General features: G+C 64.1%; 51 protein-coding genes, 1 tRNA gene and 1 pseudogene. 18 read left to right on the top strand and 35 right to left on the bottom strand.

Annotation, left to right across the window (positions count from 1 at the left end):
* Positions 1-359: 359 nt before the first annotated feature.
* The 3 genes from rpe to NKH95_RS28555 all read right to left on the bottom strand — a co-directional run bounded on the left by rpe (position 360) and on the right by NKH95_RS28555 (position 6993).
* Entirely contained in the window at positions 360-1037 is a 678-nt protein-coding gene (gene rpe / locus NKH95_RS28565) for a ribulose-phosphate 3-epimerase (protein ID WP_023810869.1), read from the bottom strand.
* A gap of 216 nt (positions 1038-1253) precedes the next feature.
* Positions 1254-4997: a DUF7929 domain-containing protein gene (locus NKH95_RS28560; protein WP_352893960.1), complete on the bottom strand. Its 3744-nt coding sequence runs from the start codon at positions 4995-4997 to the stop codon at positions 1254-1256.
* Positions 4998-5007: 10 nt separating this feature from the next.
* Positions 5008-6993 (bottom strand): hypothetical protein, encoded by a 1986-nt coding sequence (locus NKH95_RS28555; RefSeq protein WP_502895373.1) that lies wholly within the window; start codon positions 6991-6993, stop codon positions 5008-5010.
* A 489-nt stretch (positions 6994-7482) separates the two neighbouring features.
* Between NKH95_RS28555 and dnaK the strand changes: the two genes are divergently transcribed.
* The 9 genes from dnaK to NKH95_RS28510 all read left to right on the top strand — a co-directional run bounded on the left by dnaK (position 7483) and on the right by NKH95_RS28510 (position 15273).
* Entirely contained in the window at positions 7483-9399 is a 1917-nt protein-coding gene (dnaK, locus tag NKH95_RS28550; RefSeq protein WP_023810872.1) for a molecular chaperone DnaK, read from the top strand.
* Between the two features lie 212 nt (positions 9400-9611).
* Positions 9612-10742 carry a molecular chaperone DnaJ gene (gene dnaJ / locus NKH95_RS28545; RefSeq protein ID WP_023810873.1) on the top strand — a complete coding sequence of 377 codons (1131 nt, stop codon included), beginning with the start codon at positions 9612-9614 and terminating at the stop codon, positions 10740-10742.
* A gap of 166 nt (positions 10743-10908) precedes the next feature.
* Complete coding sequence (gene pmtA / locus NKH95_RS28540; RefSeq protein WP_128305147.1) at positions 10909-11514, top strand: phospholipid N-methyltransferase PmtA; 606 nt, start codon at positions 10909-10911, stop codon at positions 11512-11514.
* Between the two features lie 316 nt (positions 11515-11830).
* Positions 11831-12427: an NADPH-dependent FMN reductase gene (locus NKH95_RS28535; RefSeq protein WP_023814188.1), complete on the top strand. Its 597-nt coding sequence runs from the start codon at positions 11831-11833 to the stop codon at positions 12425-12427.
* 11 nt (positions 12428-12438) lie between these two features.
* On the top strand, positions 12439-13152 hold the full coding sequence (gene pyrF / locus NKH95_RS28530; RefSeq protein WP_352893973.1) for an orotidine-5'-phosphate decarboxylase: 714 nt from the start codon (positions 12439-12441) through the stop codon (positions 13150-13152).
* A gap of 32 nt (positions 13153-13184) precedes the next feature.
* The gene (locus tag NKH95_RS28525) at positions 13185-13472 is read left to right on the top strand and encodes a DUF1330 domain-containing protein (protein WP_023762651.1); all 288 of its coding nucleotides are present in this window, start codon (positions 13185-13187) and stop codon (positions 13470-13472) included.
* Positions 13473-14054: 582 nt separating this feature from the next.
* Positions 14055-14375: an ArsR/SmtB family transcription factor gene (locus NKH95_RS28520; RefSeq protein ID WP_056592605.1), complete on the top strand. Its 321-nt coding sequence runs from the start codon at positions 14055-14057 to the stop codon at positions 14373-14375.
* Positions 14372-14854, top strand: coding sequence for an SRPBCC family protein (locus NKH95_RS28515; RefSeq protein WP_128305149.1), 483 nt, complete (start codon positions 14372-14374; stop codon positions 14852-14854). Before NKH95_RS28520 ends, NKH95_RS28515 begins: the two co-directional genes overlap by 4 nt.
* A gap of 2 nt (positions 14855-14856) precedes the next feature.
* A complete protein-coding gene (locus NKH95_RS28510) occupies positions 14857-15273 on the top strand; it encodes a GFA family protein (protein WP_128305150.1) in 417 nt (138 codons plus the stop codon).
* Between the two features lie 36 nt (positions 15274-15309).
* Here NKH95_RS28510 and NKH95_RS28505 read toward each other — a convergent pair whose 3' ends face one another.
* From NKH95_RS28505 to NKH95_RS28480, 6 genes are all read right to left on the bottom strand, one after another.
* Entirely contained in the window at positions 15310-16377 is a 1068-nt protein-coding gene (locus NKH95_RS28505; protein WP_352893958.1) for a D-alanine--D-alanine ligase family protein, read from the bottom strand.
* Between the two features lie 126 nt (positions 16378-16503).
* A complete protein-coding gene (locus NKH95_RS28500; RefSeq protein WP_352673151.1) occupies positions 16504-17385 on the bottom strand; it encodes an SMP-30/gluconolactonase/LRE family protein in 882 nt (293 codons plus the stop codon).
* Positions 17382-18023, bottom strand: coding sequence for a 2-dehydro-3-deoxy-6-phosphogalactonate aldolase (locus tag NKH95_RS28495; RefSeq protein WP_352442623.1), 642 nt, complete (start codon positions 18021-18023; stop codon positions 17382-17384). The genes NKH95_RS28500 and NKH95_RS28495 overlap by 4 nt, the downstream gene beginning before the upstream one ends.
* Entirely contained in the window at positions 18020-18979 is a 960-nt protein-coding gene (locus NKH95_RS28490; RefSeq protein ID WP_352442624.1) for a 2-dehydro-3-deoxygalactonokinase, read from the bottom strand. The genes NKH95_RS28495 and NKH95_RS28490 overlap by 4 nt, the downstream gene beginning before the upstream one ends.
* Complete coding sequence (locus tag NKH95_RS28485; protein ID WP_023814196.1) at positions 18976-19743, bottom strand: SDR family NAD(P)-dependent oxidoreductase; 768 nt, start codon at positions 19741-19743, stop codon at positions 18976-18978. Before NKH95_RS28485 ends, NKH95_RS28490 begins: the two co-directional genes overlap by 4 nt.
* A gap of 165 nt (positions 19744-19908) precedes the next feature.
* Positions 19909-21258 (bottom strand): putative bifunctional diguanylate cyclase/phosphodiesterase, encoded by a 1350-nt coding sequence (locus tag NKH95_RS28480; protein ID WP_352893956.1) that lies wholly within the window; start codon positions 21256-21258, stop codon positions 19909-19911.
* 230 nt (positions 21259-21488) lie between these two features.
* Here NKH95_RS28480 and gshB point away from each other — a divergent pair, with 230 nt between their 5' ends.
* From gshB to NKH95_RS28460, 4 genes are all read left to right on the top strand, one after another.
* Positions 21489-22433 (top strand): glutathione synthase, encoded by a 945-nt coding sequence (gene gshB / locus NKH95_RS28475; protein WP_352442625.1) that lies wholly within the window; start codon positions 21489-21491, stop codon positions 22431-22433.
* A gap of 234 nt (positions 22434-22667) precedes the next feature.
* On the top strand, positions 22668-23258 hold the full coding sequence (locus NKH95_RS28470) for an NAD(P)H-dependent oxidoreductase (protein ID WP_128305158.1): 591 nt from the start codon (positions 22668-22670) through the stop codon (positions 23256-23258).
* Positions 23259-23501: 243 nt separating this feature from the next.
* Complete coding sequence (locus tag NKH95_RS28465) at positions 23502-25034, top strand: YifB family Mg chelatase-like AAA ATPase (RefSeq protein WP_352892722.1); 1533 nt, start codon at positions 23502-23504, stop codon at positions 25032-25034.
* A gap of 276 nt (positions 25035-25310) precedes the next feature.
* Positions 25311-25850, top strand: coding sequence for a J domain-containing protein (locus NKH95_RS28460; protein WP_352797307.1), 540 nt, complete (start codon positions 25311-25313; stop codon positions 25848-25850).
* 117 nt (positions 25851-25967) lie between these two features.
* Here the strand turns inward: NKH95_RS28460 and NKH95_RS28455 are convergent, their stop codons facing one another.
* The 7 genes from NKH95_RS28455 to NKH95_RS28425 all read right to left on the bottom strand — a co-directional run bounded on the left by NKH95_RS28455 (position 25968) and on the right by NKH95_RS28425 (position 34819).
* Positions 25968-28136 (bottom strand): malate synthase G, encoded by a 2169-nt coding sequence (locus NKH95_RS28455; protein WP_352797310.1) that lies wholly within the window; start codon positions 28134-28136, stop codon positions 25968-25970.
* 98 nt (positions 28137-28234) lie between these two features.
* A complete protein-coding gene (locus tag NKH95_RS28450) occupies positions 28235-30277 on the bottom strand; it encodes a hydantoinase/oxoprolinase N-terminal domain-containing protein (RefSeq protein ID WP_352893953.1) in 2043 nt (680 codons plus the stop codon).
* Between the two features lie 309 nt (positions 30278-30586).
* Positions 30587-31213 (bottom strand): CDGSH iron-sulfur domain-containing protein, encoded by a 627-nt coding sequence (locus tag NKH95_RS28445; RefSeq protein ID WP_352442629.1) that lies wholly within the window; start codon positions 31211-31213, stop codon positions 30587-30589.
* Positions 31214-31328: 115 nt separating this feature from the next.
* Positions 31329-31700 carry a hypothetical protein gene (locus NKH95_RS28440; protein ID WP_023814184.1) on the bottom strand — a complete coding sequence of 124 codons (372 nt, stop codon included), beginning with the start codon at positions 31698-31700 and terminating at the stop codon, positions 31329-31331.
* 124 nt (positions 31701-31824) lie between these two features.
* Entirely contained in the window at positions 31825-32181 is a 357-nt protein-coding gene (locus NKH95_RS28435; protein ID WP_352893950.1) for a hypothetical protein, read from the bottom strand.
* Between the two features lie 49 nt (positions 32182-32230).
* On the bottom strand, positions 32231-33718 hold the full coding sequence (locus NKH95_RS28430) for a pyridoxal phosphate-dependent decarboxylase family protein (protein WP_352868589.1): 1488 nt from the start codon (positions 33716-33718) through the stop codon (positions 32231-32233).
* Between the two features lie 12 nt (positions 33719-33730).
* Positions 33731-34819: a PLP-dependent cysteine synthase family protein gene (locus tag NKH95_RS28425; RefSeq protein WP_352554382.1), complete on the bottom strand. Its 1089-nt coding sequence runs from the start codon at positions 34817-34819 to the stop codon at positions 33731-33733.
* Between the two features lie 254 nt (positions 34820-35073).
* Between NKH95_RS28425 and NKH95_RS28420 the strand changes: the two genes are divergently transcribed.
* The 3 genes from NKH95_RS28420 to NKH95_RS28410 all read left to right on the top strand — a co-directional run bounded on the left by NKH95_RS28420 (position 35074) and on the right by NKH95_RS28410 (position 37834).
* On the top strand, positions 35074-37059 hold the full coding sequence (locus NKH95_RS28420) for a BTAD domain-containing putative transcriptional regulator (protein ID WP_352893971.1): 1986 nt from the start codon (positions 35074-35076) through the stop codon (positions 37057-37059).
* A gap of 127 nt (positions 37060-37186) precedes the next feature.
* A complete protein-coding gene (locus NKH95_RS28415; protein WP_013528612.1) occupies positions 37187-37369 on the top strand; it encodes a hypothetical protein in 183 nt (60 codons plus the stop codon).
* Between the two features lie 90 nt (positions 37370-37459).
* The gene (locus NKH95_RS28410) at positions 37460-37834 is read left to right on the top strand and encodes a YkvA family protein (RefSeq protein ID WP_128305271.1); all 375 of its coding nucleotides are present in this window, start codon (positions 37460-37462) and stop codon (positions 37832-37834) included.
* An 84-nt stretch (positions 37835-37918) separates the two neighbouring features.
* On the opposite strand, the gene NKH95_RS28405 is transcribed toward NKH95_RS28410, so the two are convergent.
* The 12 genes from NKH95_RS28405 to NKH95_RS28350 form a co-directional block, all read right to left on the bottom strand.
* Complete coding sequence (locus NKH95_RS28405; protein ID WP_164893051.1) at positions 37919-38227, bottom strand: UBP-type zinc finger domain-containing protein; 309 nt, start codon at positions 38225-38227, stop codon at positions 37919-37921.
* Positions 38217-39908: an FAD-dependent oxidoreductase gene (locus NKH95_RS28400; protein ID WP_352893947.1), complete on the bottom strand. Its 1692-nt coding sequence runs from the start codon at positions 39906-39908 to the stop codon at positions 38217-38219. Before NKH95_RS28400 ends, NKH95_RS28405 begins: the two co-directional genes overlap by 11 nt.
* A gap of 143 nt (positions 39909-40051) precedes the next feature.
* Positions 40052-41389 (bottom strand): hypothetical protein, encoded by a 1338-nt coding sequence (locus NKH95_RS28395; protein ID WP_352893945.1) that lies wholly within the window; start codon positions 41387-41389, stop codon positions 40052-40054.
* A 139-nt stretch (positions 41390-41528) separates the two neighbouring features.
* Positions 41529-41613 (bottom strand) — tRNA-Leu (locus NKH95_RS28390).
* Positions 41614-41686: 73 nt separating this feature from the next.
* On the bottom strand, positions 41687-42307 hold the full coding sequence (locus NKH95_RS28385; RefSeq protein ID WP_127268270.1) for a 2,3-bisphosphoglycerate-dependent phosphoglycerate mutase: 621 nt from the start codon (positions 42305-42307) through the stop codon (positions 41687-41689).
* A 42-nt stretch (positions 42308-42349) separates the two neighbouring features.
* Entirely contained in the window at positions 42350-43171 is an 822-nt protein-coding gene (gene dapB / locus NKH95_RS28380) for a 4-hydroxy-tetrahydrodipicolinate reductase (protein WP_352893943.1), read from the bottom strand.
* Positions 43168-45027, bottom strand: a complete 1860-nt coding sequence (locus tag NKH95_RS28375; protein WP_352442639.1) for an ABC transporter ATP-binding protein — start codon at positions 45025-45027, stop codon at positions 43168-43170. Before NKH95_RS28375 ends, dapB begins: the two co-directional genes overlap by 4 nt.
* A 138-nt stretch (positions 45028-45165) precedes the next feature.
* Positions 45166-46191, bottom strand: coding sequence for a glucokinase (locus NKH95_RS28370; RefSeq protein ID WP_128305278.1), 1026 nt, complete (start codon positions 46189-46191; stop codon positions 45166-45168).
* Positions 46192-46377: 186 nt separating this feature from the next.
* Positions 46378-47466 (bottom strand): penicillin-insensitive murein endopeptidase, encoded by a 1089-nt coding sequence (gene mepA / locus NKH95_RS28365; RefSeq protein ID WP_352613496.1) that lies wholly within the window; start codon positions 47464-47466, stop codon positions 46378-46380.
* 65 nt (positions 47467-47531) lie between these two features.
* Positions 47532-48431, bottom strand: a complete 900-nt coding sequence (locus tag NKH95_RS28360) for an SDR family oxidoreductase (protein ID WP_128305280.1) — start codon at positions 48429-48431, stop codon at positions 47532-47534.
* The gene (gene queG, locus NKH95_RS28355) at positions 48428-49582 is read right to left on the bottom strand and encodes a tRNA epoxyqueuosine(34) reductase QueG (RefSeq protein ID WP_128305281.1); all 1155 of its coding nucleotides are present in this window, start codon (positions 49580-49582) and stop codon (positions 48428-48430) included. Before queG ends, NKH95_RS28360 begins: the two co-directional genes overlap by 4 nt.
* The gene (locus tag NKH95_RS28350; protein ID WP_013528622.1) at positions 49563-50255 is read right to left on the bottom strand and encodes a glutathione S-transferase family protein; all 693 of its coding nucleotides are present in this window, start codon (positions 50253-50255) and stop codon (positions 49563-49565) included. Before NKH95_RS28350 ends, queG begins: the two co-directional genes overlap by 20 nt.
* Before the next feature lie 160 nt (positions 50256-50415).
* Between NKH95_RS28350 and NKH95_RS28345 the strand changes: the two genes are divergently transcribed.
* The gene (locus NKH95_RS28345; RefSeq protein WP_027040262.1) at positions 50416-51222 is read left to right on the top strand and encodes an undecaprenyl-diphosphate phosphatase; all 807 of its coding nucleotides are present in this window, start codon (positions 50416-50418) and stop codon (positions 51220-51222) included.
* Positions 51223-51498: 276 nt separating this feature from the next.
* Here NKH95_RS28345 and NKH95_RS28340 read toward each other — a convergent pair whose 3' ends face one another.
* Positions 51499-51876: a YraN family protein gene (locus tag NKH95_RS28340; RefSeq protein WP_128305282.1), complete on the bottom strand. Its 378-nt coding sequence runs from the start codon at positions 51874-51876 to the stop codon at positions 51499-51501.
* Positions 51869-52798: a 16S rRNA (cytidine(1402)-2'-O)-methyltransferase gene (gene rsmI / locus NKH95_RS28335; RefSeq protein ID WP_128305283.1), complete on the bottom strand. Its 930-nt coding sequence runs from the start codon at positions 52796-52798 to the stop codon at positions 51869-51871. Before rsmI ends, NKH95_RS28340 begins: the two co-directional genes overlap by 8 nt.
* A 134-nt stretch (positions 52799-52932) precedes the next feature.
* Between rsmI and NKH95_RS28330 the strand changes: the two genes are divergently transcribed.
* Positions 52933-53124, top strand: a complete 192-nt coding sequence (locus NKH95_RS28330; protein WP_128305284.1) for a hypothetical protein — start codon at positions 52933-52935, stop codon at positions 53122-53124.
* Between the two features lie 73 nt (positions 53125-53197).
* On the opposite strand, the gene NKH95_RS28325 is transcribed toward NKH95_RS28330, so the two are convergent.
* The 5 genes and pseudogenes from NKH95_RS28325 to NKH95_RS28305 all read right to left on the bottom strand — a co-directional run bounded on the left by NKH95_RS28325 (position 53198) and on the right by NKH95_RS28305 (position 56207).
* A complete protein-coding gene (locus NKH95_RS28325; protein WP_127297006.1) occupies positions 53198-53635 on the bottom strand; it encodes an EamA family transporter in 438 nt (145 codons plus the stop codon).
* Positions 53636-53660: 25 nt separating this feature from the next.
* Positions 53661-53985 (bottom strand): annotated as a pseudogene (locus NKH95_RS28320) (low molecular weight protein tyrosine phosphatase family protein).
* A 4-nt stretch (positions 53986-53989) separates the two neighbouring features.
* Positions 53990-55153, bottom strand: a complete 1164-nt coding sequence (hemW, locus tag NKH95_RS28315; RefSeq protein WP_352893938.1) for a radical SAM family heme chaperone HemW — start codon at positions 55151-55153, stop codon at positions 53990-53992.
* Positions 55150-55797, bottom strand: a complete 648-nt coding sequence (gene rdgB, locus NKH95_RS28310; RefSeq protein ID WP_352893936.1) for an RdgB/HAM1 family non-canonical purine NTP pyrophosphatase — start codon at positions 55795-55797, stop codon at positions 55150-55152. The genes hemW and rdgB overlap by 4 nt, the downstream gene beginning before the upstream one ends.
* A complete protein-coding gene (locus tag NKH95_RS28305; protein WP_352893934.1) occupies positions 55797-56207 on the bottom strand; it encodes a VOC family protein in 411 nt (136 codons plus the stop codon). Before NKH95_RS28305 ends, rdgB begins: the two co-directional genes overlap by 1 nt.
* Positions 56208-56440: the final 233 nt, after the last annotated feature.

The following is a 56440-nucleotide window of genomic DNA, read 5'->3' as shown; positions in this document are numbered from 1 at the left end:
TTCGCCGTCTCGTACTTGTACCATACAGCGCGAGCATTCGCCTGCTCAAGCAGAAGATCACGCTATTGTACTTTAGCACGAAGGAATATGCGGCATTCCGGAGCTCAATGCTGTAATTCCGCGCATTTTCACAACCTGTGGAAACTTAACATGTTTTGTATGCACGCAGGAGAATCTGTCTTTCTGTTCTTTTGTATGCGCGCGAGATCAACTGTCTGCTTTGGGCATAGGCCGGCGGACCTTGAGACCGAATCAGGCAACCGCTCAGCCCGATGCCGTTGCGCATCAGATTTTCACAAGCCCCGCCCGGGACCAGAACCTTAGCCGGCATGTCGGGCCGACCGCGGGAACACCGCTGGTCAGCCGGCTGCGTTGTCGGCTGCCGTCCTGATCGCCTGGATGTTCTGACGATAAGCCTCGACGCTGCCGCCTTTGAAGATGGCGGCGCCCGCCACCAGCACGTCGGCGCCGGCAGCGGTGACCAGCGGCGCGGTCTCGGCTGAAACACCGCCGTCGATCTCGATGCGGATCGGCCGGCCGCCGATCAGGGCCTTGACCCGCTTCACCTTGTCGACGACCGCCGGGATGAAGGCCTGGCCGCCGAAGCCCGGATTGACGGTCATGATCAGGATCAGGTCGAGCCGGTCGAGCACGTATTCGACCACGCTTTCCGGCGTCGCCGGATTGAGCGACACACCGGCCTTCTTGCCAAGGTTCCTGATGGTCTGCAGCGAGCGGTCGAGATGCGGGCCGGCCTCGGCATGGACGGTCAAACCGTCGCAGCCGGCCTCGGCGAAAGCGGCCAGATAGGGGTCGGCCGGGGCAATCATCAGATGGCAGTCGAAGAAGGCCTTGGTGCGGTTGCGGATCGCCTTGATCACCGGCGGGCCAAAGGTGATGTTGGGCACGAAATGCCCGTCCATCACATCGAGATGGATCCAGTCGGCGCCTGCCGCCGCCACCGCTTCGACCTCATCGCCGAGTTTGGAAAAATCCGACGCCAGCACCGATGGTGCAATCAGGGTCTTTCTGCTCATGGGTGCGGCCTTTCCGAGTGTCCTTCTCGTTCGGCCACCCTATCGACTGCCTAATGCGCCACAGCCGACTTGTCGAGGGTGCAGGCGCGGGCACCGCGCAGGCTGACGTGCCAGCATCCCCGATCACGTGCGGCCAATTCCCGCTTGCCCCCACAGCTACGAAGAAAAACCCGCCGAATTGCTCCGGCGGGTTTCTGGTTTCGTGTCGAGCAGTGGTTATTGCTGCTGGAGTTTCAGGATTCTGTCTGGAACCGGATCCTGTTGCTGTTCGACCTGCGGCCTGCGCCGTGGCAATACCTGCTGCAGCAGCAGGCCGGGGTTGAGCTCCAGCGACGGTTGTCCGCGGACGGGCCGGCAGTTCGGATAGCGCCCGATCGTGCCTTCCGGGCAGCGCCGCCTGATGATCGGCTGGCATTGGCCATTGATCATCTGCGAGCCCGGTGCGCATTCCACCTCCTGTCTGGGCTTGCGGCATGCGCCGTTGATCACCTGCGTCCCACGCGGACAGACACACTCGCCACGCTTGTTGTGGACCTGGCCGCGTATGTCGCATTGCTCTTGCGCCGGCTGCTTGCGCCGGCAGGCATTGCCCCGCACCTCGGTACCCCTCGGGCAGACACAATTGCCGTTGGTGTCGTGGACCTGACCACGGATGGTGCACTGGTCAGGCTTTGGCCGGATCGGACGACAGGCGCCGTTGCGCACCTCGGTCCCTCTCGGGCAGACGCAGTCTCCATCCGCGTCGTGAACCTGACCACGGATCGTGCACTGCTCAGGCTTTGGCTGGATCGGGCGGCAGGCATTGCCCCTGATCTCGGTTCCCCTGGGGCAGACACAATCGCCATCCGCATTGTGGACCTGGCCACGGATGGTGCACTGCTCGGGCTTGTCGGTCCTGACACATCTGCCGTTCTCGAGCCCGGTTCCGCGTGGGCAGACGCAACGGCCGTCCTCGGTGCGGATCTGGCCTTCGAGCAGCACACAGCGCTTCGGCTGTTCCGGCTTCGGCACGATACCACCGCCCGGCGAGCACTGGCCGTTGCGGTAGGTGGTGCCTTCCGGGCAAACGCAGCGGCCGGCATCGTTCATGACGAAGCCTTGCGAGCATTCCTTCTTCGTCTCCTGGCCAATGGTGAAGGGATGGCAGGCATAGGCCTTGCCGCGATCGCCCTCGATGTTGGCCTGGTCGTCGGAAAGCACGTCGCCACCGCCTTGCACCCGTGTGTCGGGAGAGAGCACGCCGACGCAGTTCTGGCCGCTGACATTGCCCTGCAGATTGGCCAGGCGACCGTCGTCGGGAATGACCACGGTGACATGGTGCACCCGGCTTTCGCCGGCGCCGAGCGACAAATTGGCAATGCAGGATAGTGGCAAGATTGCCGGTTCCGGCGAACAGCCAAAGGGCGGATCGATCGACGTGATCTCAACGCCTTCCAGCCTGCCGAGACCCTCCACGCCGATCGCATCGCCAATGCGGACCGGCCCGGAGAAGGGGGTCGTTCCGTCATTGGTGATGGTGATCTCGAACGAACAGGGTTGGCCGAGCCTGCATTCACGGTCGCCGGTCTTTTCGACACGGATGGTCGAAGAACCGCCGCCCTTGGCGCAGGCCTGGCCAAAGGGATAGACGACGTCGTCGCCCGGTGCCGGCCCATAGGAGCCGCGCGCGCAGTTTTCGAACGCGCCATTGGCCGAGACCGTCACGTCGAAGTGGCGGCTGGTTCCAGGTACCATGACGGCACCGGGAATCTGGCACGACAGCGCGTTGGCCGGAACCGGTCCACACGCCCATTCCGCACCGTCAGGGGTGACGGTTTGGATCTGGACAGGCGCGCCGCCGGCAACCAGCGTGGCGGCATCGTTGACCCGCACCGGGCCGGTGGGGGCAGCGGTGCCAAGGCTGATGACGGTGATGCGGCAAGAGATGACCGCAGCGCCGGCGAGCGAGCCGTTGCACACCTTGGTGATGCGCAAGGTCGGCTTGCCGCCATTGGGATGACGGAAGCGTTCCTTTGCGCAGGCCTTGTTGTTGGTGAGATCGTTTTCACCGGGGATGGGCTTCACCGTCGCGCAATTCTCGACAGTGTCCGACTGGTAGCCGGCCGGCATGACCGCCTTGACGACGATCGGCGTCGAGCCGCCCGGAGGCAGCGAGATGCCCGCATTGTCGCAGCGGAACAGCCCGGGGCCGGTTGGTGCGCAGGTCCATGGCGGGCTCGGGCCGAAGGTCGAGGAGGCTGGCGCGCCGCCGGGATAATTGTCGATGACCGTCAGCGGTCCATTGTAGGTGGCGCTGCCGTTGTTGATGATGTCGATCACGAAGTAGCAGATGCCGTCGGCCGTGCAGACCGGGATACGGGCACGCTTCTTCAGGATCAGGTCGACCTTCTTTTCGACCGGCGGCCGGCAGTCGCGGTCGCGATCGCCACGCCGGCAGACCGGGATCGAGGCACAGCCGCGGTCGTTCGACTGGCTGCCGAACAGTGGCTTGTCGCTGGCCCCGTAATTATAGGTGGCGCAGTTGCGCAAGACGCTGCCTTGCCAGCCTCCGGCCGGCTTGAAGCCGAGCTTGAGGTCGACGGAGGCCCCCGGATTGAGCGTGGTCACCGGATGGGTGCAAATCATAGGGGTGGTGCCGGGTACGCAGACCCAGGGCGGATTGGGCCCTGAATCGAGTGTCGAGCCGGCCGGCAGCGTCACCTCGTCGAGCACGATCTTGCCGTGGTAGGCACCGGTGCCGACATTGGTGACCCTGATGGTGAAGTCGCAGCCGCCGCCCATCGTGCAACGCGTCACGTCGGCGCGTTTCTCAACCTTGAGGTCCGGCTCCTTGTCCTTGGGCGGGCACCTCTGGTCACGCGGGATGACGATGTCGATGGTCTGCGTGCAGCACAGGCCCCAGCCTTCCTTCGGACCGGCATAGGTTTCGATGCCGGTGACGATGAGGTGGATGACGTCGCCGGGCGATGCGCCGACGATCTTCCAGTTGAGCACACCGCCGCCCGCCGGCACCAGTTGGGTGTCGGGGATGACGGTGACGCCTGATGTGGTCGTCGAAACCTGCACCCATTTGCCGCCCATCTCCGGGCCGACCGGCATGTGGTAGATGAAGGCACCGCCGCCGGGCACGCAGTCGACGGTGCCGCGCTCCACCTTGAAGCATTCCTTGCCGGGAGGTGGCGGCGGCGGGTTGCACTTGGTGACGTCGATCTTGATCGAGGTCTTCACGCCGGTCTTGAAGTCGCCGTCGTCGGGCTTGCTCGGATCCTGCGACGGGATGATGGTCCCGGTGCCCGGTCTGGCGGTCACCTTGATCATCCCGTGGTTGTCGACGATCGTCGGCGCGGGAAATGCCGCATGATCGATCTTGGCCGTGATCTTGAAGTTGATGACGCGCTCGTTGGGAGCGCCGGCGCCGTCGAGATCGGAAGTGGAGATGCGGAAGTCTGAAACAACAGCGGTATCGTTGGGACCCGCCGAGGTGCTGATCGTCGCGCCCGGCAGTGGTCCGCCGGATGAATCCGTGCCGTCGCCGGACACATTGACGTTGACGATCTCAAGGCCGTGCGGAAGCTGGTCCTTGAAGTCGACCCGGACCTTCTTCAGCCTGGCCTCAAGGCTTGGGTCGGCAAGGCCCTGCGGATCGCCGCGCAGGCCGAAGCTCAGCGAATAGACGACGTAGTCGCAGCCTCGTTGAGTGCCTTTCTTGGTGAAGAAGGGTACGACCCGGTCGGGCCTCGGAGTGATGACGCGCGAACTGTCGAGATCGAGCTTCAGCTCCGGGGTGATCGGGGCAGCGCCTTCCGCAAAGCCTTGCACCGGGGTTAGCATGGCGACCGCGATACCGGCCGCCATCAGCCAGCGCGCGCCGCGCCTGGCGTATGACAGGGGTTTCATGATCGTCTCCACGACGGTTTCTTGAGTGTTGGTTGCGAATGGGGAGAGTGCGAGATTTTTCATCTTCCCCTCCTCAACGTTCGCAGCTGACGGCTGGGGTTCGGAGCGGCAAGATCATCTTGCAGCAAGGGTAGTAGCCACCCTTGTCCTTGTCGGACTTCCTGTAGAAGCAAAGTCCAACATCCACTCTGTCGCCCGGATAGTGGCCGGTAATGTCGATCGTGTAAGGCTGGCCGGGCGCATGCGACTGGAATGACGTCACCCCGACGCCTGGCGTCCTGGACTTTGTCTCATTCGAAGGTTGGGCCTTTATCGAATCGCCGCCGAAGCCGGCACGGTCATGGAGATAGAGATCGGCCTGGAGGCCGCGAGGCGTACAGTAATACCTGATATCCTCGACATCGATGCACGGAGGCAGATTGCCGGGCGGTGGGAAGTCCGGCGGGTAGAAGGGGGGCAGGTAGCCGCCCGGGATTTCTTCATAATAGCCGGCGCGGCCTTCACAAGGATGCCAGACGGCAACGTCGCCGACATGACCCTCGACCTCCGGGTCTTCGAAATAGCCGTCGAAGTCGACGAACCAGGAGCCGAAGGGCGGCACATTGGCCGGCTTGACCAGCTCTTTCGGCGTGATCTGCACGCCGTGCACGGCGAGCGGCCCGCCGGCGGCGAGCTGTTCGGCGAGAGCCGGATTGTCGCGCAATTTGTCGCCGGTGTTGACCAGCGTCTGCGTGCAGACCGATGTGTCGAGAGTGCCGTCGGAATCATAACCATACTGCAGGTCGAGACCGCCGGCCGACTGCCTGTTGCCCTGAGGGAAACCGACCGCATATTCCTGCGGCACTTCGACCCAGACCGATTCCGTCTCCGGATCGTCCGGGTTCTCTCGGAAGTAGCGGATGACCTCGCCCTTGCCGGAATCGGCGAACTGGCTGTAATCGTAGCGGTTCTCGACCGGGCCGCGCTGGGCCAGGTACATGAAGCCGGTGTTGTCGAAAGCGATGTCGGTGACGGCGTAGTCCTTGTCGGCCTTGACCGTCAGTTCCCAACGCGGGTCGCCGGCAAAGGTGCCGTTGCGGGCAATGCCCACCGACCAGATTTCAGACTTTTCACCGACCGAATAATAAAGCCGGCCGCCATGATAGGAGACGGCCCAGATGCGGCGCTCGTCCTGCGTGTAGCCCCAGCTGTCGGGGTCTTCGCTGTCGAAAGCCGCACCCTGTATGTCCATCACCGAACCATCGTCGGCGATCGGAGCTAGCCCATGCGCCGGGCGCCCGGCAACGCCGTGGTCGAAGCTGTCGATCAGCGTACCGGTGGCATCGATGCGATGGACCAGGCCGGTATCGAGGTCGGAGGCGAAGAACTGGCGATGAGCGGCGTCGAAGGTGAGATTGCCGATACCGGGACCGCTGTTGGTGTCGATGTCGGCGAACTTGGAGACCTGGCCGGTGATGCCGTCGATTTTCCAGATGGTGCCCGGCCCGCCACCGTTTTCGGTGCCGAACTGGCCGTCCATGAAGGTGGCGCCGGCCGCGCCGCGGCGCTGCCGCTCGGGGCGGCCGTCATCATCGGCGTCCGGGGTGACGATGCGGATGCCGTGCAGCGAGGCGGCGCCGGCATAGAGATTGGGAATGCCCGATGGAACGCCGTCGCGCACGCCGTCATCATAGGTGACGCCGAACACCTGGCCGATCTGCTCCGCCGTCACCTCGAGGGGCGGCGGCGTGTTGACCAGTTGCCCGGAGGCTGGGCCGCCCAGATGCGAGACGTCGAACACGCGCAAGGTGGCTCGCGTGGTGTCGATGAAGGTTTCGTCGACCGGATCGACGCCGGGCGGCAGGCCCCCTTTTTCGGAATCAGGGGGGTCGAAATTGGGAATGACGGTGCCGGAGAATCCAGTCACCGCCATCGAACCGGGATAGATGATCCGGGTTTCCTGCGCCTGGGCGGCGCCCAGCCACAGGCCGAGTGCCAGCGCCAGCAACCCGCCTGGATGCACAGCGCGGCGCAAGCCGCCATCAAGAGACGACACGAACGAGCCGCGGATGCGAGACATGACACTACCCCCCGTAGTCGACGGGAGAACGTCGGGTCTGGCCGCGCAAATCAGGGCAAGGCGCGGCGGTCCGGCTCGTTCTTCCCTGATCGAATTGTCTGCTTTCCTCAAAATCACGATACGCCTGCTCTTACGCAGGGTCAACGGAACCAGCGGGAAGCCCAGCGCATCGACCTCGTCCCGAAGGCAGTGGTCGCGCCGAGCTCCTGTTGTTCCCGGAGACCGCAGAGCCTCTGGGTTATTGGTCATGGGGGCTTCCTTTCCGGGCCGCACCATGCGGCACCTGGAGATCAGTCGCGGGCGGAGGTGGAAAGGTTCATGGAAGCCTTGCGCAGAATGCTTGCGCGCGATGCCGCCTGTTCTTATATACGCGCCAAGCCGTTCGGCGCCGGAATGCCGGTTGCCGGAACGGGATTTCTTGTGAACAGGGGCTTTCGTCGGAACGCCTGTACGGGTCCTGAGAGCCTGCTTAGCGGAGAGACTAGAAAAATGGCAAAAGTAATCGGTATCGATCTCGGCACCACCAACTCCTGCATCGCCATCATGGATGGCAAGGAGCCGAAGGTAATCGAGAATGCGGAAGGCGCGCGCACGACGCCTTCCATCGTCGCCATCTCGGGCGACGACGAACGTCTTGTCGGCCAGCCGGCCAAGCGCCAGGCGGTCACCAATCCTGAAAACACCATCTTCGCGGTCAAGCGCCTGATCGGCCGCCGCTATGACGATCCGGTGACGGAGAAGGACAAGAAGCTTGTCCCCTACAAGATCGTCAAGGGCGACAATGGCGATGCCTGGGTCGAGGCCGGCGGCAGGAAGCAGTCGCCCTCGCAGATTTCGGCCATGATCCTGCAGAAGATGAAGGAAACGGCGGAAGCCTATCTCGGCGAGAAGGTCGAGAAGGCGGTCATCACCGTTCCGGCCTACTTCAACGACGCCCAGCGCCAGGCAACCAAGGATGCCGGCAAGATCGCCGGCCTCGAAGTGCTGCGCATCATCAACGAGCCGACCGCGGCAGCGCTTGCCTATGGCCTCGACAAGAAGGAAGGCAAGACCATTGCCGTCTATGACCTTGGCGGCGGCACGTTCGACATTTCGGTGCTCGAAATCGGCGACGGCGTGTTCGAGGTGAAGTCGACCAATGGCGACACCTTCCTCGGCGGCGAGGATTTCGACATGCGCCTGGTCGAATACCTGGCGGCCGAGTTCAAGAAGGAACAGGGCATCGACCTGAAGAACGACAAGCTCGCCCTGCAGCGCCTCAAGGAGGCGGCTGAAAAGGCCAAGATCGAGCTGTCGTCGACGACCCAGACCGAAATCAACCTGCCTTTCATCACCGCCGACGCGACCGGGCCGAAGCACCTGACGCTGAAGCTGACGCGCGCCAAGTTCGAGCAGCTGGTCGACGACCTGGTCCAGCGCACGATTGCCCCTTGCAAGGCGGCGCTCAAGGATGCCGGCCTGAAGGCCGGCGAGATCGACGAAGTCGTCCTGGTCGGCGGCATGACCCGCATGCCCAAGATCCAGGAGATCGTGAAGCAGTTCTTCGGCAAGGAGCCGCACAAGGGCGTCAATCCGGATGAGGTCGTCGCTCTCGGCGCCGCCATCCAGGCCGGCGTGCTGCAGGGCGACGTCAAGGACGTGCTGTTGCTCGACGTGACGCCGCTGTCGCTCGGCATCGAGACGCTGGGTGGCGTGTTCACCCGCCTGATCGAGCGCAACACGACGATCCCGACCAAGAAGAGCCAGGTGTTCTCGACGGCCGAGGATAGTCAATCGGCCGTGACCATCCGGGTCTTCCAGGGTGAGCGTGAAATGGCCGCCGACAACAAGGCGCTCGGCCAGTTCGACCTGGTCGGCATTCCGCCGGCGCCGCGCGGCGTGCCGCAGATCGAGGTCACCTTCGATATCGACGCCAACGGCATCGTCAACGTTTCGGCCAAGGACAAGGGCACCGGCAAGGAGCACCAGATCCGCATCCAGGCATCGGGCGGTCTTTCGGACGCCGACATCGAGAAGATGGTCAAGGACGCCGAGGCCAATGCCGAGACCGACAAGAAGCGGCGTGCGCTGGTCGAGGCCCGCAACCAGGCCGAAGCGCTGCTGCATTCCTCGGAGAAGTCGCTGAAGGAATATGGCGACAAGGTTTCGGAAGGCGAGCGCACGGCGATTTCCGACGCGATCGCGGCGCTTAAGACCGCGACCGAAGGCGACGACCCGGCCGACATCGAAGCCAAGAGCCAGGCGCTTGCCGAGGCTTCGATGAAGCTTGGCCAGGCCATGTACGAGGCTTCGCAGAAGGAAGCGGCGGAAGCCGACGCCAAGGCGGACGCCGCCAAGGACAGTGACGTTGTCGACGCCGATTTCGAGGAAATCGACGAGGACGACGACAAGAAGAAGTCGGCCTGAACCGTTTGACGGCAAGATAAAGCGAAAAGCCCGGCGAAGGCCGGGCTTTTTTGCAACCCCTTGCAGAAAAACAGCGGGCCTTGCTGAAAAAATGCAGGCAAAGCCGCGTCGACACTGGCATCCCCCTTCCATCGCACCTAAATCGAAGCGTCAGTGCCGGCAAGAGACGCAACAATGCTTCAAGACGTTGAGCATCCGGACAGCGGGAAAAAATGAAAGCTGATTTCTACGAGACGCTGGGCGTCCAAAAAGGCGCCGACGAGAAGGAGCTCAAGAGCGCTTTCCGCAAGCTCGCCATGCAGTTCCATCCCGACCGCAACCCCGGCGATCATTCCTGCGAGCACAAGTTCAAGGAAATCAACGAAGCCTACGAGACGCTGAAGGACCCGCAGAAGCGCGCGGCCTATGACCGCTTCGGCCACGCCGCCTTCGAACAGGGCGGAATGAATGGCGGCGCGCAAGGTTTCGGCGCCGGCGGTTTCGCCGATATCTTCGAGGACATTTTCGGCGACATGATGGGCGGGCGCCAGCGCCGCTCGTCGGGCGGCCGCGAGCGCGGCGCCGACCTGCGTTATAACATGGAAATCACCCTGGAAGAGGCTTTTGCCGGCAAGACCGCGCAGATCCGGGTGCCGGCGTCGATCTCCTGCTCTGAATGTTCGGGCAGCGGCGCCAAGCCCGGCACCCAGCCTGTTACCTGCTCGATGTGCAACGGCCACGGCAAGGTGCGCGCCACGCAAGGGTTCTTTTCGATCGAGCGGACCTGCCCGCAATGCCAGGGGCGCGGCCAGACGATCAAGGATCCGTGCCCGAAATGCGCCGGCCAGGGCCGCGTCACCGAGGAGCGTTCGCTGTCGGTCAACATCCCGGCCGGCATCGAGGACGGCACCCGCATCCGTCTTGCCAATGAGGGCGAAGCCGGCCTGCGCGGCGGGCCATCGGGCGATCTCTATATTTTCCTGGCGGTCAAACCGCACGAGTTCTTCCAACGCGACGGCGCCGACCTGTATTGCAAGGTGCCGATCTCGATGACCACAGCCGCCCTTGGCGGCTCCTTCGAGGTGACGACGCTGGACGGGACGCAGACCAAGGTCAAGGTGACCGAAGGCACGCAGAACGGGCGCCAGTTCCGCCTCAAAGGCAAGGGCATGCCTGTGCTGCGCCAGCCCAATATCGGCGACCTCTACATCCAGACCGCGGTCGAGACGCCGCAGAACCTCACCCGCCGCCAGCGCGAACTGCTGGAGGAGTTCGAACAGCTCTCCTCGCAGGACAATTCGCCACAATCGAGCGGCTTTTTCGCCCGCATGAAGGATTTCTTCGAGTCGTTCGGCGAACGTTGATGCACTTTGGCCCGCCCAAGCCGATTTGCAACGCGTAAATCCTTGAATCTCGTCACCCCTTGAGACGCGACGAAAATTATCTTATCCACGACATGCGTCCGGCCGCGCCTTGCCTAGCACCGCTCAGGTGCTAAGTAACTTGCGGGGAGCGCTGAGGAGAGCTTGCATGACACGTGGCCCTGGACTGCGGAAGGCGCTTGTCGAAAAGTTCGACGACGAACTCAAATTCTTCAAGGGCTGGATCGACAAGCCGAAGGCGGTTGGTTCGATCGTGCCGACCAGTTCGGTCACCGCGCGCAAGATGGCGTCGATCGTCAATCCTAAATCCGGCCTGCCGGTGCTCGAGGTCGGTCCCGGTACCGGCGTCATCACCCGCGCCATCCTCGCCCAGGGCGTGCGGCCCGAGAACCTCTACGCGGTCGAGTATTCCACGGATTTCGTCCGTCACCTGCGGCGACTCTATCCCGGCGTCAACGTCATCGAGGGCGACGCCTTCAACCTCAACGCCACGCTTGGCGACAAGAGCGGGATGATCTTCGATTCCGTCGTTTCCGGCGTGCCGCTGCTCAACTTCCCGGTCGCCCAGCGCATTGCCTATATCGAAAGCCTGCTTGACCGCATCCCGGCCGGACGGCCGATCGTGCAGCTGACCTACGGCCCGATGTCGCCGATCCCGGCCGGCCGTGGCAATTATACGGTCAAGCATTTCGATTTCATCCTCCGCAACATCCCGCCGACCCAGCTGTGGATCTACCGCCGCGAAGCGCATTAATTTCTCGGCGCAGGGTTGTTCGCGGATCGCCAGTGCTCACCGCATACCTTGGCGATGGCGGGAACGTCCCTCGCTTCGTCATCCACGGGCGGAGCAAGGAGCGCAGCGACGCAGCGCAGACCCGAGGATCCATGCCGCGACTTCCGAGCGCCGCTACGGCGCAGAATTCTGTTCCGCTGCACTCCTGGATAGCTGTCACGGAATGGATTCCAGGGTCTCCACGACGGAGCTTCGCTCCTGCTTCGCCCAAGGATGACGAAGTTGGCGTTGATTTGCTCGATCCTTGGCTGTACCTGTCCGGGAACAAGGGTGGCCAATGGCAGTGATCCCGAAAATCCTCGTCTTCGCCGGCTCGGTTCGCAGCGGCGCCTATAGCGGCAGGACCGCCGACGTGGCGCAGAAGGAACTCGCCATGCAGGGCGCCGAGGTGACCCGCATCTCGCTTGCCGACTACCCCCTGCCGATCATGGACGAGGATTTGGAAAAGGAAAAAGGCGTTCCTGAAAACGCCCAGAAACTTGGCCGTCTGGTGATCGCCCATGACGGGCTGCTGATCGCCACGCCCGAATATAATGGCTCCATTCCGCCGCTGCTCAAGAACACGATCGACTGGGTGAGCCGGGTGCGCAGGGATGGCGGCCGGCCGGTGAGGCCGCTGGCCGGCAAGGTCGCCGGCCTCTGTTCGTCCTCCAGCGGGCACTTTGCCGGCATCCGCTGCATCAACCATCTGCGCGCGGTGCTGGTGCGCTGCCAGATGGAGGTGGTGACGCCGGAATGCTCGGTGCCCGACGGCGGCGGCGCCTTCGACGAGGATGGAAACTTCCGTGACGAAAGACTGCACAAATCGATGGAGCACCTATGCCGCACCCTGATCGAAACCTCGCGCATGCTGTCCACCCGGATCGAGGCGTGATCGCAACGACGATGCAGGCACAATCCATACAGGCACGATCCATGCAGGAAAGACTGATAGTCGGCCTCGATGTCCCGACCGTGAGGCAGGCCGAGCAGGCGGTGCGCGAACTCGACAGCGTCGTCTCCTTCTACAAGATCGGCTACCAGCTTGCCTTCGCCGGCGGGCTCGATTTCGCCAGGGAACTGGCCAGCGGCGGCACCAAGGTTTTCCTCGACATGAAGCTGCTCGACATCGACCACACGGTGGCCAAGGGCGTCGAGAACATCGTCAAGATGGGCATGACCATGCTGACCATCCACGCCTACCCGAAGGCTATGCAGGCCGCCGTAGAGGCGGCCAGAGGCAGCGATCTTTGCCTGCTTGCGGTCAGCGTGCTGACCTCGATGGACGAGCAGGACATGATCGACGTCGGCTATGAGTACGACCCGCATACGCTGGTGCTGCGGCGCTCGGAACAGGCGCTGCATGCCGGCATGGGGGGCATCGTCTGCTCGGCCGCGGAAGCCGAAGCGGTGCGCCGCATCGTCGGCCCCGACATGGCGGTGGTGACGCCCGGCATCCGGCCGGCGGGCAGCGATCATGGCGACCAGAAGCGCGTGGTGACGCCGGGCCAGGCGATCCGCAACGGCGCCAGCCACCTCGTCGTCGGCAGGCCTATCATTGCTGCGGCCAACAAACGGGAAGCGGCCGAAGCCATCCTCGACGAGATGCGCTCGGCCTGAGATTTCCAAGAACAAGTTCGGAGACCAAGAAAATGCCCAAGGGATACTGGATCGCCCGTGTCGATGTGCGCGACGCGGAAGGCTACAAGGACTACGTCGCCGCCGCCAAGCCTGCCTTCGAGCGCTTCGGCGCGAAGTTTCTGGCGCGCGGCGGAGAGCATGAAAAGGCCGAAGGCCCCGGCCGGGCACGCAATGTCATCATAGAGTTCGAATCGCTCGCCGCCGCGCATGATTGCTACCATTCGCCGGAATACCAGCGCGCCGTCGCCATCCGTCAGAAGGTCGCCGACGGCGAGATCGTTCTGGTCGAGGGCGCCTAAAATCCGCCTCGAGCAGTTTTGACGAATCGCGGGTGTGACGGACGGCATACCTTGGCGATTGCCGCAAACGCCCAGCGCCTTCGTCATCCACGGGCGAAGCAAGGAGCGTAGCGACGCAGCGCAGACCCGAGGATCCATGCCGCGACTTCAAAGCGTTGCAGCGGTGTAGAATTCTGCTCCGCTGCATTCTTCGGCCAAGGTCGCGGCATGGATCCCAGAGTCTCCGCGACGGAGCTTCGCTCCTGCTTCGCCCTAGGATGACGAAGTTGGGAGGCTTCGGCCAATCTCGAACGCTTAGGATGGTCCACCAACGAACGATGAAATCTCGGCCGTCGATAGGCATCCTGTCAAATCCCTGCTGCAGCGCTAGTAGCAGGACTTCAGACGAAATCCTGCAGGTTTACGTCCGCAGTTTGGCGCCGCTAAGCAGGGCTCCGACATCAGGTACATGGCCGGGGCGGCCCATCGCGCAATCAACGTCCGAGTCCGAATAGCCGCATCCAGTCTTGCGATGCGGGGCGAACTGTAGGTTGACATGCAGGTATTTACCTGCATATTATGCCTTACAACAGAGTGAGGCAGATGGACGCCGACAAGGTTTTCAAAGCGCTGGGCGACCCGACACGCAGAAGGCTGCTTGACCTTCTGTGCGAGCAGAACGGGCAGACGCTCGGTCAGCTTTGCGAAAACCTGGACATGGCCAGGCAATCCGCCACCCAGCACCTCGATCTGCTGGAGGCGGCCAATCTGGTGAGCACGGTCAAGCGCGGCCGCGAAAAGCTGCATTTCATCAATCCCGTGCCCTTGCACGAAGTCTACGAGCGCTGGGTACGGAAATTCGAACGGCAGCGGCTCAGCCTGCTGCACGACCTGAAGCAAGAACTCGAAGGAGAAGACCAATGACCAGGGAAACGACCAGCTTTGTCTACGTGACCTATATCCGCTCGACGCCGCAGAAGGTGTTCGAGGCCATAATCAAGCCCGATGTCGCAAAGCGCTACTGGGGTCACGAGAACGTCTCCGAATGGACGCCGGGCTCGAAATGGGAGCATATCCGCGCCAATGACGAACGGACCGTCGAACTCGTCGGCAATGTCGTCGAGGTTTCGCCGCCGACCCGCCTCGTCATCACCTGGGCGAACGCTTCGCAGGCCGACGATCCGTCAAAAACGAGCCGGGTGACGTTCGCCATCGAGGAATACGACACCATGGTGCGGCTGACCGTCAGCCATGACGAACTCGAAGCCGGTAGCGGCATGGCGAAAGGCGTCAGCCAGGGCTGGCCGGCGGTGCTGTCGAGCATGAAATCCTTCCTCGAAACCGGCAGCGGCATCGACATTTTCGCCAAGCCGAAATCAGCCCTGATCGCCGCGGGAGAATAACGATGACCAAACGCTATACCGGCGGCTGCGCATGCGGCGCGATCCGTTACGAAACCAATGACGAGCCGATCTTCCAGAACCACTGCCAGTGCAGCGATTGCCAGAAGCGCTCAGGCACCGGCCACGGATCCTACCTGACCTTCGGCCAGCGCACCGATATGGCAATTACCGGGGAGGTGAGCACCTGGCGCGTGGCGGGCGCCAGCGGCAATGAAAAAATCCACACCTTCTGTCCAACCTGCGGAACGCCGGTCTTTTTGATATCCGTCGCCATGCCGGAATTCATAGCGGTCCACGCGGCCAGCCTCGACGATCCGGAACAGTTCAGCCCGCAGATGGTGACCTACACGAGCCACGGCCATGCCTGGGACAAGATGGATCCGTCCTTGCAGGCGGCCGAGCGAATGCCTGGCGGGTAGCGTCTGCTGGTTAGCCCGCCGACACAAGGCGCACAGCTATCGGTCGACACCGGTCAGCCGGCTGGCCGCAGTTTCGGCCATGGCGTCGGCCAGATCGAGGCCCCATTGCTGGCGGCAATAGGCGCGAAAATCGAAGCAGGGCAGGCCGGGGCAAACCTCGAACTCGATGAGGTGGACGGTGTCGTCGGCCTCGACCCTGAGATCGATGGAAAACACATCGCGCAGGCCGAGCCCGCTCATCAGCCGCCCGGCGATCGCACGTATCGTGGCGTCGGCGGCCGGCTGGCTGTCGGCAACCGCAACGAGCTCCGGTTCGGCGTAATGTCCCTCCGCCTTCGCTGCCTCGCCGGTGTCGCCGTAGAGCGCCAGGCTGTCCGCCATGGTCTGGAAATCGGCGCCTGAATCGACAAAAGCCACGCCAAGCGCTTCGACCCCGGCGCCTGGCACCAGGCCGAGGAAACTGGCGCGCACGTTGCGGCCGGCGACATAGGGCTGGACGACGACATCGCCGCGATAGGCCGAAAAGACGCGCCGGCTGAGTTCCAAAGCGTGGGCGAGATCGCAACAGCGCGAATCCGGCCAGATGCCGATCTTGGCGCCGAGCCGGTTGGGCTTGACGAACCAGCCGGCGGGCGAGGCCGGCGGCTCGACCAGCCATTGGCCGTCGCGCGCAAGCCCGGCCTGCGGCACCGGCAGGCCGAGTGCGCCGAGCACGGCGCCGGAGCGGAACTTGTCCTGGCAGAGCGCGAACAGCGCATCATCTGCGCCGATCGTCTTGAAACCGCCCAATCGCGCCAGAGCGGGCGCCGCGCCGCCGCGAAAATAGGCGATGCCGTCGGTCAGCGTCCAGACCAGCGTTGTGCTGGGATGCTCGCCGGCGAGCACGCCGGTGGCCTCGTCCAGCGCCACCGGCCTGAACGACAGGCCGCGTGCCTGGCAGGCACGGCCAAGCACGTCGAATTCGGGGGCGAGGTCGGTCGACTGCGCCAGATAGGACGCGATTTCGCCGGCGCGCTGCGGTGCATGACCGTCGGCGACCAGACGGTCCAGGCAGGCCTTTTCCGGCTCATGGACGAGGATCAGTTTCGGCTTGCGGCTGGGCATGAGATGACGATCCCCGGCAGTAGGATTGCCTACCATCGCATGGTCAAGGCGTCAGGCTCTCGTGAAACCGACATGGCGCGGGCGGTTGCGTGACAACGCACCGTCCAACCGCAGAATCCAGTTCGCTCAGGCGATCAGCACGCGCGGCTCGAAGCGGCCGTTGACGGGAATGTCGAGCAGAAAGGTCATGCCGCCCTGCAGATCCAGCAGACGCTGCTTCTCATCCTTGCCCGACCAGGCGGAGGTGACCGCCAGCCGGTCGGCCTTGGCGCCGACAAAGGCCGGGCAGGACGGTTGCGTCACCGGCATGGCGACCGTGCGGACGAGCTTGCCGTCGGGTCCGTAGGCTTCGATGACGCTGCCGCCCCAGACGGCGTTCCACAGGATGCCGTCGCGGTCGAGCACGGATCCGTCAATATAGCCCTTGGCCGAGCGGTGATCGACGAACAGCTTTGGCTCACCGGCAGGCAGGCCGGTCGCCGGGTCGCAGGCGACGCGCATCAGCAGCCCGGTCGAGGTGTCGGTGTAGTAGGCGATTGCGCCATCCTCGGTAAAACAGATCGAATTGGAGACGGTGATGTCCGAAAACAGCCGGCGCAGTTCGCCTCTGAAAAACCAGTAGATCGAACCCGCACCCTTTTCCTCGCCCTTGCCCATGGTGCCCATCCACAAGGCGCCGCAGGGGTGGACCCGGGAATCGTTGGAGCGCGTAACCGGATTGCCGGCCTCGACAGGCGTGTGCAGCGTCAGTTTGCCGGTCGCGACGTCGCGCACATAAAGGCCGGTCTCGGCGGCGATAAGCTGGCGCTTGTCGTCGATGACGGCGATGGCGCTCGCCATCTGGCCAAGCTCATGGACGGTGGTCGCGCCGCCGGACAGCCGCTTTTCCAGGAGCTGGCTGTTGACGATGTCGAACCAATACAGCGTATCGGTGGCGGGATCGTAGCTCGGCCCTTCGCCGAGCTGGCAGACGTGGTCGGAAAAAACCGAAACGATCGCTTCGCTCATCCTGCTTCTCCGAACGCCGCATCCCAGGCTGTCACCGCCGCCTCGGCCCGCGCGGCCACCTCGTCGACGCTCATGCCCGGCTTGAACAGGCTGGATCCCAGTCCAAAGGCGGTAACGCCGGCCGCCTTGTAGCCGGCAAAATCTTTTTCGGAGACGCCGCCGACGGCACCGACCAGCGTCTGCGCCGGCAACACAGCGCGCATCGCTGAAATGCCGCCGGCACCCAGCACGCTCGCCGGGAAAAATTTCAGGGCTGAGGCGCCGAGCTTGATCGCCAGCAAGGCTTCGGTCGGCGTGAACACGCCGGGCATCGTCACCATGCCGTAATGCATGGCGCGCGCCATGACCTCGGCATCGATGTTGGGACTGACCAGCAGCCGCCCGCCCGCCTTGTGCAGACCATCGACATCGGCTGGCGTCAGCACTGTGCCGGCGCCGACCAGCGCCGTTTTCGGCAGCACTTGGACGATGCGGGCGATCGACGAGAACGGTTGCGGTGAGTTCAGCGGCACTTCGATCGCCTCGATGCCGGCGTCGAACAGCGCCTGGCCCATGGCCATCGCCTCGGTGGGCTTGAGCCCGCGAAGGATGGCGACCAGCCCGCGCTTGAGTTTTGGAAACGGTGCGGTCTGGCTCATCGGGCTGCTCCAATTCTAGCGATCATGCCGTTCTCACGCGCCGCCTCGACGAGACCTGCACGCACAGCCTCGTCGGCGTCGACGGCCCGAACCTCGAGGCCGGCAAGGCCAAGTGCCTCGCTGTACAGCGTTTCCAGCGCGCCGGACGCAATCAGCACCACGGGTTCGGCGCCGGCGCCATGCCGGCGGCTGGCGGAGGCGATCTCGCCGCCGATCAGAAGGCCGGACAGGCAGGCGGCGGCATCGTCGGCTTTCAAATCCTGCAGCAGGCCGGCGGCGCGGATGGAAAACAGCCGCGAGGTGACATCGCCACCATCGGCCAATGCGGTTTCGCACCAGCGGCGGAAGAACGGATTGTCCGATGTGACCGGCTTGGGTTGCTCGCCGAGCGAATGGCGCAGGATCGAATGCGCGGCAAGCACCGAAAACAGCTCGCCGGTCGGCCAGGTGCCGAAGCCGGTGACAGTACCGTCCTCGACCAGCACCCATTTCGAATGGGTGCCGGGCATGCAGACCAGCTGGCGCCCCTTGGGCGGCAGGCCGGCGCCGGCAAGCTGGGTTTCCTCGCCGCGCATGACGTCGGGCGCATCGGCCAGCCGCTGGGCAAGGCCCGGAACGATGCGGATGTCGCGGCTCTGGCCGGGCACGCTGGCAGCACCAGCAAGGATGGCGCTAAGCGGCGCCGGCACGGTGACATAGGGCGCTTCGAGCCAGCCCTGGCGGGATCCGGCCATGCCGCAGATGATGACGGGCAACGCTTGCGGCGCTCCCATGGCTGCCAGATGTCCTTCGAGAATGGTCGAAAAGCCCTTCTGCTGCGCCGTGATCAGGCCATCATCGCCACGGCGTTCGGCAAGCACCTTGCCTTGCCCGTCGATCAGCCAGACCCGCATGCGGGTCGTGCCCCAGTCGACGGCGGCGACCGCCGGTGCGTTGCCGGCAAACCCTTGGCTCACAGGAAACCTCCATCGACGACCAGCATCTGCGCGGTCAGCATGCGCGACGCGTCCGAAGCGAGGAACAGCACGGTGCCGACGATGTCGTCGGGCTGCATCACCTGCTTGATACATTGCTTGGCGACATGGGCGGCAAGCCCCTGTTCGGTCACCCAGAGCTCCTTCTGCCGCTCGGTGATCACCCAGCCAGGCGCAATGGCGTTGACGCGGATGCCGTCGACACCGAGCTTGCCGGCCAGCCCCTTGGTCAGGCCGAGGATACCGGCCTTGGCGGCCGTGTAGGATGGCATGTCAGGGTGGTTGATGAGATAGGATGTCGAGGTGAAGTTGATGATCGAACCGCCGCCGGCCCGCTTCATGCCCGGCGCCACCGCTTGCGCGGTGAAGAAATGCGGCCGCAGATTGATGGCTTGGTTGTTGTCCCAGAACTCGACCGTCACATCCTCGACGGCGTGGCGTTCATCCCAGGCGGCATTGTTGACCAGCACGGTGACATCGCCATGCGCCTCGGCGGCCTTCGCGGCGGACGCACGCAGAGCCTCGACGTCGCGCAAATCGGTCTTGAGATAGAGCGGCCGCTTGCCGAACGCCTTCTCGATGCGGTCGGCGAGGGCCGTGCTTGGGCCGTCGGCGATGTCGATGAAGGCGACATTGGCGCCCTGGCGCACAAACCCCTCGGTCAGTGCAGCACCTATTCCGGAGCCGCCGCCGGTGATCAGCACCGAGGCTCCTTCGAGGTCGGCAAAATGCGCCGATGGCATCATCGTTCCTGTCTCCCAGCGTGATCGGCGCGCATCCTAGCCACGCAAGGCGCGCGGGCAAGGGCGAACCGCCGGATTTCAGGGCTTATGTCAGACAAAACGACAATACGCCGCGCTGGACACCCGAGGTGAAGTCACCAGGATCGCAAACCGCTTCGAGATCGCCGGTCAGATCGCCTTGGCGCGCAGGGCCCCGCGGAAGGAATCACGGAGATAGCCGAGCGTGGCGTCGGCATCGACGGGCTTGCCGAACAGATAGCCTTGCCCGCCGGCACAGCCGAACTGGACGAGGCGGTCGGCCTGCGCTTCCTGCTCGATGCCTTCGGCGACGACGTCCATGCCAAGCCCCTCGCACATTGCGAGAATGGCGCGGATGATGTGTTCCGACGGCCTGTCGTCGAGAATGGAAGAGACGAAGGCACGGTCGATCTTGAGCTTGTCGAAATGGAATTCGCGCAAGCGGCCGAGCGAAGACTGGCCGGTGCCGAAATCGTCGAGCGAAACGCGGATGCCGACGCGGCGCAGATACTCGACGATCTGCGCCGCCGAGGCCGGATCGTTCATCAGGCCGGTCTCGGTGATCTCGATCTCCAGCCGGCGCGGATCGAAGCCGGTGCGATCGAGGATCGCCAGTATGTGCAGGCCGGTGTTCTGGTCGACGAGCTGCGATGGCGACAAGTTGAACGACAGGAACAGATCCTTCGGCCAGCTTCTGGCGGCCTCGGTCGCCTTGCGCAGCACCAGCTGCGACAACGGGCCGATGATGCCACGCTCCTCGGCGATGGGAATGAAGACGGTCGGCGGCACCGAGCCGAGGTCGCGATCTGTCCAGCGCGCCAGCGTCTCGAAGCCGATGGTGCGGCGCGTGTTGAGGTCGACGATGGGCTGGAAATGCGGCTCGACCTCGCCGGCCGAGACAGCCCGGCGCAGCGCCTGTTCGATGCGGGTGACGCGCTTGGCCGCCTCTTCCATCTCACGGGTGTAGACGACGACGCGGCCACGGCCGGAACGCTTGGCGTGATAGAGCGCCGTCTCGGCCTTGTTGATGAGGATCTCGGTGGTCTCGTCGCCCGAATAGAACAGCGAGCAGCCGACCGAGGCCGAAAGCCTGGCGGTGCGTTCGCCGACATCATAGGGCGCCGACAGGATCTCGATCAGCATGCGGGACTTTTCGGCCGCTGCATCCTCGCTGAACACCAGGGGATAGAGAAAGGCGAATTCGTCGGCGCCGATGCGGCAGACCGTGGAATGGCCGTCCATCGAGGCGCGCAGCCGCATCGCGACCTGGATCAGGATGTCGTCGCCGGCCTTGTGGCCGAACAGATCGTTGATCGGCTTGAAGCCGTCGAGGTCGAGAATGCCGACGGTAAAGGGCGCGGGATCGTCGGCACGATCGGCGATCAGCCGATCGACCTTGTCGAAGAAGCGGCGATGGTTGCCAAGCCCGGTCAACGGATCGGTGAATGCCAGATCCGTGCTCTCCCTGTTTGCCTGACCGGTGCCAAACGAAGTTTGCATCGGTGTCCCTGTTTTGTGACGTCGGAATTTATTTTCAGACTGGCAGCAAACCCTTTAGGAAACGTATCGCGAAATCGATTTTCCACGGGCAACCGCGACTGTTTCGAAGGATCGAGGAAAGCAGCGCATTCGGCTGTCGGGTGCCAATCCTAGGAATGTCGCGATTGGCAGACGGGCAGTGAGCCTGTACAGGCAAGACAGTCGTCCATCCGAGCCTCCGGAGACCCGCAATGAAGCTGAAAATCGCCGTCCAGATGGACCACATCTCCACCGTGTCGATCGCCGGTGACACCTCATTCGCGCTGTCGCTGGAAGCGCAGCGGCGCGGCCATGAGCTGTTCCACTACACGCCGGATCGGCTGTCGCTGCGCGACGGCAAGGTGTTTGCCCGCATCGAGGAGATGCAGGTGCGCGACGAGAAGGGCAGCCACTATTCGCTGGGCGAGAAGGTGCGCACCGATCTGTCGGAAATGGATGTCGTCCTGCTGCGCCAGGATCCGCCCTTCGACATGAACTACATCACCACCACGCACATTCTCGAACGCATCCATCCGAAGACGCTCGTGGTCAACGACCCGGCATGGGTGCGCAACAGCCCCGAAAAGATCTTCGTCACCGAATTTGCCGACCTGATGCCGGACACGCTGATCACCAAGGATCCACTCGAAGTTGCCGCCTTCCGCAAGGAATTCGGCGACATCATCATCAAGCCGCTGTACGGCAATGGCGGCGCCGGTATCTTCCACATGCTGGAGGCCGACCGCAACCTTGCCTCGCTGCTGGAAATGTTCGGCCAGATGTTCCGCGAACCCTATATCGTGCAGCGCTATCTCAAGGACGTGCGCAAGGGGGACAAGCGCATCATCCTGATCGACGGCGAGCCGGTCGGCGCTATCAACCGGGTGCCGGCCGAACACGATTCCCGCTCCAACATGCATGTCGGCGGCCGCGCCGAAAAGACCGAACTGACGGAGCGCGAACGCGAGATCTGCGCCCGCATCGGGCCCTCGCTGAAAGAGCGCGGCTTCATCCTGGTCGGTATCGACGTCATCGGCGACTACATGACCGAGATCAACGTGACCTCGCCGACCGGCGTGCGCGAGGTCAAGCGCTTCGGCGGCGCCGACATCGCCAGCCTGTTCTGGGACGCGGTCGAGGACAAGCGGCGGACGTAACCGTTTTCACTTTGTCTTAACCATGTTCCGGTTTCTGCAACCGGCCACAACCCAGCCGCGACCGGCGCGGCTGCATATTCTTGTAATGTTCCTCATTTGATCAGGCGATTGTATAAGCCCGCTGCGGATCGACACCGGCGATGGGCTTCCCTCCCCGCCACTGACCTTGCTGTTTCCACTTGGTTGCGCGACGGCTAATATGTGCGTGTAATTCGAAGCCTGAAGGCCCGCGCCATGAAAATCAATGTCGTCTACGCGCATCCACTAGCCGACAGTTACCAGGCGGCGCTCCACAAACGGGTCGTTCAGACCCTCAAAGCCAGGGGTGACGAGGTCGTTGATTTCGATCTCCATCAGATGAAGTTCGATCCTGTGATGCATGCCGAAGAAAGACATGGCCACTTTGACCCTGCCCAGGCACCCAGCGACTTGCAGGTTTACATCGACGCGTTGAGATGGGCGGAGGCATGCGTTTTCTGCTTTCCGACATGGTGGTCAGGCATGCCCGCAATCTTGAAGGGTTATTTTGATCGAGTTTGGCGACCGGGGGTGGCTTACGAGTTGCCGGCAGACGGTGGCGTGATCAAGCCGGCGCTATTGAACATCCGGCGGATGGGCGTTGTTACCACATGCGGGTCGCCGTGGTGGTATACTGAACTGTACATGCAAAACCCGGGAAGGAAGGTGCTGCTGCGCGGTCTCAAGACTATGTGCGGCCGCAACGTGAGGCACCTCTACCTGACGAGATATTCCGTCGAAAACATCTCTGATGACCAGAGGGAAATGTTCGCCCGCAAGGTGGAGCGCCTGTTCGACAAATTCTAGCCATCTATGCTCGGGTATGTCATCTTTGATGCCAGCGAGCCTTTGACGGAGCGGGCGCTCAAGCTTCCGATCAAAGCCTAGCTTATGGACGGCGCTCCTTGCCGGCAGAATTCCTCACCGTGGTGAAGCTATATGTTCTCGTAATGTTCTTGCTTAACTCCGAAATCTGTGGTTGTCTTCTTTGACTTCGCTCACACCCTGATCGCCAGGGCATGGGCGAACTACTGTCCGGGGGTACAAAAAATGGTGGCGCGGGTTCGCACGGTCGCTTTCCAAGGCATCGAGGCCGTGCCGGTCGACGTGCAGGTGATGATCGCGCCCGGCAAGGTCAACATGCACATCGTCGGCCTGGGCGACAAGGCGGTGGCCGAAAGCCGCGAGCGGGTGCAGGCCGCACTGCATGCTTCCGGCCTGTCGATGCCGTCGAAGAAGGTGACTGTCAATCTGGCGCCGGCCGACCTGCCGAAGGAAGGCAGCCACTACGACCTGCCGATCGCACTCGGCCTAATGGCCGCGCTGGGCGCCATTCCGGGCGACATGCTGGCCGGCTATGTCGTGCTTGGAGAATTGTCGCTCGACGGCACGATTGCCGCGGTCGCCGGCTCCTTGCCGGCGGCGATCGCCGCCAATGCCGAGGGCAAGGGCCTGATCTGCCCATTCGCATGCGGGCCGGAAGCGGCCTGGGCTGGAAAGGATATCGACATTCTGGCACCGCGCAGCCTGATTGCCATCGCCAATCATTTTCGTGGCACGCAGGTGCTGTCGCGCCCCGAGGCCGGCATCCACGCCGCGGCGCTGGATTTGCCCGACCTCGCCGACATCAAGGGCCAGGAGACCGCCAAGCGGGCGCTGGAAGTCGCCGCCGCCGGTGGTCATAATCTGCTTATGATCGGACCGCCTGGATCCGGCAAATCGATGCTGGCGCAGCGGCTGCCGTCGATCCTGCCGCCGCTGGCGCCGAAGGAATTGCTCGAAGTCTCGATGATCGCCTCGGTGGCGGGGGAACTCGGCGAAGGCAAGCTGACCGACCGGCGGCCGTTCCGCGCGCCGCACCACTCGGCCTCGATGGCGGCGATGGTCGGCGGCGGCATCCGCGCGCGGCCGGGCGAGGTGTCGCTGGCCCATCACGGCGTGCTGTTCCTCGACGAGTTTCCCGAGTTCACGCCGCAGACGCTCGATGCGCTGCGCCAGCCGCTGGAGACCGGCGACTGCATGATCGCGCGGGCCAACCATCGCGTCACCTATCCGGCGCGTATCCAGCTGGTGGCGGCGATGAACCCGTGCCGCTGCGGCATGGCCGGCGAGCCGGGCTATCGCTGCCTGCGCGGCGAGCGTTGCCGCACCGACTATCAGGCGCGCATTTCGGGCCCGCTGCTCGATCGCATCGATCTCAGGATCGAAGTGCCGGCGGTCTCGGCCAGCGACTTGATCCGGCCCGACCGGGCGGAGAAAAGCGCCGATGTGGCGATGCGCGTGGCACGCGCCCGCACCATCCAGCGCGAACGCTTCGAGCGGCTCGGCGCCACCCGCGCCACCACCAACGCGCATTGCTCACCGTCGATCATCGAGGAAATCGCCATGCCTGACGTCGCCGGCCTGTCGCTGCTCAAGGACGCCAGCGAAAAGCTCGCCTTTTCGGCGCGGGCCTATCACCGTGTGCTGAAGGTGGCACGGACGCTTGCCGATCTCGACGCCAGCGAAACCGTCGGCCGAATCCATCTGGCCGAAGCGATCTCCTACCGCATGAGCTCGGAGCGGATGGCGCAGGCGGCGTAGGTCACTCGCCGCCCGACAAGCCGACCTCGCCACATTGCCTTCCGCGATCACGCCATAACACCGCCTCCGCGAATCGATCATCTCCACGGTGCGGCGGACCTGATTGTCCGCTTGGCCGGCGCCCTCACCACCCAACGGCCCCACCGACCGGACGCCGGCCATTTTCTTCCTCTTCCAGAAAGCGTGGATGTCATCGGCGTCGGACCAAGGTCTTGGCCTCCGCATTGACATTCCTTATTTAGACAATGCGAATATGGTGTGGTCGGGGAGCCCGCTATGTTCATTGACTACTACGAAGTTTTGGAAGTTAGCCCGAACGCCAATTCGGAAACGTTGGAGCGCATATTTCGCTATTTTGCGATGCGCTATCATCCAGACAATCGCGAAACCGGCGATGAAGCCCGTTTCAGTGAAATCGTGGAAGCCCACAATACGCTCAAGGATCCGGTCAAACGCGCACAATACGACATCGCGTACAGAGACCATGCCGGCCTTCGCCACGAGCTGGCCGAGGAAGCCAGCAGCACCAAAGGCATCGAGCGGGATGTCGTGATCCAGGCCAGGCTGCTGTCGCTGCTTTACGCGAAGCGCCGGCACGACGTCAGCAATCCCGGGATCGGAGATGTGGAGCTCGAACGCTTGTCAGGCTGTCCGCGAGAGCATCTCGAATTTCATCTCTGGTATTTGAAAGCGAAGGGCTGGATAGCAAGAGTGGAAAACGGGACGATCGCGATTACGGTGGAAGGCGTCGATCGGGTCAACTCCGAACACCGTCGCGATCCCACCATCCGGCTCCTGGACCATACGGCTTCCTGACGCCTTGTCTGTGGCCGGAAGCAAATAGCATCCGCCGCACCAGTCGCGGACGCGCCTTCAACGCCGCTGGCGATTTCACCACCGTCGAGCGAAATACGACAAAACCGATCCGTTGCCTCAGGCTTGCTGCGCCTTCAGTTCCAGCCGCCGCGCGTGCAGCACCGGCTCGGTGTAGCCGTTGGGCTGGACGCGGCCCTTGAAGACCAGGTCACAAGCGGCCTGGAAGGCGATCGACTTGGTGAAATCGGCGGCCATGGGCTGGTAGAGTGGGTCGCCCGCGTTCTGGCGGTCGACGATGTCAGCCATGCGCTTCATCGTCGCCATCACCTGGTCCTCGCTGCACACGCCGTGGTGCAGCCAATTGGCGATGTGCTGTGAGGAAATACGCAGCGTGGCGCGGTCTTCCATCAGGCCGACATCGTTGATGTCAGGCACTTTCGAGCACCCGACGCCCTGGTCGATCCAGCGCACGACATAGCCAAGAATGCCCTGCGCGTTGTTGTCGAGTTCCTTCTGGATGTCTTCGGGCGACCAGTTCGGCCGCACCGCAACGGGCACCGACAGGATGTCGTCGAGCCTGGCCTTCGGCCGGTTCTTCAGCGCCGCCTGCACGGCGTGGACATCGACCTTGTGATAGTGCGTGGCATGCAGCGTCGCCGCCGTCGGCGACGGCACCCAGGCGGTGTTGGCACCGGCCTTGGGGTGGGCGATCTTCTCGGCCAGCATCGCCGCCATCAAATCCGGCATCGCCCACATGCCCTTACCGATCTGGGCGTGGCCGGCCAAGCCGCATTCCAGCCCGGTGTCGACATTCCACGCCTCGTAAGCGGAAATCCAGGCGGCCTGCTTCATGTCGCCCTTGCGGATCATCGGGCCGGCTTCCATCGAGGTGTGTATCTCGTCGCCGGTGCGGTCGAGGAAGCCGGTGTTGATGAACACGACGCGCTCTTTTGCGGCGCGGATCGCCTCCTTGAGGTTGACGGTGGTGCGCCGCTCCTCGTCCATGATGCCCATCTTGATGGTATTCCTGGCCATACCGAGCAGGGCCTCGACGCGGTCGAATATCTCGACGGCGAAAGCGACCTCCTCCGGCCCATGCATCTTGGGCTTCACGACATACATCGAGCCGGCGCGGGAATTGGCGCGGCGGCCGTTCGGCCCTACATCGTGCAGCGCGATCAGCGCCGTCATCGCCGCATCCATGATGCCTTCCGGAACCTCGTTGCCGTCGCGATCCAGTATCGCCGGGTTGGTCATGAGGTGGCCGACATTCCTGACCAGCATCAGCGAGCGGCCGGGCACGGTCAGCGTGCCGCCGGCGGGCGCGGTGTAGGAGCGGTCAGGATTGAGCTTGCGGACAAAACTCTTGCCGCCCTTGGTGATCTCTTCCGTCAGATCGCCCTTCATCAGGCCGAGCCAGTTGCGGTAGACGACGACCTTGTCTGGCGCATCCACCGCCGCGACCGAATCCTCGCAGTCTTGGATGGTGGTCAGCGCCGATTCCAGGATGACATCGGCGATGCCAGCCGGATCGGTGCGGCCGATCTGGTTGTTGCGGTCGATCACGATCTCGATGTGCAGGCCGTTGCGCACAAGCAGCACGGTATCGGGATTGGCGGCATCGCCACGATAGCCGACGAATTGCCTGGGGTCGGCCAGCGTCGTCGAGCCGGCGCCGGCGCTTAGCCGCAGGGCGCCTTGCGCCAATGACAGACCGTTGACCCCGGCCCATTTGCCCGAGGTGAGCGGGGCAGCCTCGTCGAGGAAGGTCTTCGTCCAGGCAACGACCTTGGCGCCGCGCGCCGGATTGAAGGCTTTGCCCTTTTCGGCGCCATCCGTTTCGGGGATGGCATCGGTGCCGTAGAGCGCATCGTAGAGCGAACCCCAGCGCGCATTGGCGGCGTTGAGCGCATAGCGCGCATTCATCACCGGCACGACCAGCTGCGGTCCGGCAACATCAGCGATTTCGGGGTCGACATTGTCGGTCGACACGCTGAAGGGCGGGCCCTCCAGAACGATATAGCCGATCTCTTTCAGGAAGCCCTTGTAGGCCTCCATGTCGACCGGCGCGCCGTGATCGCGATACCAGCCATCTACCTGTTCCTGGATGGCGTCACGCGCTGCCAGCAGCGCCCGGTTCTTCGGCGCCAAATCATGGATGATGGCCGAAAAACCGTTCCAGAAGGCGTCCGCTTCGATCTCCGTGCCCGGCAGCGCTTCCCTGGCCACGAACTCATGCAGCTCGCGGGCAATCCGCAATCCGGCGATCTCGATGCGGTCGGTCATCAGGCTACTCCAGATGAAAGGCTTTGCGGGCCTTTGGCATGTCAGGTTTGCCGGGTCAATTCAGCTTAGGGTGAAGGTGGCGTATTTCGCTGCCCCGCTCAAACCGCAATGCGCGGCCTTCCCGAGGCCACGGCCACGACATGCGCCTCGATGAACATGCGCTGGGCTTCGACGGTCGAGACCCGGAATTCGGTGGCGACGTCGATCTCGGCGCTGTCGGTGCCGGCATCCCTGGCGCGCTCCGCGACGATGGCGCGGACATCGGCCTCGGCCGCCGCGATCGCCGTCGCCTCGTCGAGGAAATCGCGCACGGTCTCGCCCGAGGCGAGACGAAACAGCCCTTCCATGGGCTGGCTGACCCGCGCCTCGGCCGATACCCTGACCTGGCCGACGACGGCGCCGAGCGCGTTGGCGACATCGGTATCCCTGGGCACCACGCAGTCATTGCCGATCAGCGGCGGCAGCCCGGCATAGTGCAGCGGCGCCGAGGCGCCGAGGCCGATGACCGGGCGGTCGAGCGCAACGCTCAGGCGGGCGATGCCGGGATGCGCGTCGACCGCGCGCTGCACCAGGGCGTGCGCCACCGTCGACGCGCCATCGAGCCCATCCTCGGCAAAGGCGGTCTCGAGGATATATTCGGCCGACCAGCGCGTCAGCGTCACCAGCACCCGTTCCGAAATCGCTTCCGGCGAAGCGGCGATGTTCTGGCCACGGCCGTCACGCTTGCGGGCGAACAGTTCGGCGCCGAGGCGCGCGGCGATGGGATCCCAGTTCGCCTGCTTGCCCAGCACATGGGCGGCGTCCGACGGGGTGAAGCCGGCGACATGCACCAGCCCGCGCGACACCAGCCGGTTCAGCGTCGCGTTCTGCGCGTTGGAACTCAAAAGCCTGTCGACGGCGAGCGGCACGGCACCGATCAGCTCGTAGAGCCTGGCTTCGGCGCCGGTCAGGCCGGCGGCGAGCCGGTCCGGCACGCCGGTGCGCACCGCGAAGCGGCCGTCCATGCGGCCGGGATTGGGCGCCCGCAGCTGGCGTTCGAGTTCGGAGGTGACAGCTGTACCGTGCGCCATGCCGGCCAGCGCCAACGGCACCAGGCGGCGCGGCCCGAGCAGGATCTTCGGGTTGAGCGCGCCATCTTCCAGCGCCACTTCGGAATCGCCGCCGAGGCCGAAGGTGCGCATGGCGACGGCCTCGACCATGGTGCGGAAGCCGCCGACGGTGGCGCCTTCCGGGTCGAGCCTGGGACGGCCGCCATCGAGCACGGCGACGTCGGTGGTGGTGCCGCCGATGTCCGACACCATGGCATTGTCGAGCCCGGTCATGTGGCGGGCGCCGACCAGGCTGGCGGCCGGGCCGGACAGGATGGTCTCGATCGGCCGCTGGCGGGCAAACGCTGCCGAAACCAGCGCACCGTCGCCGCGCACCACCATCAGCGGGGCTGCAATGTTGCGCGCCTGGAGAAAGCCTTCGGTTGCCGCCACCAGCCGGTCGATCATTGAGATCAGCCTGGCGTTGAGCAGAGTGGTGAGTGCCCGGCGCGGGCCGCCGAGCTTGGCCGACAGCTCGTGGCTCGATGTGACCGGCAGGCCTGTCTTTTCGCGGATCAACTCGCGGGCGGCGATCTCATGCGCCGGATTGCGGGTGGCAAAATAGGCGCAGACGGCAAAGCCGGACACCGAGGCGCCGAGTTCCGGCAACGCCGCCTCCAGTCCAGACAGATCGAGCTTGGCGGCATTGCCGTGCACATCGTGGCCGCCCGGACAAAAAACCACCGGATCGGTGCCGAGCGCGGCCTTCAGCCCGTCGCGGGCGAGGTCGCCCTCGGAAAAGCCGATCATCACCAGCGCGACGCGGCCGCCCTGGCCCTCGACAAGCGCGTTGGTGGCAAGCGTCGTCGACATCGACACCAGCTTGATATCAGCCGGATCGGTTCCCGCTTTCTGCAGCACCGCGTCGACGGCGCCGGAAATACCCACGGCAAGATCATGCCTGGTGGTCAGCGCCTTGGCCTTGGCCACCACCTTGCCTTTGTTCGGCCCCTCTTGCGGGCCTTCCGTCTCAGACCACAACACGGCGTCGGTATAGGTGCCGCCGGTGTCGATCCCGAGGAACAGCGGCTTTGGCTTGGTCTTGGCTGTCATCTTTTTGGCGGCGGTCCGGGTGGCAATTTATTTGTCCCTGCCCTTAGCCGATACGGAACGGACGATAAAGCCGCGAGCGCTGGGCCACGGTAGGTAGGTTGGTGGTGGTGAACAAGCGAGGTCGGCGGGACAGCACCCCCCTCTGCCCTGCCAGGCATCTCCCCCGCAAGGGGGGAGATCGGATGTCATCCCCGCTTTCGCCATCTTCAATGCCGAAAAGGGCGCCGCCGGCGGAAACTGCCAATCTCCCCCCTTGCGGGGGAGATGTCCGGCAGGACAGAGGGGGTGCTGTCCCGCCGGCCAAAACAGCTACCCCACAAACCCCACCTTCTTGTGCGTACCATCGCAGAACGGCTTGTTGGCGGAATGGCCGCAGCGGCAGAGGAAGGCGCGTTGGGTACGGTCGACCGTATGGCCGGTTCCGGTGACGATCTCGAGATTGCCCTCGAGCTTGAGCGGGCCATTGGTGGTCGGCGTCACTTTCAGCGGACCATTCCTCGCTTCGAGCGCCAGCGTGTCCTTCAGCGGTGGCTCGCCGGTGGCGGCAAAACCTGACTTGTTGTGGCTACCGTCGCAGAACGGCTTGTTTTCCGAGGCGCCGCAGCGGCAGAGCGTGGCACGATAAGAAGTCTCGCCGTCGAGCACGATCCCGGCGTGTACCGCCAGCGGGCCGTTTTCGCGCAGCCGCACGGTGTTGACCACCGGCGGCTGCTCCTGCGGCCCGCCATCCTTCCTGATGTAGGTGATGGCGCCCGAGGGGCAGCTTTCGGCGATGGCAACGATCTTCTCGACGCTGGCCGCCTCGGGATGGATCCATTGGCCCGGCGCGTTGGGCACGAAGACATTCGGATCGCCGAGCACGCAGTTGCGCGAATGGATGCAACGCTTGCCGGAAAACCCGACGTCGATCTTGTCGCTTTCGACCATGCCGGCCATAGCTGAGCTCCTTTTGCCTGAAGCGCGTCGCGTCTGAACAGTTCGAGGCGGCGCGCGCTGGGTATTTGCACAGGCCATGGCTTCCGGCCCGAAGACCGTCAAGCTGGCAAACCGGTCAGGGGACCAGCTCGATCTCCTCGGTCTCGCCGCCGTTGCAGGTGTAGCAGCAATCTTCGCATTTTTCCGTGTTGCCTGGACCGACGCCCCAATAGGTGCCCTCATCGCCATCGACCCAGGCGCCGTAGCAGATCGATTCGCCCGCGTTGCAGGATATCGGCAGCTGCTTGGTCTCGCCGTCGTCGAGGACGTAGTCCTTGTCCTCGCCCGGCCAGACATAGTCGCGATCCTGGCTGTAGAGCTCGACGCGCATGGCGTTCGGGTGGCTGTTCTTGATGGCGAAGGTGACATCGTCGGCTTGCGCCGCCGACGCAACCAGCATGACGAAGGACAGCGCGGCCAGCATGCGGCGCGCATAGGCATGAAACATGATAACCCCCGAACAAGCGGCCCACCCGGCCGCGGGGCGACCATTGCATGCAGCGCTGAATCGCGGAAGTGGACCGGACGGGCCGATCCCCGACTTAATTTGGGTCCAACGAAACTTCCGCGCTCTACGGCACCAGATCGATCGTCTCGGTGGAATGTTCCACGCAGATGAAGCAGCAGGTGTCGCAGGGCTGGTCATTGTCCGGCCCGACGCCGGCGGAGATGCTGTCATTGCCGTCGGCCCAGGCGCCGTAGCAGATATGTTCGCCCTGATTGCAGGACAGCGGCACGGATTTCTGCGACTCGGGTTCGATCAGGAACACCTTGTCATTGCCCGGCCAGACCGTCTCACGATCGCGGCTGAACAGCTCGACCGCGACAGATTCCTTGCGCAGGTTCTTGACGAAGAAGGCCATGTCGGCGGCCTGCGCCGAGGCGGTGAAGACCAGCGCTGCCAGTGCAACCATACGAAACAGCGTCACGGCCTGGATCTCCCGAATCATCGCGGCAGAATCGCATGCCTGCCCGTAACTAGGAAGGCGCGGAACCCTGCGTTGCGATCTCGCGCCCCAGTCGCACTGTTTCCCGCACCAGAAGATCGAGATCCTCGCGCCGTGTGCGGTGGTTGGTGATCGCCACCCGCAGCCAATGCTCGCCATGCACCGTAGTGTCGGACAGTGCCGCAATACCCTGTTCCTGCAACCGCAGCATGATCTCCATGTTGAGCGCCTTCAGAGCCTCGCCTGTCAGACCGGGCTGATAGCGGAAGCAGACGATGTTGACGGTCGGCGATGCCGCCAGCTGCAACCGCGGCGCGGCCTCGATCAAGCCGGCAAGATAAACGGCCTGGGCAATGTTCTGGTCGATCAGGCGGCCGAATTTTTCGACGCCATGCTGCTTCAGCGCCATCCACACCTTCAGCGCGCGAAAACCGCGCGACGTCTGCAGGCCGTAGTCGTGCAACCATTCGCCGGAAGCGAGGCCGCGCGGCGTCGATTCCAGATATTCCGGCGTCACAGCGAAGGCCCCGCGATGCGCGGCGGCATCCCTGACCAGGGCGCAGCCGACTTCGAACGGCGCGTGCAGCCATTTGTGGGGATCGAGCGCGACCGAATCCGCCCGTTCGATGCCGGCGACGCGATGGGCATTTTCAGGCGCAATCGCGATCAGCGCGCCGATGCAGCCGTCGACATGGAACCAGAGGTCTTCCTCATGTGCCAGCTTCGCAAGCGCCTGCAAATCGTCGATCGCCCCGGTGTTGACCGTGCCGGCCGTACCGATGACGCAGGCCGGTTTGAACCCTGCCCTGCGGTCCTCGGTGATCGCCGCACGCAAGGCAGCGATATCGATGCGCAGCCCGGCATCGGTCGGTATGCGGCGCAGTGCCCGGTTGCCGAGGCCGAGTGCCTCCATCGCCTTGCGGTGGCACGAGTGGATCTGCTCCGAGCCGTAGAAGCGCAGCGGCTTTTCGATGGCGGCGACACCGTGCTCACGCACGTCGATGCCGGCCTTGACGTTGCGCGCCACGGTCAGCCCTATGATGTTGGCCATCGAGCCGCCGCTGACCAGCGTGCCGCCGGCAGAAGCTGGAAAGCCCAGCATCTCCTTGCACCAGTTCACCACCTGGCTGTCCATCAGCCCGGCGGCGTGGTTGCCGCCGCCGAGGTTCGAGCCCTGGATAGCCGCCAGGAAATCGCCGAGCGCGCCGGTGAAGTTGCTCGACCCCATATACCAGGACCAGAAGCGCGGATGGATATTGCCCATCGGATAGGACATCACCGTGCGGGACACCTCGGCATAGACAGCATCCAGCGGCGCCGGGGAGCGCGGCAGCGGCGCCGAGAAGGCCTCTCTCACATCGGCCGGCATCTCCCGCCAGACCGGGCGGTCGCGCACATCGCGGAGATAATCGACCGCATCGTCGATGACCCGGTGCGACAGGGCCTGCACATCGGCCCAGTCCAGGGGATCGAGCGTTTCCTCGGCCACCAGGCCGGGGTTTTCTTGCATGGCGTCCATGACGGATCTCCGTCAAGCCGCGGGAAACTGACAGCCGGGCGTCGAGCGCGACAGGGCAGTCTCGTCGGCATCCATCTCGGCCTCGATGCCGTCGAACAGCGGTGTCGACATGTAGCGCTCGCCGGTGTCGGGCAGCATGCACAGGATCACCGCGCCGGCCGGCGCCTTCTCCGCGACCTGCCGCGCCACGGCGAAGGTGGCGCCGCCGGAAATGCCGGTGAAGATGCCCTCTTTCCGCGCCAATTCTCTGGCCCATTTGATGCCCTCGGGCCCGGCGATCGGCATCACCTCGTCATAGAGGCTGGTGTCGATCGCCTCCTGCAGCACGTTGGGGATGAAATCCGGCGTCCAGCCTTGGATCGGGTGCGGCTCGAAGGCTGGATGGCTGGCGGCCGGGGCACCATCGGTGCCGCGCTGCTGCACCTTGCCGCTGCCGATGAGCTGCGCGTTGGCCGGCTCGGAGAGCACGATGCGGGTTTCCGGACGCTCGCGGCGCAGCACGCGCGCCACGCCGACCACCGTGCCGCCGGTGCCATAGCCGGTGACGAAGCAATCGAGCCGCGAGCCGGCGAAATCATTGACGATCTCGCGCGCCGTCGTTGCCTCGTGGATGGCGGCGTTGGCCGCTGTTTCAAACTGGCGGGCAAGGAACCAGCCATTGGCCTCGGCCAGTTCCACCGCCTTCTTGTACATGCCGAAACCTTTTTCGGCGCGCGGCGTCAGCACCACCTTGGCGCCCAGCATGCGCATCAGCTTGCGGCGCTCGACCGAAAAACTGTCGGCCATGGTGACGACCAGCGGATAGTCCTTTTGCGCGCAGACCATGGCGAGGCCGATGCCGGTGTTGCCGCTGGTCGCCTCGACCACCGTCTGGCCCGGCTTCAGCGCACCGCTGCGCTCGCCCTCCTCGATGATGTTGAGCGCCAGCCGGTCCTTCACCGAGGCGCCGGGATTGAAATACTCGGCCTTGACGTAGATCGTCGCGTGGGACGGTCCGAGATTGTTGATGCGAACCACCGGCGTGTCGCCGACGGTGTCGAGAATGCTGTCGAACAGGCGGCCGCGCCCGGCCGTGGTTCTGATCTTCTGCTGCTGCAACATCTTGGTCTCCCTGATTGTCATCGTGTTTTGTCTTCACGGGCCGGTTACAAGCCAGCGGGTTGGGCGGCGAGGTTTGGTGACCTTGCCGCGCTAGGACTGACATGCCGCACAGCGGCAATGGCTGTAGCCGGCGCTGAAATCCGCTGCCGGATGCGCCGTGTCGTGTTTGGTGATACAGGAGAGGCCGACAGGCCAGCGTGGGAGCAGGCGTGGAAACGCACGTGGAATCCAACCGATCGAGGCTGGACGGCGACATGCCGGACCTGTCGGTGCGCCTGCTCGGGCCGCTGATGATCTCCCACGACGGCGCTCCGGTAGCCCTCCCCGCGTCACGCAAGCTGCGCGCGTTGCTCGCCTATCTGGCGCTGGCGCCGCATCCGGTCGGCCGCAGTCGCCTGTGCGAGTTGTTGTGGGATGTGCCGAACGACCCAAGGGGCGAACTGCGCTGGTGCCTGAGCAAGCTGCGGAGCACGCTCGACGCGGTGGGCCGACACCGGGTCGCGACACAGGGCGACACGGTCGCACTCGATCTGAGCGATTGCCTGGTCGATGCGCTGGAGGTGAGCCAGGCCGCCACGCAAGGGCTCGGCACCCTTGATGTCGAGCGCTTGCGGGCGCTGGCCAGACTGTTTGCCGGCGATTTCCTCGATGGGCTGGAGCTCGAGCGCAGCCCGCATTTCAACAGCTGGCTGACCGCGCAGCGCCGCCGCTTCCACTCGTGCCACGTCGCCGTGCTGGAGCAACTCGTCGGCAGCCTGGCGGCAGACAGCGACGAGGCGATCGCCCATCTCGACACATGGGTGGAACTGGCGCCGTTCGACCGGCGTGCACATGCGGCACTTTTGGCAGGTCTGGCCGGACGCGGCGAGATCGGCGCGGCTGAAGAGCATCTGGCGGCGGCAGAACAGTTGTTCAAATCGGAAGAACTGGATTTCGCACCGCTTCGCGCGGCCTGGCGGGCGATCCGTGACCGACAGTCGGGCATCTCGCTTCGGACGGCCTGCCTGTCCACACTATCGCCATTGGTGGCCACGCCGACCGCACCCGGCCCGGTCGAGCCCAGCCATGCGTCGCTGGCGGTGATGCCGTTTGTCGAGGAGGTCGGCGGCGGACGCGGCGGATTGGCCGACGGTTTCACCCACGACATCATCACCCGCCTGGCCAAGCTCAGGGACTTCTTCGTCATCGCGCGCGGATCGGTGTTTGCGCTGGCAGAGCAGAACATCGCGCCCGAGGATGCCGGCCGCCGGCTGAATGTCGACTATGTCGCCACCGGCACCGTGCGCAGCCCGTCCGGCCGCCTCATCGTCAGCGTCGAACTGATCGAGGTGCGCAGCGCCAGGATCGTCTGGGCCGAGACCTTCGAGCGCAGGCCCGATGACATCTTTTCCGTGCTCGACGACATCGGCAACAGCATCGTCTCCTCGATCTCGGCCGAGATCGAAACAGTCGAGCGCAACCGCGCCATGCTGAAGGCGCCCAGCTCGCTCAACGCCTGGGAGGCCTACCATCGCGGACTCTGGCACATGTACCGCTTCACCCAGGCCGAAAACGAGCAGGCGCGGCATTTCTTTGCCCAGGCCTTGCAGCTCGACCCGACCTTTGCCCGCGCCTATGCCGGCCTGTCCTTCACCCACTGGCAGAACGCCTTCCAGCGCTGGGGCGACCGCGACCGCGAAAGCGCGCTGGCCTTCGAGAGCGCCGGACACAGCCTGCTGGTCGACGACCACAATCCGGCCGCGCATTGGGCAATGGGCCGGGCGCTGTGGCTGCGCGGCGAGCAGGACGGTTCGCTACTCGAACTGGAACGGGCTGTCGATCTCAGCCCCAACTTCGCGCTCGGCCACTACGCGCTGTCCTTCGTGCATTCGCAGTCGGGCGACCCGCGAGCGGCGATAGGCTCTTCCGATCATTCGCGCCATCTCAGCCCGTTCGACCCGCTGCTGTTCGGCATGCTGGGCGCACGCGCCATGGCGCATGTCCGGCTCGGCCAGTTCGAGGAAGCGGCCGAATGGGCGCTGAAGGCGGCGGCGCGGCCCAACGCCCACGCCATCATACTGGCGATCGCCGCGCACTGCCTGGCGCTGGCCGGACGGCTCGACGAGGCGCGCGGCTTCGCCGCCGCCATTCGCAAGACAAGGCCGGACTATTGCGCCGACGATTTCATCGGCACCTTCCGCTTCGAGCCGGATGCCGTGGCGCTGTTCCGGCAGGGCGCCAGGCTTATCGGGCTGAACTGAAGCCTGGCATCGCCATCTGGGGCATCGCTTGGGAATTTCGCCTCAATTCCGCTGGGTTAACGAAGTCGGAAGGAGTTGTTTAACCGTTCGCGGCTATGTCACCGCGTGGGGGACCGACAAAGTGAGTATGATGAGCAACAGCCCCGACAAGCGCAATGAATGGCGCGCCATCTTTTACGTGCAAGCTCGCGTCGCCATCCTGTTTGTCCCGGTGGTTGCCAGCCTGCTGATCATAGCGGCGCTTGCCGGAAACGAACGCAAGTCCGTTCCCAGCATGATCGACCCGACCGTCACCGGCTCCGTGCGGTAGACCAGCGGTCATCGGTTCTTCGAGACGCTCCCGGAGGCGGGCGCCGGGCGTGCGCTATCGGCGGTTTTCATTTGGCGTTAAAATCATCCGATGGCACTGAATGAGTGGGCCCGAACGATCAAGCGCGATGTGCATGCGCTCTACCTCGCCGCTCGCGATCCCCGAACGCCTTGGTATGCCAAGGCGCTTGCCGTGTGTGTTGCAGGCTATGCCTTGTCGCCAATCGACCTGATCCCCGATTTCATTCCGGTGATCGGCTATCTCGACGACGTCATCCTTGTCCCTTTGGGCGTCCTTGCCGTGGTCAGGATGATACCGCCCGAGGTGATGGCGGAACACAGGGAGGCCGCTGCCCTTGCCGCTGACAGGCCCGTGAGCCGTAGCGCGGCGGTGATCATTGTTTGTATCTGGGCGGCCTCGATCGTGCTGGCCGGCTGGCTGGGATATCTATATTTCGCCGACTGACTGCCAAGCCGTTCAGCAGGGAGGCTGCCGCCAAGAAAGCCCGGATGGATCGCGCCTCGGGATTCCTTCGCCATCTGGCGTCGCTCAAACAAAGCGCGGGATCGGACCGTTCTGCGGGGTCACATCGTCGCCAAGCTCGATAAAAACCTCGTCGACATAGCACCATGCCCAGCCTTCGGGCGGATCGTAGCCCTCGATGATCGGATGCTGGGTGGCGTGGAAATGCTTGGTGGCGTGGCGGTTGGGCGAGTCGTCGCAGCAGCCGACATGGCCGCAGGTGCGGCAGAGCCGCAGATGCACCCATTGCGACCCGCTCTTCAGGCATTCCTCGCAGCCGAGGGCGCTCGGCGTCACCTTCCTGATGTCGCGCGTATGTCTGCATTCATCCATCATGCTCTCCTGCCATTCGAGGTGTGTCGGCGTTGCCGCGAGCGAGATATGCATGCAATGCCGCGACCACCTGGGCGCCTTCGCCGACAGCCGCCGCGACCCGTTTGACCGAGCCGGCGCGGACGTCGCCTATGGCGAACACGCCGCTGCGGCTGGTCTCCATCTGCGTCGATCCTATGTCCGATCCGGTGCGCACGAAACCCCTGGCGTCCAGCGCCACATCGCAGTTCGCCAGCCAGTCGGTGTTCGGGTCAGCGCCGATGAACAGGAAAAGATGGCGGATCGAGCGCGTCGTTTTCGCGCCGCTGGCGCGGTTGCGCCAGCGCACTGTGGCAAGATTGCCCTCTTCGCCCTCCAGAGCCTCGATTTCGGTCCCGGTCAGCACCTCGATGTTCGGCTGCGCCCGGATGCGCTCGACCAGATAGCGCGACATGCTGGCATCGAGGCTGCCGCCGCGCGCCAGCAGTGCCACCTTCCGCGCATGGCTGGCCAGATAGACGGCCGCCTGTCCGGCCGAATTGCCGGCGCCGACCAGCGCCACTTCCTGGTCCGCGCAAAGCCGACCTTCGATGGGCGACGCCCAGTAATGCACGGACGTCCCCTCGAACCGCGACAGATTGGCGATGTCGAGGCGGCGATAGCGCGCGCCGCTGGCGATCACCACGCTGCGCGCGCGCACGGTCTCGCCGTCGCCGACATCGAGCAGATAGCGGGCGCCTGACGCGTCGGCGGCGGCGCTCAAAAGCTTCGCCTCGTCCGGGATCACCATTTCGACACCGAATTTCTGCGCCTGGTTGTAGGCGCGCGCCATCAGCGCCATGCCCGAAATGCCCGTGGGGAAACCGAGATAATTCTCGATGCGCGAGGAGGCGCCGGCCTGTCCGCCGAAGGCACGGCAATCGAGCACGATCGTCGACAGGCCTTCGGATGCCGCATAGACCGCCGCCGCCCGCCCTGCCGGGCCGGCGCCGACGATGGCCACGTCATACACCGTATCGGCATCGATCGGCCGCAGCAGGCCGATGCAGCGGGCGAGGTCCTTTTCACCGGGGTTCATCAGCAGCCTGCCGTTTGGACAGAGCACGATCGGCAGGTGGTGCGGATCGACCTCGAAGCGTTCTACCAGGGTTTTGGCGCAGGGATCGCTGTCTGAATCGAGCACGCGGTGCGGTTGGCCGCTGCGGGCGAGGAAACCCTGCAGCCGCAACACGTCGGCATTGTCCTGGGGTCCGATGATGATCGGCCCGCTGGTGGCGCTCTCCAAAAGCCCGACGCGGCGCAAGATCAGCGCCCGCATGATGCGCTCGCCGAGATTGGCCTCCTGCACCATCAGGTCGCGCAGCCGCTGCGAGGCGATGACGAACGCCTCCACCGGTTCGGCGGCCTGCGCATTGACCAGCGAGGGACGGGCCGAAAGCTGCGCCAGTTCGCCGACAAAGCTGCCTGGACCGTGGGTGACGATCGTCTCGTGCCGGCCGAGCCCCCCGTCCTGGGTGATATCCACGCTGCCCGACAGCACGACGATCAGACCGGGCGCTACATCGCCCGCCGTGACGATGTTCTCGCCGGCCGCATAGGCGCTGGCCTCGCCGAACCGGCGCATGCGGTCGATGTCCACCTCGGCCAGCGTGGGGAACGCCTGGTCGCGGCGGGCACCGAAGATCTGGGTGGTGGATTGAGCCATGGGTTCGAGCCTAGCGAAGCCGTGGCTCGGTTTGAAGCGGATTCTGGATCAGTTCAGGAATGTGCCCAATTGCCGTAGCAAGGGCACCCCCTGTACCAGCCTTAATCTCGTCGAACCAGATCGCAGATTCTTAGCTAATTGTCTTAGACGCTCCAAACTTTTCCATTGCGGAGGTAATCAGGGATGTCATATCCGACTACCTTCGGATGGTTTTCCAATGCCATTCGAATGGTCCTAGCAGCGTTGAAGGCTGTCTCAATCAATTCTCTCTGGTCCGCTAGGAACTTCTGTTCGAACTCGTTGTCTTCCAACTTATGAGCTGGTTTTTGCCGGGCATTTCGAACCTTTCGGATGTCCTTGATAAGCTCGGCTGGAACGTCAGGCTCAGCCGAACGGTAGCGCTTGGTAAACCAACGCTCCAGCAACGTGATCGTACCAATTGGCTGCTTCGTCTTCGAACCGTCTTCCCGCGTTAAGATTTCGGTCGTGGGAATGTCTCCTTCAAAGAAGGCGCGATCGATGTCATCGCTGAGCAGTTGGTCAAGGAGCATTGTAAAATCGCGAAGCTCCTTCTTAGTCGGGCGGAGCATGATCCCGAAACCTTGCGGTCTCTTGTGATCACGATACTCGGTCCGAAACAGCGGCGGCTTACCCATGAGCCGGCACATCTTGTTGATGTGCGATTTCTCCGCCAGAAAGGCATCGTAGATAGAAACCCTCTCCGACCACTGACCGAGAATGGTGTTCCTGTAGAAGTCGGGATGCAGCTTGAATGTGCCGTGAAGCTCGTAGCCCTTGAGCAGCGTTTGGTGTTCCGGATTCAGTCCCTGTAGGTCGCGTAGATATACAGCCACGGCCCGCACCATGTCGTCATCGTATGCGAACCCAAATCGGAAAAGTTCAAGTGTGTCCTTCGGGTTCGCCTGTCTATCATGACGGTATTCGTCTTTAATAGTAATCTGGCCATGGATATCATCGACTTCGTAGGCGTATCGAGGATCATTGCGATACCATTCCAGAACCCGAAGGTCGAATGTTCGAAAGTCCAGTTGTGGAGCACCACGGCTCAGTTCCAGTGTATAAGGCTCTTGGCCCAGATCTTTCCCGAGATCGACTGATGCTAACAGTTCAGGCGTTGGGTATAGGCAACCGTAGCCAAGCCCTTCTTCTTTAATCTTCCTGATCTGCTCTTCGACTGACTCCATTGCAAACGCCTTGATATGCGGATTCGGATGGTAGTCTCCTCGCACGAGATCAATCCGTCGATCGGCGATCAGTTGGATGATCATTTCGCGCAATGTCGCGTCGTCACCCTTCAATGCCCGCACCGGTAACCCATTGAAGTCACCGGAATTCAAATACTGCTTCACCGACATACGTTCGACGGCGCCTTGATTGGTTCCTTCGTTTCGAGACATCGCCCGCCGGAGCCTCATCTTGATCGTGCCTAGGAGTCTAAGAACCGCATCTAACGCCGCCATCGGATCGCTTTTCTCCGAACGGCGAGCTTAACCGGTTAAGCGTACCCGCGCGAGTCTTTCACCTGATTGCACAGATACAAAAAAGCCCGCTTGCGCGGGCTTTTAAGAGGGACTGTCATACACAGTCCCGAATGGAATTTGGTGCCCAGAAGAGGACTCGAACCTCCACTCCTTGCGGAACACGGACCTGAACCGTGCGCGTCTACCAATTCCGCCATCTGGGCTGGTGCGGGCTCATGTAAGCGGGCAAGCGATGTGTGTCAACGCGCTTTTTTCGCGGTTGCTCCGTTCGCCGGCTCAGTCGTCCAGCACTTCCTTGGACGCGACGGTGGAATCGGCGTTGAGCTGGTAGATGACCGGCACGCCGGTGCCGAGTTCCAGCTTGACGATCTCCTCGCCCGACTTGCCGTCGAGCGCCATGATCAGCGCGCGCAGCGAGTTGCCGTGGGCGGCGACCAGCACGGTGCCGCCGCGCAGCACATGCGGCTGCAGATCGTGCAGGTAATAGGGCCAGACGCGGGCGCCAGTGTCCTTAAGGCTTTCGCCGGCGGGCGGCGGTACGTCGTAGGAGCGGCGCCAGACATGCACCTGCTCCTCGCCCCATTTCTTGCGGGCATCGTCCTTGTTGAGGCCGGAAAGGTCGCCATAGTCGCGCTCGTTGAGCGCTTGGTCGCGGATGGTCTTCAGGTCGCTTTGACCGACGGCGTCGAGGATGTGCTGACAGGTCTTTTGCGCCCGGATCAGCGCCGAGGTGAAGGCGATGTCGAATTTCAGGCCGCGCGCCTTGAGTTTCTGGCCGGCGGCCTTGGCCTCGGCATGGCCCTGCTCGGTCAGGTCGACGTCGCGCCAGCCGGTGAACAGGTTTTTCAAATTCCATTCGCTCTGGCCGTGGCGCACGAGCACGAGGGTTCTCGACATGTTTGCTCCCTTCAAGTTGGGCAAGTTGGCAGATTGGCCGGCTCAGCTGAGGCCGAGCACGTCCCGCATCGAATACAGTCCCGGCTTCTTGCCGCGCGCCCAAAGCGCCGCCTTGACGGCGCCGCGGGCGAAGATGGCGCGGTCCTCGGCATGGTGCGACAGGGTGATGCGCTCGCCGGTGCCGGCCAGCAGCACGCTGTGATCGCCGACCACCGAGCCGCCGCGCAGCGTGGCAAAGCCGATCGAGCCCGTCTTGCGCACGCCGGTATGGCCGTCGCGAACGCGTACGTCATTGCCTGAAAGCTCGATACCACGCCCGGCGGCGGCGGCTTCACCCAGCAGCAGCGCCGTGCCCGACGGCGCGTCGACCTTGTGCTTGTGGTGCATTTCGAGGATTTCGATGTCGAAATCGTCGGCGTCGAGCGCGCGCGCCGCTTGTTCGACCAGCACCGCCAGAAGATTGACGCCGAGACTCATATTGCCCGATTTGACGATCGTCGCGTGGCGCGCCGCCGCCGCTATTTTCGCGTTATCGTCGGCTGAACAGCCCGTCGTGCCGATGACATGGACGATGCGCGCCTGCGCCGCGTAGCCGGCGAATTCGACTGTCGAAGCAGGCGTGGTGAAGTCGAGCACGCCGTCCGCCTTGGCGAAGACCGGCAGCGGGTCGTCACCGATCGGCACATTGATGATGCCGATGCCCGCCAGTTCGCCGGCATCCTTACCCAGATGCGGCGAATCCGCCCGCTCGACCGCGCCGATAACTCGAGCGCCTGATATAGAGTGGATGGCACGGATCAGCGTCTGGCCCATGCGGCCGGCAGCGCCCACCACCACAAGGCCCATATCGCCTGCTTCGCTCATGTGCTCCTCACAGCAGTCTTCTTCGCACGCGTGGCCCGGACCGGAGTTTGGATCGGCTTGCTGTCATCGACAAGCCCCAGCCCCTTCTTGCCCTGGATGCGGTGGAAGCGGGAATAGATGCTGTCCGGGTCGGCCATCAGCGTCGCATGGGTGCCTTCCTCGACCAACCGTCCCTCTTCCAGCACGATGATGTGGTCGGCATTGACCACCGTCGATAGCCTATGCGCTATGACGATGGTCGTGCGGCCTTGCATGACTTGGGTCAGCGCTTCCTGGACGCGCGCCTCCGCCTCGTTGTCGAGCGCCGATGTCGCCTCGTCGAGCAGCAGGATCGGTGCCTGGCGCACGATGGCGCGGGCGATCGAGACGCGCTGGCGCTGGCCGCCGGAAAGGGTCGAGCCGCCTTCGCCGACCGGCGTGTCGTAACCTTGCGGCTGCTGGCGGATGAACTCGTCGGCTGCCGCCTGTTTCGCCGCCTGCTCGATCTCGGCGTCCGTGGCCGACAGACGGCCGTAGCGGATGTTGTCGCGGATCGTGCCCTCGAACAGATATGGCGCCTGCGCCACATAGGCGATCGACTGCCGCAGCGAATGCTTGGTTACCTTCGAGATGTCCTGGCCATCGACCTCGATGCTGCCCCGGTCGACGTCGTAGAAGCGCTGCAAGAGCGCCACCAGCGTCGATTTGCCGGCGCCCGACGCACCGACGATCGCCGTCACCTTGCCGGCCGCGGCGGTAAAGCTCAGGTCCCTAAGCACCGGCATGTCGGCGCTGTAGCCGAACGTCACATTGTCGAAACGCACCTCGCCGGTGGTGATCCTCGCCTCGACGGCATCGGGTGCGTCGCCCTGTTTCGGCTCCAGGTCGAGCAACTCGTAGATCATTCGCGCGTTGACGAGGGCACGTTCCATGCCCACCTGTGTGCGCGCCAGGCGTCTTGCCGGATCGTAAGCCATGATCAGTGCGGTGATGAAGGAGAAAACCGCGCCCGGCGGCTGCCCAAGATACAGAGCCCGGTAACCGGAATAGGCAAGCACGGAGGTGATGGCGAGACCGCCCAGAATCTCGGAAATCGGCGACAGCCGCTCCGAGACGCGGGCGATCTTGTTGTTACGCTGTTCGGCCGTGTCCGCCATGATGCCGATGCGGCGCGCCAGCTCGGCCTCCAAGGTGAAGGCCTTGACGATGGCGATGCCTTGCGTAGCTTCCTGCACGGACCCGTTCAGCCGCGAATTGATCAGGACGGATTCCCGGTTGATACGCCGCAGTCGGCGGGTGATATAGACGACGGCCCAGATCAGTGGAGGGCCGATCAGCAGCGAGCTGAGCGACAACACCGGATCCTGATAGATCATCACGCCGACGAGAGCGACCAGCGTGACCGCGTCGCGGCTGATGGAGGTCAGTGTCAGCGACAGCAGATCGCGAACGCCGCCGACATTCTCGCTGACCTGTGCCGCCAGCCGACCGGAACGCGTATCGTTGAAGAAGTTGACGCCGAGCTTCATCAGATGGTCGAAGCTGCGCTTCTGGTAGCGCGCGACCAGATTGTTGCCGATACTGGCCAACGCGACTGCTTGGCCGTAACCGGCGAAGCCGCGCAGCAGGGAGGCTCCCATGAAACCGGCGCAGATCAACCAGAGCATATCGCCGCGTCGTTCGTAGAAGATCTGGTTGATCATCGGGGCCATGATCCACGCCGTGAAGGCAGTGGTGCCGGAAACGATCAGCAGGCAAGAGACGGCGACGACATAGGTCCAGCGATACTCGTTGCCGTTTTCAGCGAGGATGCGGCGGAGCACCGCTGTGACCTCGCCGGGCCGGGCTTTTTGTTTGTTTGGAGCTTGAAGTGTCAAATCGGGAGCGCTTTGTGGTTTTCCGCCTCGTGGGACCGGGGCTGCAAATTCGGCACCCCTCTTAACGCCCTGCGGCCTGATTGCCTATGCCCGCACCTGATTAACTTCGTCGCGGGGGCGCGAGCGCTTCGCTGGCTTTCAGGCCTGCCAGCGCCGGCCCTCGGTCTGGACACCGAACAGCGAGGGGGTCCTGGCATAGGCGGCAAGGCCCAGAAGTGCAGCCAGCGGGTGGATGATGACGTAGACCGGCATGGTGCGCATCATCGCGCTGTGCGGCGCCTTGTCCTCGAAAGCGGCCCGGAAATTGCCGGCTTTCAGCGCCGGCACGATCTTCTGCGCGATGCCACCGGTGAGGAACACGCCGCCGCGGCTCATGAATACCAGAGCAAGGTCGCCTGCGGTGCGCCCAAGGCAGGTGACGAAGATCTCCAGCGCTTCCTCGGCAACCGGATCGGTTTTCGCAAGTGCCGCGGCAGTGATCTCGGCCGGCGTCGTGAAGGGCGACGCCTTGCCGTCCGCCTTGGCCACCGCCCGGTAGACATTGACCAGGCCGCGCCCGCACAGGATCTGCTCGCCCGAAACGCGGCCTTCGAGCTTCTCGATATGCGGAAAAACCTCGAAATCGCGCGGTGTGCGCGGGCCGATGTCCATATGGCCGCCCTCGCCGGGGACCGGTATCCAGTGGTGCAGCGCATGGACCAGCCCGGCGACGCCGAGCCCGGTTCCCGGACCGAGCACGACGCGCCCGGCATTGGGCTCCGGCGTGCCGCCGCCGATCTTTTCCATGTGCTCCTCGCCGAGCGCGACGACGGCCAGCGCCTGCGCCTCGAAATCGTTGAGCACGACGATGTCGCTCAGGCCGAGGCTGGCGAACATTTTCCTCGGCTTGACGATCCAGGGGCAGTTGGTCAGCTCGATCTCGTCGCCGTCGACCGGGCCAGCCACCGCCAGCACCGCCGAATTGGGACGCACCGACGAGCGGTCGAGCACGGCCGCCTGGATCGCCTCGTCGATGGTGTTGTAGTTTGCCGTCTGGACGATGGTCGGCTCGCCAGCCTCGGAATTGGCGTCGAGCACGATCGAAAAGCGCGCATTGGTGCCGCCGATGTCGCCGATCAGGATCGGAAACCGCAGCAAAGTGTCGTCGTCGCCTGTGCGTGGCATGCTCTCGTCCGTCTCCGGCGCCCCCGACGGCATCTGGCCGTTCTTCCGTTGACTAGCGCATGGGTTTGAAAAGGGAAACGGTTTTCGACCCCGGCGGCGCGCTGAGGCCGGCTCTGCGGCCAAACCGCCACGGTTTCGCAAAAATGCGGCGCTGAACCGATTGAGTCTGCCTATAAGCCGTGATCGTCAGTTTCCAGGCGGCCGCGGTCTCGGCAGCGGCACGCCGATCTCGGGCGTCGCCGTGAAAGCGTTCATCGTGCTTGGCAAGCCGGCGGCGGCCGGGGTGGCGGGCAACGAGGGCGCTTCGGGTTCGGGCGCGGCAGCCGCGACCGGCACGCCGCCGCCATGGTAGGTCGCCGCCTCGGCCGACGACGGCCCCGGCGCGTCGAGCACGGCGCGGCATTCGCTCGGCAGGTTCTCCATCGTCATCAGGTCGCGGGCCTTGGGCGCATCGGGGTTCTTGTTGGGGCGCCAGGGCTCCTGCGTGAACCACCAGGCCAGCGGCTTGCCGCAACCGTCATCGTCCGGCGTCGCTTCCTGCGCCTTGCAGCCGGGCGATCCGGGCTGACAGCCGATGCGCATGTGGAAATGATAGTCGTGGCCCCAGAACGGCCTGACCTTACGCAGCCAGAAGCGGTCGCCCTTGACGGTATCGCAGAGCTTTTTCTTGATGCCCGGATTGACCAGGATGCGCTCGACCTGGCTGTAGCTCGCCGCGCGCTTCAAAAGCCTTGTGTGCGCTGGCGTCCACAGCGCGTCCTTCACCAGATGGGTCTTCTCATCGACCATCAAGGTGGCGCTCATCGATTCGCGCTGCGCCATCGACAGCGGGCGGCTGGGCATCGGCGTCAGCCAGATGTCGGCGTCGAGCCCGATCTGGTGCGAGGCATGTCCTGTCAGCATCGGGCCGCCGCGCGGCTGCGAAATGTCGCCGATCAGCAGGCCTGGCCAACCATCGGCCGCTGCGTCGCGCGACAATTTCTCGACTACCGCGATCATCGCCGGATGGCCCCAGCGGCGGTTGCGCGACGGCCGCATCACCTGCCAGGTCGGACCGTCCAAGGGAATGGCGACGCCGCCGGCAAAACAGCCCTTGGAATAGAATCCGATCGACTGCGCCGCGGTGGCGGCCGGCAGTTTCTTGGCGCCGAACAGGTCTTTTGCCCGCTCCTCGGCGCTCGCCGGCTGAACGGCTAACCCAAGCACGGCAAGCAGGCCGACCGCAGCGGCCAACAGGGGCGTTTTGCCGAAAGATGGCCTCATCGCTGTCTTCATGAACCCGGTTCTCCACCGCAATCCCAAGGCCGAATCATAGCACGCCGCGCCCGCGGCTTCGATCGTCAGCGCTTCATCGGGCTGCGCGCTTCGCCGTCACGCCAATCGCCGCTTGCCCACATATGATCGAAGGCGGCGCGGTAGTCGCGAAAGCGCAGGGAATAGCCCGCCGCCTTGATCGCCGCGTTGGCGACACGCTTGTTCTCGCCATAGAAGGACCGCGCCATGGGCGAAAGTTGGGCGGCGTCGAAGGGAATCTCGGGCGGCGGCTCTATGCCCATCAGCGAAGCGGCATAGGCGACGACATCCTGTGGCGGCGCCGGCAGATCGTCGGTGACGTTGAAGATGCCGCCTGTGTTTCCTTCGATGAGCTGCCACAGGGAGCCTGCAATGTCCTCGCAATGGATGCGGTTGAACACCTGGTCTGGCTTGACCAGCCGCCTTGCGGTGCCGTTTTCCAGATTGACCAGCGCGTTGCGGCCGGGGCCGTAGATGCCGGACAGGCGCAGGATCGCCCCCGGTCGGCCGATCTCGCGGCCCAGCTCCAGCCAGTCCTGTTCGGCGGCAACTCGCATCACCGAGCGCTTCGACACCGGCCGGCATTCAGCCGTTTCATCAACCCAGGCGCCGTCATAATTGCCATAAACCCCGACCGTAGAGAGATAGCCGATCCATTCCAGCAAAGGCATTTGAGCGATTGCCGCGCGCGCGGCATTCAAAACGGGATCGCCGGCCTCTTCCGGGGCAATCGAAATCAGCAGATGCGTTGTTTTTCCCAATGCATCACCGATTTCGCCGGTCATCGCGCCGTCGAACAGGAGCGGCGCGATACCGGCCTGCCGCAGCGTCTCGAATTTTTCCGGCGAGCGTGTCGTGCCGAAGATCGTCGCGGCGCCTTTGTTAGCCCGAGCAAAAGCCCTGCCGGAATAGCCGGCGCCGAAGATGAAGATCTGCTTTTCGCTCATGCATTCGCCCTGGTTGGCCGCGCCAGACGCCATTCGTCGCGCACGGCTTCGTCGCTCTCGGTTTTCAGGCCGATGGCTGCCCTTTCTGAATATTCGGCGTCGAGCACCAGCCGCGCCAGCGCCCATATTGCCGCGCCCCGCACCAGCGGCGAAGCATCGTCCAGCAAGACGCGCACAGTGTCGGCAAGAGAGGCATCGCCGGAATTGCCGGCGGCGATCAGCACGTTGCGGATGAACCAGTCGCGGCCGATGCGTTTTATCGGCGAACCGGAGAAGAAAGCGCGGAAGGCCACGTCATCGAGACCCAAAAGGTCGGCGAGCGGCGGCTCGCGCAAATCATCGCGCGCGACGAGTTTTGCTTCGGAAGCCGCCCTGGCGAATTTGTTCCACGGGCAGGCGGCAAGACAATCGTCGCAGCCATAGATGCGGTTGCCGATCTTTTCACGGAACTCATGCGGGATCGGCCCCTTGTTCTCGATGGTGAGATAGGAAATGCAGCGCCGCGCATCGAGCCGGTAGGGCGCCGGAAAAGCATCGGTCGGGCACGCGTCGAGGCAGGCGCGGCAGGAGCCGCAATGATCGATCTCGGCGCGGTCGGGCACGAGTTCGGCGGTGGTGAAGATGGTGCCGAGGAACAGCCAGGAGCCGTGCTCGCGGCTGACCAGATTGGTGTGCTTGCCTTGCCAGCCGAGCCCGGCGGCCTCGGCCAGTGGCTTTTCCATCACCGGCGCAGTGTCGACGAACACCTTCACATCACCGCCGGCGCGCGCCACGAGCTTGCCTGCGATCTCCTTCAGCCGCCCCTTCATCACATCGTGATAGTCGCGGTTCTGCGCATAGACCGAGATGGCGCCACGGTCGCGCTTGGCCAGCACGCCGCGCGGATCATGGTCGGGGCCGTAGTTCATCGCCAGCACGACGATCGACCGCACCTGCGGCCACAGTGCCGCCGGTTCGGCCCGGCGTTGCAGCGTCTCGGCGATCCAGTCCATCGAGCCGTGAAAGCCATCGGCGACGAATTCGGCCAGGCGCGCCGGCGCCAGCGGGATCGCATCGGGGGAGGTGACGGCGACGGCATCGAAGCCGGCGCGCTGCGCCTCCGCGTCGATCAGCGCGCGCAGTTTTGCGGCGTCAGAAGTCGAGGTCCGCATAGTGCGACACCGGTGACAGGCCACGCACCCGGTCGGTCAAGAGCGGCCGGAAAGAGGGCCGCGACTTGACCCGTGTGTACCATTCGCGTGCAGCGCTGTGCTCGCGCCAGTCGATCTCGCCGAGATAATCGAGCACCGACAGCGTCGCCGCGGCCGCGAGATCGGCATAGGTGACCCTCGAACCGGCCAGCCAATGGCGGGTGCCGGCCAGCCAGTTGGTGTATTTCATGTGCTGGCGGATGTTGGCGCGCGCGGCACGGATCGCGCCCGAATCGGGCGAGCCGCCGCCCGCCGTTTCCGGCATGACCGGCTTCAGCACGCGCTCGCGCACCAGATGGCGGGTGACTTCGCTTTCAGCCTTGTTGAGGTACCAGTCGATCAGCCGGCGGATTTCGGCGCGCTGCATCGGGTCTTCGGCGAACAGCCGCTTGTCGCGCTTCAGCACGCCGCGCGTTTCATCGAGATATTCCGATATGACCGTCGCGCCGACGATCGGCACGTCGCCTTCGGCCAGCAGGATCGGCAGCGTGCCGGCCGGGTTCAGCGCCAGGAACTCCTTGCGCCGGGTCCACGGCTTTTCCTCGATCAAAGCCAGCTCCTCGCCATACTCGCCGAATGCGAGGCGGACGAAGCGACAGGTGGCGAACATGGGATGGTGGAAAAGCGTCAGCATGGTTCCGCGATGATAAAGCGCACTGGCGAATCGCAGGGCGCACCGGTAAGTCTTGGCCGCCCGGTTAGCGGGCCGTCAGGGTGTTGCGACCTATAGGGGGACTTCAACGCCATGACAAGCAAGCCCTTCTGTCAGCCGTCACGCCAATGCCGAGGTAGCCATGGAAAGCCAGACCATCGTCGAAGCCCTGCTGCTCGGCCTGCTGGAGGGGCTGACCGAGTTCATCCCGGTGTCGTCGACCGGCCATATTCTGCTTGCCGGTCATTTCCTCGGCTTCCATTCGACCGGCAAGGCCTTCGAGATCCTGATCCAGCTCGGCGCCATCCTGGCGATCCTCAGCGTCTATTTCCGCCGGCTGTGGAAGATGCTGCTCGACCTGCCGCATGACCGGCTGACGCGGCATTTCGCCATCGGCATCCTGATCGCCTTCCTGCCGGCGGCGATCATCGGCGCGCTGGCGCATGATTTCATCAAGACGGTGCTGTTCGAATCGCCGAGGCTGATCTGCATCATGCTGATCATCGGCGGCGTCGTACTGCTGGCGGTGGACCGCATGAACCTCAAGCCGGTCTACCGCGATGTCGAGCGCTTCCCGACCCGGCTTTACCTGCAGATCGGGCTTTTCCAGTGCCTGTCGCTCATTCCCGGCACATCGCGTTCGGGCTCGACCATCGTCGGCGCCCTGCTTTTGGGCGTCGATAAGCGCGCGGCCGCGGAATTTTCCTTCTTCCTTGCGATCCCGACCATGGTCGGCGCCTTCGCCTTCGACCTGTTCAAGAACCGCAACGTGCTGAGCAGCGCCGACCTGCCGATCATCGCCGTCGGCTTCGTCGCCGCCTTCGTCACGGCGCTCATAGTCGTACGCTTCCTGCTCGATTACGTCTCGCGCAACGGCTACTCGCTGTTCGGCTGGTGGCGGCTGGTGGTCGGCGGTGTCGGACTGGTGGCGCTGATGATCTGGGGGTGAGGAGTGGTCCGCGAAGCGGACCCTACGCTTCGTCATCCACGGGCGGAGCAAGGAGCGTAGCGACGCAGCGCAGACCCGAGGATCCATGCCGTGACGTCGATCGGAGGGTTCGGCGATCGAGAATAGCCATCGCCAAGCTCGCCAAATCCGGCGAAAAGTCTCCCAATTCCTGCACCGTAGAGGCGCTTAGAGGTCGCGGCATGGATCCTCGGGTCTCCGCGACGGAGCTTCGCTCCTGCTCCGCCCGTGGATGACGAATGAAGGAGGAACGCTCCCTCAATTCCTTCCGTAAAACGCGTTCTCGACATGCACCGGCCAGCGCCAGGGCAGCACCGCGACCATGTCGAAGCGCATCGACAATCTGCCGTAGTCCGCTTGGCGTGACAGCCAGATGTCAGCCGCGCCTTCTATGCGACGCTCCGATTCGTGACCGATCGCCTCCATGGCTTCCATCAGCGTGCGGCGCGCCTTGACCTCGACGAACAGCACCAGATCGCCGCGCCGCGCGATCAGGTCGATCTCGCCGAAGCGTGTGCGGTGGCGGCGCGCAAGAATCCTGTAGCCCTTCATCATCAGGGCTGCCGCCGCCAGCCATTCGCCGCGATGACCGCGTCGATAGGCTTTCAGGCGGCTGGAGCTCGGGCGCTCAGCCACTGTCGCTTTCTCCAGAAATCTCCCTGAGTTCTAGCAGCCGCCGATAGAGCGCCTGTTTCTGGCCGCCGGTCATTTTCGCGGCTTCCGCAGCCGCCTTGGAAGCCGGCATCTCGGCGGCGAGCGACAGCAGCAGGCGGTCGATATCGGCGGGCTCGTCCGCCTTGGCCTCGGCCGGGCCGACGCAGACGACGATCTCGCCCTTCGGCGTATCGGCCGCAGCATAGTGGTCGGCCAGCGCCTGCAGCGTGCCGGTTCGCATCTCCTCGAAGGTCTTGGTCAATTCCCTGCCGATAGCCGCCTTTCGCTCGCCGCCCAGCGCTTCGACCATGGCACCGAGGGATTCGGCCAGCCGACGCGGCGATTCGAAGAAGATCAGCGTCGCCGGCACGGCTTTCAGTGCCTCCAGCCGCGTCAACCGCTGCCCGGTCTTCACCGGCAAAAATCCGGCGAACATGAAGGCATCGGAGGGCAGGCCGGATGCGGTCAACGCCGCAAGCGGCGCCGACGGGCCGGGGATCGGCACGACGCGAATGCCGTGGTCGAGCGCCTCGCCGACCAGCCGGTAGCCGGGATCGGATACCAGCGGCGTGCCGGCATCGGAGATCAGCGCCACGCTCTGCCCGGCCTGAAGTGCCGATATCAGCTTCGGCCCGGCCTCGCCGGCATTGTGTTCATGATAGGCCGTGGTGCGGCGGCGAATGCCGTAGCGCTCGAGCAGCACGCGCGACACCCGCGTGTCTTCGCAGGCGACGATGTCGGCCGCGGCCAGCGTCTCCAGCGCGCGCAGCGTGATGTCGGCGAGATTGCCGATCGGCGTCGCCACCAGATAGAGCGCCGGCTCCAATGGCCGTGCCGCGATCTCGGTCTGCCCGACCACATAGCTGCGCTTGCTCGTCTCTGCGGTCACCGATGACTTCTCCATTCAGCCCTGTTTGGCACGGCTGACGCGGGCTTGCAAAAGCTGACGCCGATGTAAGGAATTCGCCTTTCCTTTGCCACAGTGGGGAACCAAACCGGCGTTGGCAGATTAGCCCCCTGATTCCGGAGGAGGACAGGATGGACAGCCTGAAGATACAGGACGCTTTCGAGCCTTACTATGCCGGCCGCAAGCGCGGTGCCGCGCCCACGGCCAAGCGCCCGGCTGCCAAGACCGAGAACAGCCTGACCAAAGAGCGGACCGCGAGCACCTCGCCGACGAAGGGCAGGCATTCCGACAGCAACAAACCAGACAGCACGACGGAGCACTGACCGGACGATGCCCAATCGCTTCGACATCTTCATCACCCGTCTTGAAACAAAGAATGCCCGCAACGGCGCGCAACTAGCCTCGATAGGCGACCAGCACCGCGCCCGCCGCGATAAGGGCGACGCCAAGCCAATTCGCTCCGGACAACCGCTCGCCGAGAAAGGCCGCGCCAAACACCGCCACAAGCACGACGCTTAGCTTGTCGATCGGCGCCACCTGCGCCGCATTGCCGATCTTGAGCGCCCGAAAATAGCAGAGCCATGAGGCGCCGGTCGCCAGACCGGACAGGCCGAGGAAAGCCCAGGTCTTTCCCGAGATCGTGGCCGGCGACTGGAATTGGCCGCTGGCAAGCAGGATCGCACCGAGCACGATCAGTATGATGACCGTGCGGATGAAGGTGGCGAAATCGGAATTGATGTTCTCGATGCCGACTTTGGCGAAGATCGCCGTCAAGGCCGCGAAGGCAGCCGACAGCAATGCCCAGAATTGCCAGGAGGATACGGTCAGGTTCATGCCGGTGGCCTTTGCGGATGGCGTCTTAACCGAGATACCGTGAAACGCGTGCCTTACAGAAGGCCAATCAGCTCCAGGTCCATGAATTCATAGTTATCAGGTATATCGAGGCAGATCACACGGGCCTTCTTCAGGCTGGCCTTGAATTTTTTCTGCAGCTTGGTGCGGTGCGCCTTTTCCATGACAAAGATAATATCGGCTCGGGCGACGAGTTCATGCGTCAGCGGCGTGTCCGCATCGTGGTTTGTCCCCGCCGAGGCCACCTCGATATCCCGGCGCGTTGAAAACACCTGTTCGGCGGTGGGGCTGCGCAAGCGATTCTGGCTGCAGACAAAGAGGACGTTCTTCAAAGGGTTAGCGCGCCAGATCGGCGACCACGGCGTCGAGCACGATCATACCGGCCGGCGTGGCGCGCAGGCGCGAATTGCCGATCGGCGCCACCAGCCCCTCTCCCTGCAGCATCGACAGCCGCGAGCTCGACAGGCCGCGTCCGGAGAACGCTTCGTAGCGGGAGAGGTCGATGCCTTCGGCGAGCCGCAGGCCCATCAGCAGGAATTCGTCGGCCTCTTCCGAACGCGTCAGGATTTCGCCGCCGGTGACGCCATGGCCCTTGGCCTCGACCAGATTGGCCCAGGTTTCCGGCATCCGCTCGGCGATCGTCACCGTGCGGCGACCATTTTCGACGAAGCGGCCATGCGCGCCCGGCCCGACGCCGACGTATTCGCCATAGCGCCAATAGGTGAGGTTGTGCCGGCTCTCGGCGCCCGGCCTTGCGTGGTTGGAGATCTCGTAAGCCGGCAAACCATGCGCCGATGTAATCTCCTGCGTCAGCGCATAGAGGTCGGCGGCGTGGTCATTGTCGGGAATGATGAATTTCTTTGCCGCGTGCAGGGCGTGGAAGGGCGTGCCTTCCTCAATGGTCAGCTGGTAAAGCGACAGATGGTCGGCGGCATGGCCGATCGCCTGTTCCAGCTCCGATGCCCAAGCCTCCGGCGTCTGGCCGGGCCGGGCATAGATGAGGTCGAAGGACAGCCTTGGGAATATTTCCCGCGCGAGGCCGATGGCGTGCAGCGCTTCCTCGACATTGTGCAGCCGCCCGAGGAAGCGCAAATCCTTGTCATCCAGCGCCTGCACGCCGAGCGACACGCGGTTGACGCCGGCTGCCCGGTAGCCGCGAAAGCGTTCGGCCTCGACCGAGGACGGATTGGCCTCCAGCGTCACCTCGATGCCATCAGGCACAGTCCAGTTCTTCGCCACGGCGTCCAGAACCCTGGCCACGGTTTCCGGCTTCATCAGCGACGGCGTGCCGCCGCCGAGAAAGATGCTGGTCACCTCGCGCAGCCCGGTGCGTTCGCGCATCGTCGCCAGTTCGGCCTCGAAGGCGGCGGCAAAGCGCTCCTGGTCGACTGGCTGGTGGCGGACATGGCTGTTGAAGTCGCAATAGGGGCATTTGGCCGCGCAGAACGGCCAATGGACATAAACGCCGAAGCCGGGCGTCCGGTCGAGCAGCATGCTCATGGCGAGCCCAATCTCGCTTTGGCGAACTTCTGGAAGGCGCGAGCGCGATGCGACAGCGCCGTCGGCTGGCCGGGCTTCCAGCCGTGCTTTTCCTCGGCCGTCATCTCACCAAAAGTCTTGTCGAAGCCGTCGGGGAGGAAGACCGGGTCGTAGCCGAAGCCGAGTTCGCCGCGCGGCGGCCAGACCAGCGTGCCTTCGGCCTCGCCGCGATAATATTCCGCCTCGCCATCGGGAAACGCCAGGCAGATGACGGCGACGAAGCGTCCCTTGCGCTGTTGCGGCAAGGCCGCGCCGACTTCCTGCAACGCCACTTCGGTGCGCTGCATGGCCATGCCGAAATCGCGCGAGCCATCCGGGGTCTCGGCCCAGTTGGCGGTGTAGACGCCGGGCGCACCGTCGAGCGCGTCGACGCACAGGCCGGAATCGTCCGACAGCGCCGGCAGGCCGGTCGCCTTGGCGGCGGCGAGCGCCTTGATGTAGGCGTTCTCCTCGAAGGTGGTGCCGGTCTCGTCAGGCTCCGGCAGGCCATACTCCTTGGCCGACTTGGCTTCGAAGCCGAACGGCCCCATCAGGTCGGCGAATTCGCGCAGCTTGCCGTCATTATGGCTAGCGACGACGATCTTCTTTCCGTCGAGAGAATGCATCAAAGGCCCCAGATTCGTGGCTCGGCGAATTCGATCGAATTGCCCGAGGGGTCGCGTATATAGATCGAACGGCCGCCCTGCGGCCATTCGAATTCGCTCTCGATAGCGATGTGCTTCGCCTCGAGATGCGCTTTCCAGCGCACGATTTCGTCGGCGGTCGCCGCAAAGCAGAGATGGCCTTCCCCGACCGTGCCGTGCGGCGGCACCGGCAGCCTGGCGTCGGACTCCGGCGGGATTTTGGTTGCCTCGGCATTGAAGACGAGCAACACGCCCGGCCCGCAGCGGAAGAAGAGATGCCGGCCGGCCACCTTGCCGAGGAGGGGGAGGCCGAGGATGTCGGTGTAGAAGGTTTCCGCTGCGGTCAGGTCGCTGACGTAGAGAGCTGATTCAAGGATGGCAGAGGGCATCACGAGGCACCCCCCTCTGCCCTGCCGGGCATCTCCCCCGCAAGGGGGGAGATTGGCAGCCTCCGCATCGCCGCGCCCTTTGCAACGTTAGAGATTAGCGAAGCCCGAAACGACATCCGATCTCCCCCCTTGCGGGGGAGATGCCCGGCAGGGCAGAGGGGGGTGTTCAAGCTCGGCATTTAATCCTAAGCCACTGCCATCTGCTGCAAACTCACCAACCGCTGAATGCCTTTCTT

Origin of the sequence: Mesorhizobium sp. M0848 (genome assembly GCF_040319805.1) — a bacterium.
Lineage (GTDB): Bacteria > Pseudomonadota > Alphaproteobacteria > Rhizobiales > Rhizobiaceae > Mesorhizobium.
The sequence above is the reverse complement of the archived record's forward strand: the minus strand, read 5'-3'. Positions and strand labels throughout refer to the sequence as shown.

What these genes read in the sequence shown, in the direction of transcription:
- NKH95_RS28480 (WP_352893956.1), bottom strand. Translation starts at nt 21,258, where the DNA reads ATGCAAACTTCGTTTGGCACCGGTCAGGCAAACAGGGAGAGCACGGAT.
- NKH95_RS28460 (WP_352797307.1), top strand. Translation starts at nt 25,311, where the DNA reads ATGTTCATTGACTACTACGAAGTTTTGGAAGTTAGCCCGAACGCCAAT.
- NKH95_RS28395 (WP_352893945.1), bottom strand. Translation starts at nt 41,389, where the DNA reads ATGGCGGCGTTAGATGCGGTTCTTAGACTCCTAGGCACGATCAAGATG.
- NKH95_RS28450 (WP_352893953.1), bottom strand. Translation starts at nt 30,277, where the DNA reads ATGACAGCCAAGACCAAGCCAAAGCCGCTGTTCCTCGGGATCGACACC.
- NKH95_RS28560 (WP_352893960.1), bottom strand. Translation starts at nt 4,997, where the DNA reads ATGAAAAATCTCGCACTCTCCCCATTCGCAACCAACACTCAAGAAACC.
- NKH95_RS28535 (WP_023814188.1), top strand. Translation starts at nt 11,831, where the DNA reads ATGGCAGTGATCCCGAAAATCCTCGTCTTCGCCGGCTCGGTTCGCAGC.
- mepA (WP_352613496.1), bottom strand. Translation starts at nt 47,466, where the DNA reads ATGAAGACAGCGATGAGGCCATCTTTCGGCAAAACGCCCCTGTTGGCC.
- NKH95_RS28440 (WP_023814184.1), bottom strand. Translation starts at nt 31,700, where the DNA reads ATGTTTCATGCCTATGCGCGCCGCATGCTGGCCGCGCTGTCCTTCGTC.
- NKH95_RS28360 (WP_128305280.1), bottom strand. Translation starts at nt 48,431, where the DNA reads ATGAGCGAAAAGCAGATCTTCATCTTCGGCGCCGGCTATTCCGGCAGG.
- NKH95_RS28455 (WP_352797310.1), bottom strand. Translation starts at nt 28,136, where the DNA reads ATGACCGACCGCATCGAGATCGCCGGATTGCGGATTGCCCGCGAGCTG.
- NKH95_RS28515 (WP_128305149.1), top strand. Translation starts at nt 14,372, where the DNA reads ATGACCAGGGAAACGACCAGCTTTGTCTACGTGACCTATATCCGCTCG.
- NKH95_RS28500 (WP_352673151.1), bottom strand. Translation starts at nt 17,385, where the DNA reads ATGAGCGAAGCGATCGTTTCGGTTTTTTCCGACCACGTCTGCCAGCTC.
- dnaK (WP_023810872.1), top strand. Translation starts at nt 7,483, where the DNA reads ATGGCAAAAGTAATCGGTATCGATCTCGGCACCACCAACTCCTGCATC.
- NKH95_RS28525 (WP_023762651.1), top strand. Translation starts at nt 13,185, where the DNA reads ATGCCCAAGGGATACTGGATCGCCCGTGTCGATGTGCGCGACGCGGAA.
- NKH95_RS28425 (WP_352554382.1), bottom strand. Translation starts at nt 34,819, where the DNA reads ATGTTGCAGCAGCAGAAGATCAGAACCACGGCCGGGCGCGGCCGCCTG.
- gshB (WP_352442625.1), top strand. Translation starts at nt 21,489, where the DNA reads ATGAAGCTGAAAATCGCCGTCCAGATGGACCACATCTCCACCGTGTCG.
- NKH95_RS28400 (WP_352893947.1), bottom strand. Translation starts at nt 39,908, where the DNA reads ATGGCTCAATCCACCACCCAGATCTTCGGTGCCCGCCGCGACCAGGCG.
- NKH95_RS28330 (WP_128305284.1), top strand. Translation starts at nt 52,933, where the DNA reads ATGGACAGCCTGAAGATACAGGACGCTTTCGAGCCTTACTATGCCGGC.
- NKH95_RS28430 (WP_352868589.1), bottom strand. Translation starts at nt 33,718, where the DNA reads ATGGACGCCATGCAAGAAAACCCCGGCCTGGTGGCCGAGGAAACGCTC.
- NKH95_RS28410 (WP_128305271.1), top strand. Translation starts at nt 37,460, where the DNA reads ATGGCACTGAATGAGTGGGCCCGAACGATCAAGCGCGATGTGCATGCG.
- queG (WP_128305281.1), bottom strand. Translation starts at nt 49,582, where the DNA reads ATGCGGACCTCGACTTCTGACGCCGCAAAACTGCGCGCGCTGATCGAC.
- dapB (WP_352893943.1), bottom strand. Translation starts at nt 43,171, where the DNA reads ATGAGCGAAGCAGGCGATATGGGCCTTGTGGTGGTGGGCGCTGCCGGC.
- NKH95_RS28420 (WP_352893971.1), top strand. Translation starts at nt 35,074, where the DNA reads ATGCCGGACCTGTCGGTGCGCCTGCTCGGGCCGCTGATGATCTCCCAC.
- NKH95_RS28470 (WP_128305158.1), top strand. Translation starts at nt 22,668, where the DNA reads ATGAAAATCAATGTCGTCTACGCGCATCCACTAGCCGACAGTTACCAG.
- NKH95_RS28325 (WP_127297006.1), bottom strand. Translation starts at nt 53,635, where the DNA reads ATGAACCTGACCGTATCCTCCTGGCAATTCTGGGCATTGCTGTCGGCT.
- NKH95_RS28485 (WP_023814196.1), bottom strand. Translation starts at nt 19,743, where the DNA reads ATGATGCCATCGGCGCATTTTGCCGACCTCGAAGGAGCCTCGGTGCTG.
- NKH95_RS28465 (WP_352892722.1), top strand. Translation starts at nt 23,502, where the DNA reads ATGGTGGCGCGGGTTCGCACGGTCGCTTTCCAAGGCATCGAGGCCGTG.
- NKH95_RS28505 (WP_352893958.1), bottom strand. Translation starts at nt 16,377, where the DNA reads ATGCCCAGCCGCAAGCCGAAACTGATCCTCGTCCATGAGCCGGAAAAG.
- NKH95_RS28405 (WP_164893051.1), bottom strand. Translation starts at nt 38,227, where the DNA reads ATGATGGATGAATGCAGACATACGCGCGACATCAGGAAGGTGACGCCG.
- NKH95_RS28495 (WP_352442623.1), bottom strand. Translation starts at nt 18,023, where the DNA reads ATGAGCCAGACCGCACCGTTTCCAAAACTCAAGCGCGGGCTGGTCGCC.
- NKH95_RS28510 (WP_128305150.1), top strand. Translation starts at nt 14,857, where the DNA reads ATGACCAAACGCTATACCGGCGGCTGCGCATGCGGCGCGATCCGTTAC.
- NKH95_RS28520 (WP_056592605.1), top strand. Translation starts at nt 14,055, where the DNA reads ATGGACGCCGACAAGGTTTTCAAAGCGCTGGGCGACCCGACACGCAGA.
- NKH95_RS28415 (WP_013528612.1), top strand. Translation starts at nt 37,187, where the DNA reads ATGATGAGCAACAGCCCCGACAAGCGCAATGAATGGCGCGCCATCTTT.
- NKH95_RS28350 (WP_013528622.1), bottom strand. Translation starts at nt 50,255, where the DNA reads ATGCTGACGCTTTTCCACCATCCCATGTTCGCCACCTGTCGCTTCGTC.
- rdgB (WP_352893936.1), bottom strand. Translation starts at nt 55,797, where the DNA reads ATGCATTCTCTCGACGGAAAGAAGATCGTCGTCGCTAGCCATAATGAC.
- NKH95_RS28345 (WP_027040262.1), top strand. Translation starts at nt 50,416, where the DNA reads ATGGAAAGCCAGACCATCGTCGAAGCCCTGCTGCTCGGCCTGCTGGAG.
- NKH95_RS28445 (WP_352442629.1), bottom strand. Translation starts at nt 31,213, where the DNA reads ATGGCCGGCATGGTCGAAAGCGACAAGATCGACGTCGGGTTTTCCGGC.
- NKH95_RS28385 (WP_127268270.1), bottom strand. Translation starts at nt 42,307, where the DNA reads ATGTCGAGAACCCTCGTGCTCGTGCGCCACGGCCAGAGCGAATGGAAT.
- rpe (WP_023810869.1), bottom strand. Translation starts at nt 1,037, where the DNA reads ATGAGCAGAAAGACCCTGATTGCACCATCGGTGCTGGCGTCGGATTTT.
- NKH95_RS28370 (WP_128305278.1), bottom strand. Translation starts at nt 46,191, where the DNA reads ATGCCACGCACAGGCGACGACGACACTTTGCTGCGGTTTCCGATCCTG.
- hemW (WP_352893938.1), bottom strand. Translation starts at nt 55,153, where the DNA reads ATGAGCATGCTGCTCGACCGGACGCCCGGCTTCGGCGTTTATGTCCAT.
- pmtA (WP_128305147.1), top strand. Translation starts at nt 10,909, where the DNA reads ATGACACGTGGCCCTGGACTGCGGAAGGCGCTTGTCGAAAAGTTCGAC.
- pyrF (WP_352893973.1), top strand. Translation starts at nt 12,439, where the DNA reads ATGCAGGCACAATCCATACAGGCACGATCCATGCAGGAAAGACTGATA.
- dnaJ (WP_023810873.1), top strand. Translation starts at nt 9,612, where the DNA reads ATGAAAGCTGATTTCTACGAGACGCTGGGCGTCCAAAAAGGCGCCGAC.
- rsmI (WP_128305283.1), bottom strand. Translation starts at nt 52,798, where the DNA reads ATGGAGAAGTCATCGGTGACCGCAGAGACGAGCAAGCGCAGCTATGTG.
- NKH95_RS28555 (WP_502895373.1), bottom strand. Translation starts at nt 6,993, where the DNA reads ATGTCTCGCATCCGCGGCTCGTTCGTGTCGTCTCTTGATGGCGGCTTG.